Origin of the sequence: Paracoccus indicus (assembly GCF_003056335.1) — a bacterium.
GTDB lineage: Bacteria > Pseudomonadota > Alphaproteobacteria > Rhodobacterales > Rhodobacteraceae > Paracoccus > Paracoccus indicus.
The window spans coordinates 1-53899 of the sequence record NZ_PYWA01000011.1 but is presented as its reverse complement, the minus strand read 5'-3'; the positions used below and the strand labels follow the sequence as shown (position 1 = coordinate 53899).

Genomic DNA, 53899 nt, shown 5'->3' with positions numbered 1-53899 from the left:
CGAGAGCTGTCCTATGCGGTCCGGTGCGGCACCCGCACCGGAGAGGACCGGCGCGGGCAGGGTTCAGTCGACGATTTTTGCCTGTGTTGCGGCGCGGATCTGGTCCTCGGAGATGCCTTCGGCCAGTTCGACGATGCGCAACCCGCCCGGCACCACGTCCAGCACGCCGAGGTTGGTGATGATGCGGTCTACGACGCCCTTGCCGGTCAGCGGCAGCGTGCATTCGCGCAGGATCTTACTCTCGCCCGCCTTGTTCTGATGGTCCATCACCACGATCACCCGGCCCACGCCCGCGACCAGATCCATCGCGCCGCCCATGCCCTTGATCAGCTTGCCGGGGATCATCCAGTTGGCCAGGTCGCCGTTTTCGGCAACCTCCATCGCGCCAAGGATGGCGGCGGCGATCTTGCCGCCGCGGATCATCCCGAAGCTGGTCGCGCTGTCGAAATAGCTGGTGCGGTCCAGTTCGGTGATGGTCTGCTTGCCGGCATTGATCAGGTCGGGGTCTTCCTCGCCCTCGAAAGGAAAGGGGCCCATGCCCAGCATGCCGTTTTCGGATTGCAGGGTGATGTCCTTGTCGCCGACGTAATTGGCCACCAGCGTCGGGATCCCGATGCCGAGGTTGACGTACATGCCGTCCTCCAGCTCCTCGGCGGCGCGGGCGGCCATGCGGTTGCGATCCCAACCCTTGGGTGCCTCGGTCATCACGCGTCCTCCTTCTTGCGGGTGGTGCGCTGCTCGATGCGCTTTTCGTGGGTGCCCTGCACGATGCGGTGGACATAGATGCCCGGCAGGTGGATCTGGTCGGGGTCGAGGCTGCCGCGCGGGACGATCTCTTCGACCTCGGCCACGCAGATCCTGCCGCACATGGCGGCGGGCGGGTTGAAGTTGCGCGCCGTCTTGCGGAAGACCAGGTTGCCGGTGTCATCGGCTTTCCAGGCCTTCACGATCGACAGGTCGGCGACGATGCCGCGTTCCAGGATGTAATCCTGACCGTCGAAGGTCTTCACCTCCTTACCCTCGGCGATCATCGTGCCGACGCCGGTCTTGGTATAAAAGCCCGCGATGCCGCTGCCCCCGGCGCGCATGCGTTCGGCCAGGGTGCCCTGGGGGTTGAACTCCAGCTCCAGCTCCTTCGAGAGGTACTGGCGCATGAATTCGGCGTTCTCGCCGACATAGCTGCTGATCATCTTGCGGATCTGGCGGGTCTGCAGCAGGATCCCCAGCCCGAAATCGTCGATGCCGCAATTGTTGCTGGCGATGGTCAGATCCTTGGTGCCCGCATCGCGGATCGCCGCGATCAGCAGCTCGGGGATGCCACACAGCCCGAAGCCCCCCGCCGCGATGAACATCCCGTCGTGCAAGACACCCTCGAGCGCCTCGGACGCCGTCCCGTAAACCTTCTTCATCAGGCCTCCCCCCAAGTTTGCTGAACTTGACCGGTTTGTCGCCCGTGCCCCCGCAAGTGTCAATCGGGCCGGGATGCGACAACGCCGCCGCAGGGTGATGCGGCGGCGCTGATGGCGGGTCCCGTGGGGATCAAGCCTCAGGCGGGGTGTCGTCGGTCTTCGTGGCCCTTGTCGTCTTCTTGGCGGCTGGCTTCTTCGCCGCCGTGGATTTGGCCGCCGTCTTCTTGGCTGCGGGTTTCTTGGCCGCGGGCTTTTTCGCCGCCGGCTTCTTGGCGGCCTTCTTGGGCGATTTCGCCGCCTTGGCCGCGATCAGTTCAAGCGCCTGTTCGACGGTCAGATCCGCCGGTTCGACGTCGCGCGGCAGGGTCGCATTGATCTTTTCCCATTTTACATAGGGGCCATAGCGGCCGTTCATCACCTGGATCGCGCCGCCATCGGGGTGATCGCCCAATTCCTTCAACGGAGCCGCCGCCGCACCGCGACCGCGGGTCTGCTTGGCGGCCAGAACCTCGACCGCGCGGTTCATACCGACGGTGAACACCTCTTCGACATCGGAGAGGTTGGCGTATTTCGAGCCGTGCTTGACGAAGGGACCGAAGCGGCCAATGCCCGCCTCGATCATCACGCCGTCCTCGGGGTGTGGCCCCACCGGACGGGGCAAGGCCAGCAGTTGCAGCGCCTGATCCAGATCCAGCTTGGCCGCGTCCCAGCCCTTGGGAATCGAGGCGCGGGGTGGTTTCGGAAACTCCTCGGTGGCCTCGCCGCGCTGGACATAGGGACCGAAACGGCCGGTCTTCAGCCTGATCTGGTCGCCCGCATCCTCGCCCAGCACGCGGTCGCCCACGGGTTCCTCGCCGTCGGGGGCCGAAAGGGGGCGGGTATAGCGGCATTCGGGATAATTCGTGCAGCCGATGAATGCGCCGCCCGAACGCGCGGTCTTGAGGTTCAGCCGACCCTCGCCACACAGCGGGCAGACCCGCGGATCACCCCCATCCGCGCGGGGCGGATAGAGATGCGGGGCAAGCGCCTCGTCGATGGCATCCAGCACTTCGGTGATGCGCAGTTCGGATGTGCCTTCCAGCGCCTTCGAGAAATCCTTCCAGAAGCGGCTCAGAACCTCGCGCCACAGGCGGTCGCCGGCGCTGATTTCATCCAACTCGTTTTCAAGGTTCGCGGTGAAGTCGTGGCTGACATAGCGCGGGAAATATTTGACCAGGAAGGTCGTGACCAGACGTCCCTTGTCCTCGGGGATCAGGCGGTTCTTTTCCTTGCGGACATAGTCTCGGTCCTGAATGGTCGTGACGATGCTGGCATAGGTTGAGGGGCGCCCGATGCCCAACTCCTCCATCCGCTTGACCAGCGTGGCTTCGGTATAACGGGGCGGGGGCTGGGTGAAATGCTGGCGTGCGGCGGTCGATGCCGCGTCGTTCATCAGCAAACCGGGGGCCGCGCGCTGGCCCTTGGGGGCGTCGGGCAGGGGGTCGGTCTTCTCGCCCGCCTTGGCGAATTCCGCGTCGAAGCCGCTGGCGACCAGCGTCGCGGCCTCGCCTTCGGTGATGGCGGGCAGACGGGCGCTGTCTTCGCCGTCGTCATCGTCGCGGCCCTGGTCATAGACCCGCAGGAAGCCGTCGAACAGCATCACCTGGCCGTTGGCACGCAGACCGACCTGAGCGTCGGGGCTGGTGATCTCGACGGTGGTGCGCTCCATCCGGGCGGCTTCCATCTGGCTGGCGATGGTGCGCTTCCAGATCAGGTCATAGAGCTTGCGCTGATCGTCCGCCGTCAGACGCGCCTTTTCCGGCGACATCATCATGTCGGTCGGACGGATGCACTCGTGGGCCTCCTGCGCGTTCTTGGCCTTGTTCTTGTACATGCGCGGGCTTTTCGGCAGGTAGTTTTCGCCAAATTTCGCCTTGATCGCGTCGCGGGCGGCCATCACCGCCTCGGGGGCCATGTCGATGCCATCGGTCCGCATATAGGTGATCAGCCCGGCCTCATAGAGGCGCTGCGCCGCCGACATGCAGGCCTTGGCGCCCATGCCCATCTTGCGGCTGGCCTCCTGCTGCAGGGTCGAGGTCATGAAGGGCGGCCAGGGGTTGCGGCTGGCGGGCTTGGCGGTGACGCTGCTGACCTTCAGGTCGCGGCTGGTCACGGCGCTGACGGCCATCGCGGCCTGTTCGGCGGTCGCGAGGTCAAACCGGTCCAGCTTGGAGCCTGCCAGCGTGGTCAGGGTCGCGTCGTATTCGTCGCCACCGGGCGTGGTCAGGCGGGCATGCACGGACCAGTATTCGCGGGCCTTGAAGGCCTCGATCTCCATTTCCCGATCGACGATCAGACGCAGGCAGACCGATTGCACGCGGCCCGCCGATTTCGCGCCGGGCAGCTTGCGCCACAGGACCGGAGACAACTTGAAGCCCACCAGATAGTCCAGCGCGCGGCGGGCCAGATAGGCGTCGACCAGCGGCTGGTCGATCTGGCGGGGCTTGGCCATGGCTTCGGTCACGGCGGTCTTGGTGATGGCGTTGAAGGTGACGCGGCTGACCTCGCTGGTCTTCTTCAGCGACGTTTGCAGCGCCTCCAGCAGGTGCCAGCTGATCGCCTCGCCCTCGCGGTCGGGGTCGGTGGCCAGGATCAGGTTGGGGTCTTCCTTCAGCGCATCCTTGATGGCCTTCAGGTGCTTCTTGCTGTCCGAAGCGACTTCCCACTTCATGTCGAAATCATGGTCGGGATCGACGCTGCCGTCCTTGGGGGGCAGGTCGCGGACATGGCCGAAACTGGCCAGAACGCGGTAATCGCCGCCCAGGTATTTTTCGATGGTCTTGGCCTTGGCCGGGGATTCGACGACGACAACGGGCATGGGAACCTCGGACAGCTGCAATGGGGCGGCAACATGGGTGCAGGTCGCGCCACTGTCAACGGGTGGCGGTTCAGGCCAAGGCCAGACGGCCCCCCGCCAGACGCGTGATCCGCCCCTGAAGTTCCAGCGAAAGAAGCGCCGCACTGACCGCCGAGGCGGCCATGCCCAGGTCGCGGATCAGGTCGTTTTCGTCAGTGGGTGAAGGCGTCAGCTGGCCGAGGATACGATCCTCGAGCGGCGTCGCATCGGCCGGAGGCGCGATCCTTTGGCGCGGCGGGGCGACCTGTCTGACCGGGGCGGGCGGCGACAGGGTCACGAATTCGCGCTGAGGCGCCTGTTCCAACGCCTCGGCCACATCGGCTGCGTTGCGCACCAGCGTGGCCCCATCGCGGATCAGCGCGTTGCAGCCCGAGGCGCGGGCATCCATCGGGTGGCCGGGAACCGCCATAACCTCGCGCCCCTGATCCAGCGCGTTCTTCGCGGTGATCAGCGTGCCGGAACGTTGCGCGGCCTCGATCACGACGACGGCGCGTGACAGCCCCGAGACGATGCGATTGCGGGTCGGGAAATGACGCGCGGTCGGTTCGGTCCCGGGCGGCTGTTCGGACACCAGCGCCCCGGCTTCGGCGATCTGGGCGGCAAGCTGGGTATTCTCGGACGGATAGATCACGTCGATGCCGCCTGCCATGACGGCGATGGTGCCGGTCGCCAGGCTGGCCGCATGGGCCGTGGCATCAATGCCGCGTGCAAGGCCGGCGGCGACGACCAGACCCTGTTCGCCCAGGCCCGCAGCCATCCCCCGCGCCATCCGCAGCCCAAGGGACGACGCGTTCCGCGCCCCGATCACCGCCACGACCGATGCCGACAGCAGTCGCGCATCGCCGCGCACCCAAAGGATGGCGGGCGCCCCGTCGATGTCGCGCAGCGGGGCGGGGTAGAGTGGCGAATCGCAGCGGATCAGCTGTGCCCCGGCGCGCCGCCCGGCGGCCAGCTCGGCGGCGGCAACGCCTTCGGGGCAGACCTGATAGCCGCTGACCCCCGATTGGGCCGCAATTTCGGGCAGGGCGGCCAGCGCGGCACGCGCGGAGCCGTGCTCCGCGATCAGCCTGTGAAAGGTGGTGGGGCCGACCCGGCGGGACCGGATCAGCCGCAGGACCGACAGATCGTCGTCGCTGCTGATCGAAACGCTGCTGTTCATCATGCCTCCGGCCCGGTGCCCGGACAGGGATAGCGCGCGAATGGTTAACAGGCGGTTAGCAAATCATGCCCGCAGTTCACCCCGCAGCCGAGCCGCCCACTGTCAGCCCGCCGATCATCAGCGTCGGCTGTCCCACGCCCACCGGCACCCATTGGCCCTGCTTGCCGCAATTGCCGATGCCCGGATCCAGCGCCATGTCGTTGCCGATGCCGCGGATCTGCTGCAGCGCGGTCGCGCCGTCGCCGATCAGGGTCGCGCCGCGAATCGGGTCGCCCACGACGCCGTTCTTCACGCGATAGGCCTCGGTGCATGAGAACACGAACTTGCCGTTGGTGATATCTACCTGACCGCCGCCGAAGCCGACCGCATAGATGCCATCCTTCAGATCGGCCAGGATCGCCGCCGGGTCCGCGTCGCCGCCGGGCATATAGGTGTTGGTCATGCGCGGCATCGGCACATGGGCATAGCTTTCGCGCCGCCCGTTGCCCGTGGGTTCGACCCCCATCAGCCGCGCGTTCTGGCGGTCCTGCATATAGCCGACAAGGATGCCGTCCTCGATCAGCACGTTGCGGGCGGGGGGCGTGCCCTCGTCGTCGATGTTGAGGCTGCCGCGGCGGTCCGGAATGGTGCCGTCATCGACCACGGTGACACCGGGGGCGGCGACGCGCTGGCCCATCAGACCGGCAAAGGCCGAGGCCTTCTTGCGGTTGAAATCGCCCTCCAGCCCGTGACCGACGGCCTCGTGCAAAAGGATGCCCGGCCAGCCCGCGCCCAGAACGACGTCCATGACGCCGGCGGGGGCGGGGACGGACCGCAGGTTCACCAGGGCGATGCGCAGGGCTTCGTCGACCAGACCCTGCCAATGGGCGGGCTCCATCAGGGCGTCCAGCGCGTAACGCCCGCCGCCACCGGCATTCCCGCTTTCACGGCGATCGTTGTTTTCCACGATGACTGCGACATTCAGTCGCGTCATCGGGCGGATGTCGGTGGCCAGACCGCCTTCGGGGCGCAGGATGGCGACCTCCTGCACGCTGCTGCCCATGGAGGCGGTGACCTGCACGACGCGCGGGTCCAGCTGCCGGGCATAGGCGTCGATCTGGCGCAGCAGGTCGATGCGACGCGCGATCGAGATGTCCTGCGCGGGATCGATCGCCGGATAGAGGTTAACCGGCGTCATGGCCGGGGCCGCCGCCATCACGCCGCCGCCGTTTCCGACGGCCAGCCGTGCGGTTTCCGCGGCCCGTTGCAAGGATGGCACAGTGATCTCGCTGCTGTGGGCGTATCCGGACACCTCTCCGCGCACGGCGCGCAGGCCGAAACCCTGACCCGCCATGAAGCTGGAATTGCGCAGGCGGCCATCGTCGAAGACCAGCGTCTCGGACTGGCTGCGTTCAAGGAACAGCTCGCCGTCGTCGGCGCCATGCACGGCCTTGCGCAGGATCGACAGGGCGGTGTCGCGGTCAAGCTGGGCGGCGAAGGGATCGAAGGGCGGGCGGCTCATGCAGGTCTCCTTGCAAGGGCGGGGCAGGGGGCGGAGAAGGGGCAAAGCCGGGGCGCGGCAGCGGGTCGCGTTCCCATCTTGGCCGGAAATGCTGTAGTCATGTCTTGCCCGATTGGGCTAGATATGGTCATAGAGCGGTCACTGTGAAAGGAAAAGGGGCAGCCTGAAGGCAGCCCTTGCGGCCATTGTGGCCGGGCCAACGCAACGGGATGGAATGATGGCAAAAGCGATGATTCGCCGTGCAGTCGCGGCAGGCATGGGGTTCGCATCTGCGGGCATGTTGGCCGGAACTGCATTGGCACAGACGGCATTGGAAGATCTGCCCACGATCGGCAAACCGGTGGCAGGGGGCACGGGCTTCCAGCCTGCCTCGACGGAACTGGCGCGCGACCAGCAGTGGCTGGATCATTTCGTGCTGATCATCATCGCTGCGGTGACGCTGGTCGTCTGCGCGCTGCTGCTGTTCGTGATCCTGCGCTTCAACTCGCGCGCCAACCCGGTGCCTGCGAAGTTCACCCACAACACGCCGCTGGAAGTCGCATGGACCCTGGTTCCGGTGCTGATCCTGGTGGCCATCGGGGCGTTCTCGCTGCCGATCCTGTTCCGCAGCCAGGAAATGCCCGCCGATCCCGACGTCGTGGTCAAGGTCACGGGTCACCAGTGGTACTGGTCCTATGAATATCCCGACAATGGCGTCGCCTTCGATTCGCTGCTGCTGGAAAAGCAGGATCTGGCCGAGGCTGGCTACAGCGAGGATGAATACCTGCTGGCCACCGACACGGCCGTTGTCGTTCCGACCGGCAAGAACGTCCTTCTGCAGGTCACCTCGGGCGATGTGATCCATTCCTGGACGATCCCGGCCTTCGCCGTGAAGCAGGACGCCGTGCCCGGTCGCATCGCGCAGGCCTGGTTCAACGTCGAGCAGGAAGGCACCTACTTCGGCCAGTGCAGCGAGCTTTGCGGCATCAACCACGCCTACATGCCCATCGTCGTCAAGGCCGTCAGCCCCGAGGTCTATGCGGCCTGGGTCACCGAACAGGGCGGCACCCCCGAGGAAGAGGCGCAGACCGCGGCCGTCGTGACCGAAGACGCGGTCAAGGTTGCCGACGCCAACTGATCGACACGATCCCGACCGGGCCGGCATGACGCCGGCCCGGTCCGATATTTCCGAACCGATTGCAGGCAAGATGGCCGATATCAACGCATATGAGCACACCCCCGAGGCGCAGTTCGGCGATTATGTCGCGCTGCTGAAGCCGCGGGTGATGTCGCTTGTCGTGTTCACGGCCTTTGTGGGCCTGTGGGTCGCGCCGGGTCCCGTGCATCCCTTCATCGGCTTCTGCGCCGTGCTTTTCATCGCCCTGGGCGGTGGGGCATCGGGCGCGCTGAACATGTGGTACGACCGCGACATCGACGCCATCATGAACCGCACGCAGAGCCGCCCCATCCCCTCGGGCCGCATCGAACCGACCGAGGCCCTGGGTGTCGGCATCGTGCTGTCGGTGATTTCGGTGATGATGCTGGGGCTGGTGGCGAATTGGTTCGCGGCCGGCTTTCTGGCCTTCACCATCTTCTTCTACGCCGTGGTCTATACCGTCTGGCTGAAGCGCTGGACGCCGCAGAACATCGTCATCGGCGGTGCGGCAGGCGCCTTCCCTCCGATGATCGGTTGGGCCTGCGCCACGGGCGGGATCAGCATCGAATCCCTGCTGATGTTCGCGCTGATCTTCTTCTGGACGCCCCCCCATTTCTGGGCGCTGGCGCTGTTCATGAAGGAAGATTACCACAACGCCGGTGTGCCGATGTTGACGGTGACGCATGGCCGCCGGTCCGCACGCCGCCATATCTTCGCCTATACGCTGGTGCTGGCGCCCTTCGCGATCTGGCTGGGGCTGACGTCTGTCGGCGGGCCGCTCTACATGGCGGTGGCGGTGGTGCTGAACGCGATGTTCATCCATGGCGGCTGGAAGATCCTGCAGCGCAGCGAAGACCAGGCGATCGCCGACGGCTATGCCGTGGAAAAGCGGGTCTTCAAGCTGTCGCTCGTCTATCTGTTCGTTCATTTCCTGGCGCTGCTGGTGCAGGGCTGGATGGGGGGCTGGTGATGCCGATCCAGACGGAACATGAAATTCACGGGCGGCGCCGGTCGCGCAACATCGGTCTTGGGCTGGTTCTACTCTGCTTCGTCGCGCTGGTCTTCGGGCTGACCGTCGTCAAGGTTCGCCAAGGCGGGTTGATCGAGGGCTATGACCACCAGCCCCGCGTGTCCCTGACCCCGCTGGAACCCGAGGGAGAAGCAGAATGAAACGGCTCAGCCCCGAAGGTCGCACCGCAGCCATTCTGGTTGGCGTCGTTCTGACCATGGGCGCGCTGGCATGGGCGGCCGTGCCCTTCTACAACTGGTTCTGCCAGGTCACGGGCTTCGGCGGCACCACGCAGGTGGCCGAGACCGCCTCGGACGAGGTTCTGGACGAAACCGTCCGCGTGCGTTTCGACGCCAATACCGACAGCGATCTGGGTTGGACCTTCCGGCCCATGCAGACCCGCATGGACCTGAAGATCGGCGAGAACGGGCTGGCCTTCTACGAGGCGGTGAACGACACCGACCAGCCGCTGACGGGCACGGCCAGCTATAACGTCGCGCCGGACGTGGCGGGGTATTACTTCATCAAGGTGCAGTGCTTCTGTTTCACCGAACAGACGCTGCAGCCGGGCGAACGGGTGGAAATGCCGGTCAGCTTCTATGTCGACCCCGAGCTGGTGGACGATCCGGATGCGGATTACGTGCGCGACATCACGCTGTCCTATACCTTCCACCTGACAGAGCCGCGCTCGGCGGCGCTTGACACGGCACCTGCCGAAAACATCAACTAAGACGAACTAGGGGAGCCGACGGGGATCCGACATGGCGCATGCTAAGAACCACGACTACCATATTCTTCCGGCCTCGGTCTGGCCCTTCCTGGCGGCGGTGGCGGTCTTCGTCATGCTGTTCGGTGCGGTTGCATGGATGACCGGTCAGGTCACCATCGCAGGCGCCGAGATCACCGGCCCCTGGATGTTCGCCATCGGCTTCATCGGCACCTGCTATGTCAGCTTCGGCTGGTGGGCGGACATGATCCGCGAGGGTGAGCAGGGCGACCACACCCCCGTCGTCCGCATCGGCCTGCAGTACGGCTTCCTGCTGTTCGTCATGTCCGAGGCGATGCTGTTCGTCACGCTGTTCTGGAACTTCATCAAGAACGCGCTGTACCCGATGGGCGAGAACAGCCCCATCACCGATGGCGTCTGGCCGCCCGAGGGCATCGTGACCTTCGACCCTTGGCATCTGCCCTTCATCAACACGCTGATCCTGCTGCTGTCTGGCGTGGCCGTCACCTGGGCCCACCATGCGCTGGTCCATGAAGGCGACCGCAAGACCACCATCAACGGCCTGATCGTCGCCGTGGTCCTGGGTCTGCTGTTCACCCTGCTGCAGGCCTATGAATACAGCCATGCGGCCTTCGGCCTGGCCGACACCTCCTATGCCTCGGCCTTCTACATCGCCACGGGCTTCCACGGCATCCACGTCATCATCGGCACGATCTTCCTGTTCGTCTGCCTGATCCGCCTGATGCGCGGCCAGATGACCCAGAACCAGCATCTGGGGTTCGAGGCTGCGGCCTGGTACTGGCACTTCGTCGACGTGATCTGGCTGGTGCTGTTTGCCGTGATCTATATCTGGGGCAGCTGATCCCCCGACCGTGACATCCGGAACGCGCGGGGGACCTCCTCCGCGCGTTTTTCGTTGCCCTATCCGGAGCGTGTGAATGCGCCGTTACCTGTTCCCCCTGATCCTCGGCATCCTCGGCTGTACCATCCTGATCCAGCTGGGGCTGTGGCAACTGGACCGCATGGCGTGGAAGCAGGGGATGCTGGACAAGATCACCGCGGGCATCCAGGGCGATCCGGTGCCGCTGCCCGACCAGGTCGATCCGTCAATGAAATACCTGCCCGTGACCGTGACCGGCACCACCACGGGGCAGGAAATCGACGTCCTGTCGCAGATGCGCGATCAGGGCGCGGGCTATCAGGTCGTGTCGCGCTTCGTCACCGACGACGGGCGCGCCATCCTGCTGGACCGCGGCTTCATCCCGCAGGAGGCCCGCCATCTGGAACGCGGGCCGACCCGGCTGAAGGTGACGGGCAACCTGCATTGGCCGGCCGATACCGGCAGCTCGACCCCCGCGCCCAATCTGGATGAGAACATCTGGTTCGCCCGCGACGTCGATGCCATGGCCCGCCATCTGGATACCGAACCCGTGCTGGTCGTCGCCAGCTTCGTGGAAGGACAGGCGCAGGGCGTCACGCCCATGCCCGTTACCATAGAGCGCATTCCAAACAACCACCTCTCCTATGCCGTGCAATGGTTCATGATCGCGGCGGTCTGGGCGGTGATGACACTGGCGTTGATCTGGCGTATCAGACAGCGCAGCTATTGAAGGATTTCCGATGCGTTACGTCTCGACGCGGGGTCAGGCCCCGGTTCTGAACTTCGAACAGGCCATGCTGTCCGGGCTGGCCCGTGACGGGGGGCTGTATCTGCCGGAAACCATTCCGACCTTCGAAGGCCTGGCCGACCTGGACGGCCTGTCCTACGAGGAGGTCGCCTTCCGCGTCGTGCGCCCCTTCACGACCGGCAGCTTCACCGATGACGAATTGCGCGGCGCCATCGACCGCGCCTATGCCCGCATCAGCCACGCCGCCCGTGCGCCCCTCGTGCAGCTGGCCCCCGGTCATCACCTGCTCGAGCTGTTCCACGGCCCGACGCTGGCCTTCAAGGACTTCGCAATGCAGCTGATCGCACAGCTGTTCCGCATCGCGCTGAAGCGGTCGGGCCAGAAGATCACCATCGTGGGCGCGACCTCGGGCGATACCGGCAGCGCCGCCATCGAGGCATTCAGCGGCATCGAGAATGTCGACGTCTTCATCATGTATCCCCATGGCCGCGTCAGCGAGGTACAGCGCCGCCAGATGACGACGCCCGCCGCCCAGAACATCCATGCGCTGGCCCTGACGGGTCATTTCGACGACTGCCAGGCGCGGCTCAAGGATCTGTTCAACGACCATGCCTTCCGCGACGACGTGGGGCTGGCCGGCGTGAACAGCATCAACTGGGCACGCGTCGTGGCGCAGATCGTCTATTACTTCACGGCAACCGCCAGCTTGGGCATGCGACCGACCGATTTCTGCGTGCCGACCGGCAATTTCGGCGACATCTTCGCAGGCAGCATCGCGCGGTCGATGGGCCTGCCGATCCGCCGCCTGATCGTGGCGACGAACCAGAACGACATCCTGCACCGCGCGCTGACCAGCGGCGAATACCGGATGGGCGAGGTCGAGCCCTCGATCAGTCCGTCGATGGACATCCAGGTCAGCTCGAATTTTGAACGGGCGCTCTATCTGGCCTATGGCGGCGATGCCGGGGCGGTCGGCCAGCTGATGGACGAATTGAAGTCGGGCGGTTTCACCATCAGCCAGGGCGCGCTGCAGACCCTGCGCGAGCAATACCTCTCGGGCCGTGTGTCCGAGGACGAGACGCTGGACACCATCCGCGCCATGCGCGAGGCGACCGGAGAGATCCTCTGCCCGCATAGCGCCGTGGGCGTGGCCGTCGCCAACCGCCACCTGGAACCCGGCGTACCGATGGTGACGCTGGCCACCGCCCATCCCGCGAAATTCCCCGATGCCGTCGAACGTGCCATCGGGATCCGCCCGGACCTGCCGCCCCATATGGCCGACCTGTTCGACCTGCCCGAGCGCGTGACCCGGGTTGAAAATGACGTCGAGGCGCTTAAATCGCTGATCCTCGAGCGGAGAACCAATTGACCCAAGACCCCACCCCCAGACTGACGACCCTTCCCAACGGCCTGTCCATCGTGACGCGCCAGATGCCCGGCCTGCATTCGGCAGCGCTTGGCATCTGGGTCAGCGCCGGTGGCCGGAACGAACGTGCCGAACAGAACGGCATCGCGCATTTCCTTGAACACATGGCCTTCAAAGGCACGGCCAAGCGCAGTGCTCTGCAGATCGCCGAGGCGATCGAGGATGTGGGCGGTTACATCAACGCCTATACCTCGCGCGATGCGACGGCCTATTACGTCCGCGTGCTGGAGGATGACGTCGATCTGGCCTTCGACGTCATCAGCGACATCGTGTTGAACCCCGCCTTCGACCAGCGCGAGATCGAGGTCGAGCGTGGCGTCATCCTGCAGGAAATCGGGCAGTCCATGGACACGCCCGACGACATCATCTTCGACTGGTTGCAAGAGGCCGCCTATCCCGATCAGGCCATGGGGCGCACCATCCTGGGCCCCGCCGAACGCGTCGGCAGCTTTGGTCGCGCCGATCTGGCGGGCTTCGTGTCCGAAAACTATGGCCCCGGGCAGATGGTGGTGGCAGCCGCGGGTGCGGTCGATCACGACCGAATCGTGCGCCTGGCCGAAAAGGTGCTGGGCCATATGAAGCCCATCCAGCAGGCCCCGCGCGAGGCCGCCACTTGGCAAGGCCGCGAAACGCGCCAGGTCAAGCAGCTGGAACAGGCGCATTTCGCATTGGCGCTGGAAGGGCCGGGATACATGGCGCCCGATTTCTATGCGGCGCAGATATTCTCCTCGGCGCTTGGCGGAGGAATGTCGTCGCGGCTGTTCCAGAAGGTGCGCGAGGAACGCGGCCTCTGCTATACCATCTTTGCGCAGTCCGGGTTCCACGATGACACCGGCATGCTGACCATCTATGCCGGAACGGGCGGCGATGATCTGGCCGATCTGACCAATCTGACCATCGACGAGATGAAGCGCGCCGCCGAGGACATGTCCGAGGCCGAGATCGCCCGCGCCAAGGCGCAGCTGCGTGCGGGGCTGCTGATGGGGCTGGAAAGCCCCTCGGCGCAGGCGGAACGCATGGCGCGGACGCTGGCCATCTGGGGCCGCGTGCCCGACCCGGCCGAAGTTGCGGAAAAGATCGCCTCGGTCACGGCGGCAGATGTGCGCGCCCATGCCGAAGGACTGCTGTCCCGCGCCCGTCCGGCATTGGCGCTTTACGGTCCCGTCGCCAATGCCCCGACGCGCGAGGCGCTGGCCGCCCGACTGGCCGCATGATGCTGGGACGCCGCCGTCCTTTTCGGCTGGAAGCCGAACGGATCGTGCTGCGTCTGCCCACACATTCCGATTTCGGCGCCTGGACGGCGCTGAGATCGGAAAGCCGCGATTTTCTGGTGCCGTGGGAACCCGTCTGGTCGCCCGATCACCTGTCGCGGAAAAGCTTCACCAACCGCGTCTATTGGGCCGCGCGTGCCAGCAAGGCGGGAACGGCCTTTCCGCTGTTTCTGGTGCGCCGCGACGGCGTGTTGCTGGGCGCGATCACCATGGACAACATCCGCCGTGGTCCTGCCCAGTCCGCGACCATCGGCTATTGGATCGGCCAGCCCTATGCCCGCAACGGCTATATGCGCGAGGCGATCGGCATCCTGGTCCACCATGCCTTCACTGAACTGGACCTGTCACGGATCGAGGCGGCCTGCCTGCCGGAAAACGCAGCCTCGCGCGGGGTGCTGGAAAAATCCGGCTTCAAATACGAGGGCGTCGCGCAAAGCTATCTGCAGATCAACGGGCGCTGGCGCAACCATGTGCTGTTCGCCAATCTGCGCAGCGACCGGCGCGGCAAGACCGACATCCGCTGAAGGGGGACCACCATGCTGAATGCCGCCGACAAGGCCCTTGCCGCCCGACTGCCTGACGGTGTTCTGCGCGATCCCGCCCCCCATTATACCGAGGAGCCGCGCGGTCGGTATCACGGGCAGGCGGGTCTGATCGCGGCGCCGCGCAATGTCGAGGAAACCGCCGCCATCATCCGCGCCTGCGCCCAAGCCCGCGTGCCGGTCGTCCCGCGTGGCGGTGGGACGGGGTTGGTCGGCGGTCAGATCATGTCGGACGGTCCCGCACCCCTGATCCTGTCGATGGAACGGATGACTGCCATTCGCGAAACCTTCCCCGAGGAAGGTGTGATGATCGCCGAATCCGGCGCGACCCTGCAGGCGGCGCGGGATGCGGCTGATGCGGTCGGGCGTCAGTTCCCTCTGTCGTTGGCGTCACAAGGCAGCGCCCAGATCGGCGGTGTGCTGTCGACCAACGCGGGTGGCGTCAACGTGTTGCGATACGGCAATGCCCGCGCCCTGTGCCTGGGTGTCGAGGCGGTGATGCCGGACGGCAGCATCCTGCGCGACCTCAAGCGGTTGCGCAAGGACAACACCGGCTATGACATCCGTGACCTGATGATCGGGGCGGAAGGAACGTTGGGGATCATCACCGCGGCGTCGCTGGTGCTGGCCCCGAAGTCTGCCGAAACGGGCGTTGCGATGATGGTCGTGGACAGCCCCGCCGCCGCCTTGTCGCTGCTGTCTTTGGCGCAGGCGCGCATGTCAGGCGGCGTCACGGCGTTCGAGCTGATCTCGGGGCAGGGGCTGCGGTTCCTGGATGCGGCCTTTCCGGAGATGCGGCAGCCCTTCAATACGCGCCCCGACTGGCTGATCCTGACCGAGGTCGGCCTGCCAGCGGGCCTGTCAGCCGATGAGGCGCTGGAAAACCTGTTCATCGCCGCATCCGAGGCGGGACTGGTCAGCGACGGCGTGATCGCCCAGTCCGGCCAGCAGGCCGCCGACTTGTGGGCCCTGCGCGAACATATCCCCTTGGCCAACCGTCATGTCGGCGCGATCGCCAGCCATGACATCAGCCTGCCCCTGACCGAGATCACGCATTTCATCACCGACGCCAGCGCCATGATCGCTGCCGAGGGCGACATGCGTATCAACTGCTTCGGGCATCTGGGCGACGGTAACCTGCACTATAACCTGTTCCCCGCCGAAGGTCGCCAGCGTGGGGAATACGACGATGTCAGGAAAGAGATGTCCCGCCGCATCCACCAGATGGTCGTCGAACGCGGCGGGTCGTTTTCGGCCGAACACGGCGTTGGCCGCCTGAAAGCCGCCGATCTGGCGCATTGGGGCGATCCGGTGCGCCTGCAGGTCATGCGCAGCATCAAGGCGGCGCTGGACCCGGCAGGCATCATGAACCCCGGCGCGGTGCTGGCCTAGGCGCCCTCGAATTCACACAGCGCGTGGACGGGCATTTCCAGCTTTTCCAGCAGGGCGCGACCGCCCAGTTCCGGCAGGTCGATGACGAAGGCGCAGCCCACGACCTCGGCGCCAAGGCGGCGGCACAGCTTGATGGCGGCCTCGGCGGTGCCGCCGGTGGCCAGCAGGTCGTCGACGATCAGCACCTTCTCACCGGGCTTCAGTGCGTCGTCATGGATCTCCATGATCGCCTCGCCGTATTCCAGTTGATAGGCTTCCGAGATGACCGCGCCTGGCAGCTTTCCCTTCTTGCGGATCGGCACGAAGCCGGTGGACAGCTGATGGGCCACCGCGCCGCCAAGGATGAAGCCGCGCGCCTCGAGGCCAACGACCTTGTCGATGCGCGTGCCGGCATAGGCGTGCAGCAGCTGATCGACCGCCATGCGAAAGCCGCGCGCATCGGCGAACAGCGTGGTCACATCGCGGAAGATGATGCCTTCATGCGGGAAGTCGTGGATGGAGCGGACATAGTCCTTGACGGTGCGGTTCATGCAGGGCGGTCCATTTCGAAAAGATCGTGCACGGCCGCGTAATCCTTATAGCCGAGGCGCGCAATCCATCCCCCTGCGGCACGCGGATCGAAACGACCCTCGACCACGCAATCGTCGCGCATGTGCACGCCCGTGACGACGCCGAAGACGGCGAAGTTGTGATCGCCCGCCAGCGGCACGATCTGTGTCATGCGGCATTCCAGGTTCGCGGCGGCATCGGCGACGCGCAGGCAGTCGATGGTGGTGCATTCCTCGGCGGCGATGCCTGCGGCCTCGAATTCGCTGGTGCCGGCGGGCAGGGGGGCAGAGCTGGCGTTCACCGCGTCGCGCAGATCGCCGGTGGCGATGTTGACGCAAAAGACGCCGGTTTCGATGATCTGGGCGACGCTGTCCTTGGTCCCCTTGCGATCCGGCTTGGCCCCGGTCGAGGCGAACATCACCTGCGGCGGCGTATAGGCTACGGCGTTGAAGAAGGAATAGGGCGCAAGGTTGTCCCCCTGCGATCCGCGGGTCGAGATCCAGCCGATGGGCCGGGGCGCGATGATCGCGTTGAAGGGATTGTGGGGTAGGCCGTGTCCGGCTTCGGGGCGATAGAACATGTCGGCCTCCTGTTGGGTTGCGCGCCCAACCTGCCACCGCTTTTGCCGGTTCGCAATGTTCCGCCCGACAAACCGACGTGCTAAAGGGCCGCAGATGCAGCAGGAGGCGCGATGTACGAGATCTGCCCCGAGACCCCGGCCGACGCGCCCGAGGTCGAAGCCCTCTATGATCTGTGCTTCGCGCCGGGCCGCACGGCGCTGTCGTCCTATCGCCTGCGCGACGGGGTGCCTCGCGTGGCCGAACTGTGCCTGGCGCTGCGCAGCGACGGCATCCTGACGGCGGCGATTCGCTTCTGGCCGGTGCGCGTGGGTGGGAAGCCGGTGCTGTTGCTTGGTCCCATTGCCGTCCACCCGACCGCGCAGGGCGAGGGCCTTGGTGGCCTGCTGATGCGCGACAGCCTGACCCGCGCGACGCAGATGGGGTTCGACCGCGTGCTGCTGGTGGGGGATGCGCCCTATTATTCGCGCTTCGGCTTTCAGCGGCTGGACGATGTGCTGATGCCGCCGCCGACCAATCCCGACCGCGTCCTGGGGCTGGAACTTCGGCCGGGGGGCTGGGTTGGGGTCACGGGTGACGTCGAACGCGAGCCTGCAGACCAGCCCGCACCGCCGCCCGTTTCCGGCCATGACGATTGTGTCGTGGTCGAACATCCGAAAGAAGACAGTGATGACGCCGCAAACGCCTCAGGTTCTTCCGCCGATCGCTGACCCCTCGGTTCACGCCCAGATCGACCGCCTTGCCCTGCGATATCTCAAGGCGCAGGGGCTGGGAATGCAGATGATGGCGCGTCTTGGCAACGGGGCCGAGGGGTTGATCCAGCGCCTGCCGTCCTTCGTGCGCAGCCGTCTGGACGGGGCCACGCGGGCCGCGCTGACGCGGGCGTTTTCGGCGGCCTCGGGCAGCAGGCGCGTGCTGCGTGACCGGGGCGATATGTTCAACCGGATGCTCTCCACGGCCAGCGGCGCAGCGGGCGGCGCGGCAGGTTTTGCCGGTGCGCTGGTCGAACTGCCCTTCACCGTCACGCTTCTGCTGAGGGCGATGCTGGATATCGCCGCCGAACACGGGCTGGACCCCGACAGCGAGGCGGTGCGTCTGGAATGCCTGCGCATCTTTGCCGCCGCGGGTCCGATGACCACCGACGATCAGACCGACTTGGGGCTGCTGGCAGCCCGTCTGTCGGTCAGTGGTCAGACGGTGCAAAGCCTTGTCAGCAAGGTTGCCCCACGTCTGTCGGTGTCCCTGGGCCAGAAGATGGCGGCGCAGGCGGCGCCTGTTTTCGGTGCCGTGGCGGGGGCGTCGATCAACTTTATCTTCGCCCGCTATTACCAGGAACTGGCCCGCGTGCATTTCGGCCTGATGCGGCTGGAGCAGGAAACCGGCCTGCCGCCCGAAGCCCTGACCGAGGCGCTGCGCCTGTCGATCGAGGCGCAGCAGGGCCGCTGATCAGTCGTCCTGCGCGTCCAGCGACAGGGGCGTGGCCTTGGCCAGCAGGTCGTCGGTCGAGAGCGGCCCCTCGGGGCGGGCCAACCGTGCCTTGGTCACCCAATACAGCCGTTCCTGCGCCCGAGTGATCGCCACATAGGTCAGGCGCTTCCACAGGGGCACGCCCGCCTCGGCCCGATTGGACCATGCAGCCGCACTGATGTCGGGGCCGAAGACCTGCACCTGCGGCCATTGGCTGCCCTGCGCCTTGTGAACCGTGACCGCTGCCCCATGCAGGAAGGCCGCCCCCATGCGCGCGGCGAAGGGGATGAAGGGTTCCTCCTGTTCCGGCATCTCGATCTTGACGATGGAGGCGGCGGACAGTCTCGGGTCCTCGGCACCGATGACGTGCAGGCGGGAAAAGCCCGGCTTGCGGCCTGGTCCCAGGTAGACGACCTGCGCGCCCTTGATCAGGCCGCGCGCCTCGAGGTCGATGCGCTTCTTGCGGTGCTTCAGCGGCAACTCCAGCCCGTCGCAGATCAGCGGCTCGCCCGGCAGCAGGGCGTCGCCCGGCGCACCGAAGGCCGTGCGGAAGGCGTGGATCAGCCGGATGCGGGTGGCGTTGCGCCAGACCAGCACCGGGCTGCGGGCCATCAGGTCGCTTTCCACGCGTTCCGCCCAGACCACGCGGTCGTCCTTGCGGGCGGCGGCGCGGATCAGGCTCTCGAAATCCTCGAAGTTCAACTGATCGTCGGCCAGCGCATGGGCCAGGTCCAGGATGGGGCTGTCGTCCGCCTGCCGGTGGATGCGGTTCAGATAGAGGCGCTGCGGGGCCGCCAATCGGTCGAAGACCATCTCGCCCGATTGGCCGACGGGGGCCAGCTGGGCGGGGTCGCCAAACAGGATCAGCGTCGGAAAGATCTCGCGCAGGTCCTCGAACTGCTTTTCGTCCAGCATCGAGGCCTCGTCGATCAGCCCGACATCCAACCCGTCCTCGCGCCGTTTCCAGCCGCGAATGAAATCCGATCCGCGCAGCCCCGCCGTCGCCAGCGCGCCGGGGATGGAGGTGTGGATGTCATAGAAGGCCTTGGCCTTGTCCAGGGCGGCATCCGACAGCTCCTCGATCACGGGACGTTCGCCCGTGCCGGTCAGCCATTCGGCGATCTTTTCATATTCCGGATCGTAGACCGGCGTGTAGAGGATGCGGTGGATCGTCGTCGCGGGCACTCCGCGCATCCGCAGCACGAAGGCGGCCTTGTTCGTCGGGGCCAGGATCGCGACGCTGCGGCGGTCCTTGCGGCGGCGGCCCTCGTAGTCGGGGCTGATCAGCTCGACCCCCGATTCCAGCAGCGCCTTGGTGATCTGCGATAACATCAGCGTCTTGCCCGACCCCGCCTTGCCGATCACCGCCATGACCCGACCTTTGCCCGATTGCGGGGGGTGGATCTCCTCTGCGATGATGTCGATGCCGGCCGCGCCGAAGGTCTCGGCCAGCGCATCCCATGCGTCGGCCTGATCGGGCGAAAGAGTCGGGGCGGGTGCGGGGGTGTTCATGGCCTTCCCTTAGCCTGCCTTGGGCCAAAGGCAAAGTGGCCCGCAACTTTTCATGGCGTCCTTGCGTGTCTTGGACCACCAGAAAGGACATGCCGCGATGATCGAGCTGTTTTTCGTCACCTGTCTGACCGCCGATCCGGACCGCTGTCTGGACCACAGCCTGCTGTTCGAGGAACAGAACGGGCTGATGACCTGCATGCTGCAGAGCCAGAACGAGCTTGCCCGCTGGATCGAGACGCACCCCCGCGAACAAGTGCGCGAGTGGAAATGCCGCTATGCCGGAGAGGGCGACCGCAAGGCCTGACCGCGGCTGCCCGATCCTGCGGCAGCGTGGCCGTGGAATTGCCGCGAAAGCGCGCGAAACAGGGCGCGGTGGACCCGCGCTCCCCTGGTTGTTTGGCGGGAATCACCCGGATGCGGCATGCTGCGGGGATGGGAGGGGCAACTGACAGGACTTGCCCATGATCGAACTGCTTTTCGTCGCCTGCATGTCCGGCGATCCCCAAAGCTGCCGCGACCGCAGCATGATCTTCACCAATGATATCGGCCTGATGGGCTGCATGATGGGGGCGCAGGCCCAGCTGGCGAAATGGGTGCAGACGCATCCCGGCCAGTCCATCAGCGGCTGGAAATGCCGCATCGCCGGCGCGGAGGGTCGCGCCGCGTGACGGGTCGGGCCGCCCTTCCGGACGGCCCGCCTGATCGTTCAGCCCTGACCGTTTTCCAGCGCATCCTCGAAGGTGCGCAACCCAGTGCGGGGCGATTGGACCAGCACCGACATGTTGCCGGGCTTGTGCTCGTTTCGATACATCTTCATGTGCGCGGCCGGAATGTCGGCCCAGGGGAAGACCTCGGACATGCAGGGGTCAAGGCGGCGTTCCAGCATCAGCTTGTTGGCGGCGCTGGCTTGTTTCAGATGCGCGAAATGCGACCCTTGGATGCGCTTCTGATGCATCCACAGGTAGCGCACGTCGAAAGTGCAGTTGAAGCCCGTGGTGCCCGCGCAGATCACGACCATGCCGCCCTTCTTGCAGACCAGCGTGCTGACCGGGAAGGTCGCCTCGCCGGGGTGTTCGAAGACGATGTCGACGTTGTTGCCCTTGCCGGTGAAGTTCCAGATGGCGGCGCCGAACTTGCGCGCCTCGGAGAACCATTCCTTGTATTCGGGGGTGTTCACCTTGGGCAGCTGACCCCAGCACTTGAAGTCCTTGCGGTTGATCACGCCCTTGGCCCCGAGGCCCATGACGAAATCGCGCTTGTCCTCTTCGCTGATGACGCCGATGGCATTGCCGCCCGCCGCGTTGATCAGCTGGATTGCATAGGACCCCAGCCCCCCCGAGGCACCCCAGACCAGCACGTTCATGCCGGGCTTCAACTCATGCGGTTCATGGCCGAACAGCATGCGATAGGCGGTGGCCAGCGTCAGGGTATAGCAGGCCGATTCCTCCCACGTCAGGTGCTTGGGGCGTGGCATCAGCTGCTGCGACTGGACGCGGGTGAACTGGGCGAAGCTGCCATCGGGGGTCTCATATCCCCAGATGCGCTGCGTGGTCGAGAACATCGGGTCGCCGCCGTTGCATTCCTCGTCGTCGCCATCGTCCTGGTTGCAGTGGATGACGACCTCGTCGCCGACCTTCCAGCGCTTCACCTTGTCGCCCACCGCCCAAACGATCCCCGAGGCGTCCGATCCGGCGATGTGATAGGGCTGCTTGTGCACGTCGAACATGCTGATCGGCTGGCCCAGACCGGCCCAGATGCCGTTGTAGTTGACGCCTGCGGCCATCACCATGACCAGCACCTCGTTGCTGTCGATGGCGGGCGTTTCCACGACCTCGGGCTGCATGGCCTGATCGGGCTCGCCTTGGCGTTCGCGGCGGATGGTCCATGCGTGCATCTTGGCGGGGACATGGCCAAGCGGCGGCATCTCACCCACGGCATAGAGATCCTTGACCGGTGCGTCATAGGGGGCAATCGGGGTCGGTGCGTCGAGGGCCATCATACTCTCCTGTCATGTGCCGCAGCGCAGAATCGCCGGGTCGATTTCCATCTTGCTACGATATGAGGCGCAATAAAGCAACAATCAAGACTTTATATCAGCAATAATGTGTCGTGAAGGAACGGCAAGCGCCGCAGTGCGGCGAATTGACGTGGTATCATTGTTTCTGTATCGATATTCAAAGCGACACATTATTGCGAGGTTAAGTAATGGCCCAGAAGGACAAACCCTGGCTGTTCCGCACCTATGCGGGCCATTCCACGGCTGCCAAATCGAACGAACTGTATCGGATGAACCTGTCGAAGGGACAGACCGGCCTGTCGGTGGCTTTCGATCTGCCCACCCAGACCGGATATGACAGCGATCACGTGCTGGCGCGGGGCGAGGTCGGCAAGGTGGGCGTTCCCATCTGCCACCTGGGCGATATGCGCGCCCTGTTCGACCAGATCCCGCTGGAGCAGATGAACACCTCGATGACGATCAATGCGACGGCGCCGTGGCTGCTGTCGCTCTATATCGCTGCTGCGCAGGAACAGGGGGCCGATATCGCGGCGCTGCAGGGCACGGTGCAGAACGACCTGATCAAGGAATACCTGTCGCGCGGCACCTATATCTGCCCGCCGAAGCCGTCCTTGGCGATGATCACGGATGTGGCTGCCTATACGCGCGAACATCTGCCCAAGTGGAACCCGATGAACGTCTGTTCCTATCACCTGCAAGAGGCCGGGGCGACGCCCGAACAGGAACTGGCCTATGCGCTGGCGACCGCCGTGGCCGTGCTGGACGATCTGAAGGGCAAGGTGCCCGCCGAGGGTTTCCCGGCCATGGTCGGGCGCATCAGCTTCTTCGTGAACGCGGGCATCCGCTTTGTCACCGAGTTGTGCAAGATGCGCGCCTTCACCGAGCTGTGGGATGAAATCACCCGCGACCGCTATGGCATCACCGATCCGAAATATCGCCGTTTCCGCTATGGCGTGCAGGTCAACAGCCTTGGGCTGACCGAGCAGCAGCCGGAAAACAACGTCTATCGCATCCTGCTGGAAACGCTGGCCGTGACGTTGTCGAAGAATGCGCGGGCGCGGGCGGTGCAGCTGCCCGCCTGGAACGAGGCCCTGGGCCTGCCGCGCCCTTGGGATCAGCAATGGTCGCTGCGCATGCAGCAGATCCTGGCCTATGAAACCGACCTGCTGGAGTTCGGCGACCTGTTCGACGGCAACCCGGTGATCGAGGCCAAGGTCGATGAGCTGAAGGCAGGCGCGCGGGCCGAACTGGACCTGCTGGACAAGATGGGTGGGGCGATCGCGGCCATCGACTACATGAAGTCGCGGCTGGTCGAATCGAATGCCGCGCGGCTTGGGCGGATCGAGACGAATGAAACGGTGGTCGTCGGCGTGAACCGCTGGCAGCAGGCCGAGCCTTCGCCGCTGACGGCGGGGGATGGCGGCATCATGGTCGTCGATCCCGCGGTCGAGCAGGACCAGATCGCGCGGTTGCAGGCATGGCGGGCCAGTCGGGATGCCGGGGCTGTCGCGGAGGCGCTGGAGGCCTTGCGGGCGGATGCGGCGGCGGGGCGAAACGTGATGCCTGCATCCATCGCCGCGGCGCGTGCCGGGGTGACGACCGGCGAATGGGCGGGCGTCATGCGGCAGGTGCACGGCGAATATCGCGGGCCGACGGGGGTCTCGGCCAGCCCGTCGAACCAGACGGAGGGGCTGGAGGATATCCGCGAGGCCGTGGATGCAGTCAGCCACCGCCTGGGGCGGCGGTTGAAGTTCCTGGTTGGCAAGCCGGGTTTGGATGGGCATTCGAACGGGGCCGAGCAGATCGCCTTCCGCGCCCGCGACTGCGGCATGGACATCACCTATGAGGGGATCCGCCTGACGCCCGAGCAGATCGTCGCGCGGGCAGGGGAAGAAGGCGCGCATGTCATCGGGCTGTCGATCCTGTCGGGCAGCCACCTGCCGCTGATCCAAGACGTGATGAAGCGCTTGGCGGAGGCGGGCTTGGGCAATCTCCCGGTGATCGTGGGTGGGATCATTCCCGATGAGGATGCGGTGGCGCTGTCCCGTATGGGCGTGGCGAGGGTCTATACGCCCAAGGATTTCCAGCTGAACACCATCATGCGCGATATCGTGACGCTGGTCGAACCGGCCGAGGCCGTGGGCTGATCTGCGTCCCGCGACGGCCGGGGGGCCGGCCGCCCCCCGGACCCCCCTCGGGGTATTTGGGCAACCGAGAAGGGCGAAACGCCGCCCCGAGGGGCGGCGTCTGCGTATCTGCGATGGTCAGGGCTATCAGAAGCCGAGGCCTGCATATTTGGATTTGAACTTGGTGACGCGGCCGCCAGCATCCATGAGGCGGGTGGAGCCACCGTTCCAAGCGGGGTGCGACGTCGGGTCGATGTCCAGCGTCATCGAGTCGCCTTCCGACCCCCAGGTCGAACGGGTCTGGTAGGTGGTCCCGTCGGTCATCTTGACCTCGATCATGTGATAATCGGGATGGATATCGTTTTTCATCTCGTGACCTCGGTTCAGGCTTTCGCGTCGGATTTGGGGCGGTAGTTGGTTTTCTCGACAATACGTGCCGATTTACCACGACGGTCGCGCAGGTAGTACAGCTTGGCGCGACGGACCTTACCGCGACGGACGACCTCGATCGAGTCGATGTTGGTCGAATAGAGCGGGAACACGCGTTCCACGCCTTCACCGAAGCTGATCTTGCGCACGGTGAAGCTGGCGGCGATGGTGCTGCCGCCCTTGCGCGAGATGCAGACGCCTTCGTAGTTCTGGACGCGCGAGCGGGTGCCCTCGGTCACCTTGTAGCCGACGCGGACGGTGTCGCCGGCCTTGAAGTCGGGAATGTTCTTGCCAAGCTCGGCGATTTGCTCGGCTTCGAGTTCTGCGATCAGATTCATCGCTGTTGATCCTTATCATGCTCGCGGTGGTTCCGCGATTGGTCTGATGCGCCCGAGCGCTGTCGGTCCTTTGCCGGGTCCACATGCGTTTCCGCATATGCCCGCCACAGATCGGGGCGGCGTTCCTTGGTCAGCCGTTCGGCCTCACTTGCACGCCACTTGGCAATGGCCGCATGATTGCCCGACAACAGGATGTCGGGGATCTGGCGGTCTTCCCAAAGGGCGGGCTTCGTGTACTGAGGGTGTTCCAGAAGACCCCGGTTGCCGACGGAAAAGGATTCCTCGGCCAGCGAATCCTGATTCCCCAGCACGCGCGGTATAAGCCGGACCGTCGTGTCGATCAAGACCTGAGCGGCGATCTCTCCTCCGGTCAGGACATAATCGCCGATGCTGATCTCCTCGACGTCATGGGCGTCTAGGACGCGCTGATCGACGCCCTCGAAGCGGCCGCAGATCAGGATGACGCCGGGACCTTGCGCCAGTTCGCGGGCGCGGGCTTGGGTCAGGGGTTTGCCGCGGGGCGACATGTAGATGACAGGCAGGCGCGCGCCAGCCGATGCGTCGCGGATGGCCGCGTCCATCACGTCGGCGCGGATCACCATGCCGGCGCCACCACCGGCGGGGGTGTCATCGACGTTGCGATGCTTGCCGGTGCCGAAGTCGCGCAGGGGGATGGTCTGGATGTTCCACAGGCCCTGCGACAGCGCCTTGCCGGTCAGCGACAGGCCGAGGATGCCGGGGAAGGCTTCGGGGAACAGGGTGATGACACGCGCGGTCCAGGCACCCTGAACCTGAGGTTCGGCCATCAGTTCACGCGGACGCAGGGTCGCGCTGATCGACAGGCGGCCATGCGATTTCGGCGGTTGGGTCATTCGTCGGCGCCGGGCGGGTCGGCCACGATACGACGGGCGGCCAGATCGACGGTCGGCACGATGGCCTTGGTGAACGGCAGCATCAGGATGTCCTTGCCGCCCACGATCTCGAGGATATCACCCGCGCCATGGTCATAGATGGCGCGCACGCGGCCAAGCGATTGGCCACCGGTGTCCACGACATCCAGCCCGATCAGGTCAGCGTGATAAAATTCGTCGTCGGGAAGCGAGGGCAGGGCCGCGCGCGGCGCCCAGAGCGTCATGCCCTTCAGGGCCTCGGCCTCTTCCCGGGTGGCGATGCCGCTGACGCGGGCACCGATGCCGCCGGTGACCGCACGGGTCAGCGAGACGGTGAAGGACCGCTTGCCATCCTCGGATGTCAGCGGCGTGTAATTCGCGATGTCGGTGGGTTCGGCGCAGAAGCTTTTCAGCCGGACCTCGCCATGGACCCCGAAGGCCCCGGCGATCGCGCCGACACAGATGCGGTCGTCAGCCATTCTTTGCCTCCTGGTTAGTGTCTGGCGGGGTTGCCCCCGCCAGCAGAGATCACTCGGCTTCGGCCGGAGCGGCAGCTTTCGCAGCACGCTCTTCCGCGCGCTTGGCGGCTTTCTTGCCGGGGACGGCCTTCTTCATGTTCTTGCGCTCGGCCTTTTCCTTGACGCCGGCAGCTTCCAGGAAGCGTGCGACGCGGTCGGTCGGCTGTGCGCCCTGACCCAGCCAGTACTGGATACGCTCGATATCCATCTTGACGCGGTCTTCGCTGTCCTTGGCCAGCAGCGGGTTGTAGGTGCCCAGCTTTTCCAGGAAGCGGCCGTCGCGCGGCATGCGCGAATCGGAAGCGACGATGGCATAGTGGGGACGTTTCTTGCTGCCACCACGGGCAAGGCGGATCTTCATGGACATGGGTAGTCTCCTTGGAAAGTCGTGACGCGATGCGTCAGGGTTGCAGGCGTTCGTGGTGCCGAATGACTTCGGCGATCACGAAATTCAGGAATTTGCGCGCGAATTCCGGGTTCAGATCGGCCTCGCGCGCGAGGCGTTCCAGCCGCTCGATCTGTTGCGCTTCGCGCGTCGGATCCGAGGGAGGAAGGTCGTGTTCGGCTTTCAGTTTGCCGACGGATTGGGTGTGCTTGAACCTTTCGGCAAGCGTATAGACCAGAATGGCATCCAGGCGGTCGATGCTGGCGCGGTGTTCGGCCAGGATTTCAGCGGCGCGCAGGGCCTCTTCGGGGGTATCGGTCATGGTCATTTCTTTCCGAAAAGACTGCCGAGGCCACCGGGAAGCCCGGCCTTGCCCAGTTGTCCGCCCAGACCCTTGGGGTCCTGCAGCATCTTCTGGGCCTCGGCCATCTTCGCGGGGTCGAGGTTGTCCATGTCGGGCAGCCCGCCGCCCTTGCCGGTCATGGCGCGCATGGCTTGCTTCATCATGCCGCCCTTGCCCATCTTGCCCAGCTTCTTCATCGTGTCGGCCATCTGCTTCTGCATCTTCAGCAGCTTGTTCAGCTCGGACACTTCGAGGCCCGCACCGGCGGCGATGCGCTTCTTGCGGCTGGCCTGCAGAAGATCGGGGTTGGCCCGTTCCTTCTTGGTCATCGAGTTGATCAGCGCCAGCTGACGGCGGACGACCTTGTCGTCGAAGCCTGCAGCCTCGGCCTGCTTGGCCATCTTGGACATGCCGGGCATCATCGACATGACCGACTGCATGCCGCCCATCTTCTGCATCTGCTCCAGCTGGCCGCGCAGGTCGTTCATGTTGAACAGGCCCTTCTGGAAGCGCTTCATCATGCGTTCGGCCTGTTCGACCTCCAGCACCTGCTGCGCCTTTTCGACCAGGGCCACGATGTCGCCCATGCCGAGGATACGGCCCGCGACGCGTTCGGCGTCGAAGGTTTCCAGCGCGTCCATCTTTTCGCCAAGACCCACGAAGCGGATCGGCTTGCCGGTGACCGCCCGCATCGAGAGCGCCGCGCCGCCGCGACCGTCGCCATCCATGCGGGTCAGGACGACGCCGCTGATGCCGACCTTGCCGTCGAATTCGGTGGCGACGTTGACGGCATCCTGGCCGGTCAGGCCGTCGACGACCAGGATGGTCTCGCGCGGTTGGGCGATGTCGCGGACGGCCTGCACCTCGTCCATCAGGACTTCGTCGATGTGCAGACGACCGGCGGTATCCAGCAGGAAGACGTCGTAACCGCCCAGGGAGGCCTGCGTCTTGGCGCGCTTGGCGATCTGGGGGGCGGTCTCGCCCTTGACGATGGGCAGCGTGTCGACGCCGATCTGCTGGCCGAGGATGGCCAGCTGCTCCATCGCGGCGGGGCGGTTGGTGTCCAGCGACGCCATCAGCACGCGCTTCTTCTCGCGGTCCTTCAGGCGCAGGGCCAGCTTGGCGGTGGTCGTGGTCTTGCCCGAGCCCTGCAGGCCGACCATCAGGATCGGCGCGGGCGGGTTGTCGATGCGCAGCGCCTCGGGGGCATCCTCGCCCTGCAGGACCTTGATCAGCTCGTCATGGACAATCTTGACGACCTGCTGGCCGGGGCTGACCGATTTCGTGACGGACGCGCCCGTGGCCTTCGAGGTGACCGCCTTGACGAAGCTGCGCGCCACCGGCAGCGAGACGTCGGCCTCCAGCAGGGCGACGCGCACCTCGCGCATGGCGGTGGTGACGTCATCCTCGGTCAGGGCGCCTTGCTTGGTCAGCCGGTCGAAGACGCCGCCCAAACGGTCGGAAAGGTTCTCGAACATAGGCCGGGCCTCCTGCGGTCCAAATACGGTTTTGCCCCCGTGGGCGCAACGCGCTGACGGGGGGCGATCCCCGTGCCTGACGGGGACCGGAAGGCTTTCCTTCCGGGAATCGAGGGTCTGATACGCAGAAACGGCCCCCAAGTCAACCTTGGGGGCCGTTTCCATTCACGGGTCGGATCAGGCGGCGATCTGGTCCATGGCTTCCTTGGCGCGGGCGAAGGCGGCGTCGCGATCCATCATCAGGCCGTCGGCCGCGACGAAGGACACATCCGTGATCCCCAGGAAACCCAGCATGTGGCGCAGATAGCCCGAAGCATGGTCCATGTCGGACCCGAAGGGCGTGCCGCCCGAAGCATAGGCGACGATGGCGCGCTTGTTCTTCAGCAGACCTTCGGGGCCGTTGGCGGTGTATTGGAAGCTGACACCGGCGCGGGCGATCTGGTCCAGCCAGTTCTTCAGCTGCGCGGGCAGGGCAAAGTTGTAGACCGGCAGCGCGATGACCAGCGTATCGGCGTCCTGCACTTCCTTCAGCAGGGCATCGGAATCGGCGACGCGGGCCTTGTGCGCCTCGGTCGGTTGGTCGACGCCGACGCGGACAGCCTCGAACCAGGTGCTGTCGATGGCGGGCACGCCGGCGTTCAGGTCGCGATAGGTGACCGTGGCGTCGGGGTTGGCGTTCTTCAGGCGGGCGGTGATGTCGGCAGTCAGTTGACGGGTGACCGAGGCTTCGCCGGTGACGGCGCTGTCAATTTGGAGGATATGCATCTGCGGCTCCTTGAGTATCATGGTGTTGGCATCGACTTATGCCTATGCACCTGCGAACGAAAGGCCGATAATCGCGCAATACCTGTGCAGGAGCGCACATGACCGTCGACAGTTGGGACGACATCCGCGTGGCGCTGGCCGTCGCGCGCACCGGAACCGTCAGCGGGGCGGCCGCCGATCTGGGCGTGCATCATGCGACCGTGATCCGGCGCATCGACGCGCTGGAGGCTGCGCTGCAGGCCCGCCTGTTCCAGCGCCATCCCCGCGGCTATGCCCTGACCGAGGCCGGGCGCACCCTGCTGGAGACCGCCGATCTGACCGACCAGCGTTTCGCGCAGATGGCCGCCCAGATCGCGGGCAGCGGCCAGCGGATCGAGGGCGAGCTGATCGTCACCGTCATCCCCGAGCTGGCCCATCTGGTCATGCCGCGTCTGGCCGCCCTGATGACCCGGCACCCCGATCTGCACATCAGCTATCTGACCGATGTGCGATTGTTCAGGCTTGCCTCGGGCGAGGCGCATGTCGCCATCAGGGCGGGGTCCCGGCCCACGCAGCCCGATTACGTGGTGCTGTCGATGGGCAGCATCAAGCAGGCGCTGTTCGCATCGCAGCAGTATCTGGACCGGCACGGCCCCGTGTTGAACCTCCGCGATCACCGCTTCGCCCTGCCGGGCCCCGAGGCGCGCAATGCGCCCCTGATGCGCTGGCTGGAACCGCGGCTGGAACCGCGCAACATCGTGCTGACCGCCAATGACGCCGACGCGCGCGAGATGGTCATCCGCAAGGGGCTTGCCATCGGTCCCTTGGCAGCCGATCGGTCACGTGGCCTGATCGAGGTGATGTCCCTGCCGGAATGGAATGGCGACCTATGGATCGTCACCCATGTCGATCTGCATCGAACGCCCAAGGTGCAAGCCGCGCTGGCGGCCCTGCGACAGCCCGGCTGAGGGGCTTTCGCTTGGTCCCGACCTGAGGCAGGCTGCGCCGCAAGGAGAACGCCATGACCCATCCCATCAGCCGCTTTGCCGTCCCCGATCTGGACAACCTTCCGCCCGATATCCGCGACACCATCACGAAGGTCTCGGAAAAATCGGGCTTCGTGCCGAACGTCTTTCTGGCGCTGGCCCATCGCCCGGCCGAATTCCGCGCCTTCTTCGCCTATCACGATGCGCTGATGGACAAGGACGAGGGTCTGACCAAAGCCGAGCGCGAGATGATCGTCGTGGCGACCAGCGGGTTGAACCGCTGCCAGTATTGCGTCGTGGCCCATGGGGCAATCCTGCGCATCCGCGCCAAGGACCCGCTGATCGCCGATCAGGTGGCGGTGAACTGGCGCAAGGCCGATCTGAGCGACCGCCAGCGTGCCATGCTGCGCTATGCCGAAAAGGTCGCGCTGGCCGCGCAGGACATCGAGGAGGCCGATCATCAGGCGCTGGCACAGGCGGGTTTCACCCCCGACGAGATCTGGGACATCGGCGCCATCGCCGCCTTCTTCGGCATGTCGAACCGGCTGGTGAACGCGGGCGACATCCGCCCCAACGACGAATTCTACATGCTGGGCCGCCAGCCATGAGCGCCGCCGCATCCCCCGCCATCAGCACCCGGATGGAGGCCGCCGATTGGGCGCTGCTGTTGCTGCTGTCGCTGATCTGGGGTGGTTCCTTCTTTCTGATCGGCGTGATCGTGGGGCATCTGCCGGTCATCAGCATCGTCGCGATCCGCGTCGCCGTCGCGGCGCTGGTCCTTTGGGGCGTCGTCATCGTCACCGGACGCCCCATCCCGCGCGGGGCCGACCTCTGGGGGGCATTCCTGGTGATGGGGGTGCTGAACAACGCGATCCCCTTCGGGCTGATCGTCTGGGCGCAGACCTCGATCCCGGCGGGGCTGGCCTCGATCCTGAATGCGACGACGCCGCTGTTCACGGTGCTGGTCTCGACCCTGGTCCTGACTGACGAACGCGCAAATCTAACGCGGCTGGCGGGGGTCGCGACGGGGTTGGGCGGGGTCGCCGTGATGATCGGACTGGACAGCATGTCCGGGGGCCACGGGATGCTGCCGCAGGTGGCGATGCTGGGGGCGGCGATCAGCTATGCCTGCGCCGCGGCCTTTGGCAGGCAGTTCCGCAGGCGCGGCATCGACCCGGTGGTGACGGCGGCGGGCATGGTCACCGGCTCCAGCATCGTGCTGCTGCCCCTTGCGCTGGCGGTGGACGGGCTGCCGTCCATGGATGTGCCGGGGCGTGTCTGGCTGGCGGTGCTGGTGCTGGGCGCGGTCTGCACCGGGTTGGCCTATGTGATGTTCTTCCGCATCCTGGGACGGGCAGGGGCCACCAACATCTCGCTTGTGACCTTCCTTGTGCCCGTCTCGGCGATCCTGCTGGGCTGGCTGTTTCTGGGCGAGAGCTTGGGCGCGGTCCAGCTGCTGGGCATGGCGGTCATCGGGCTGGGTCTGGCGATGATCGACGGGCGGCTGATCAGGCGCTCCGCACCGCCGGCGTGACCATATCGCGACGCCGCGCAACCATTCGTGATCGCCGGGTGCGCGGTGACTTTCCTTCGCCCTGACCGGCAGTTAGGTTCGCGTCAGGGGACAGGACAAGAGGCGGCCAGTGGCGCATATCATCGTGGTCGGAAACGAAAAGGGCGGGTCGGGCAAGTCGACCACGTCCATGCATGTGACCACCGCCTTGGCACGCATGGGGCATACCGTCGGCGGCCTTGATCTGGACGTGCGCCAGCGCAGCTTTGCCCGCTATCTTGAAAACCGCAGCGCCTTTCGCGCGCGCGAAGGCCTGGATCTGCCCATGCCCGTCCTGGCCCAGCTGGGAGAGGGATCGGACCCCCTGACCCCCGCGCTGGAGCTGCTGGAAAAGCAGTGCGACTTCATCCTGCTGGACTGCCCCGGATCGCATACGAAGCTCAGCCAGATGGCGCATACCGTGGCCGACACGCTGATCACCCCCATGAACGACAGTTTCGTCGATTTCGACCTGCTGGCGCGCCTGTCGCCCGAGGGGCAGGTGCTTGGCCCCTCGATCTATGCCGAGATGGTCTGGGGCGCGCGTCAGATGCGGGGGCAGGCGGGGGCGGGACCCATCGACTGGCTGGTCCTGCGCAACCGGCTTGGCACCCAGCAGATGCACAACAAGCGCAAGGTCGGGGGGGCGCTGGCGTCCCTGTCCAAGCGCATCGGGTTTCGCGTGGCGCCGGGCTTTTCCGAACGCGTCATTTTCCGCGAGCTTTTCCCGCGCGGGCTGACGCTGCTGGACCTGAAGGATGTGGGCACCGAGACGCTGTCGATGTCCCATATCGCGGCGCGGCAGGAGCTGCGCGATCTGATCACCGAGCTGAACCTGCCGGGCGTCTCGGTCACCTTCTAGGAACCTGCGCGCCGTCCCTTGCATTGTCTGCACGACAAGACATGAAGCAAAGGAGACCGAACATGGCCAATATTCTGATCATGGCATCCGACGGGTTCGAGCAATCCGAGCTGTTCGTCCCGCTGGAGAAACTGAAGGACGCCGGTCACGAGGTCCACATCGCCGCCCCCGAGGTCGGTGACATCCGGGCTTGGGACAAAGACGATTGGGGCAAGACCGTGAAGGCCGATCTGGCCATTGCCGATCAAAGCCCCGAAGGCTTCGATGCGCTTGTCCTGCCGGGCGGTGTCATCAACCCCGACAACCTTCGCGTCAACGACAAGGCTGTCGGCCTGATCAAGGCATTCGCGGATGCGGGCAAACCCGTCGCAGCCATCTGCCACGCCCCGTGGCTGCTGGTCGAGGCAGGACTGGCCGAGGGTCGCAAGATGACCAGCTTCACCTCGATCCGCAGCGATATCCGCAACGCGGGCGCCGACGTCGTCGATCAATCCGTGGTCGAGGATCGTGGCGTGATCACCAGCCGCAATCCCGACGATCTGGATGACTTTGTGCAGGCCATTTCCAAGTCTGTCGCGTGATCCACCGACGATGTCGAAAAAGAAAGGCCGCGCCCGGTATCCGGACGCGGCCGTCTTTGTTTCTCAATGGACCTACTTGCGGGCCATCCCTTCCTTCTTGCAATAGCTGTCCGCGACAGCCACCGACATGCCGGCCGGGGCATCCGTGGCGCGATCCCAATCCGTCAGGCCGGAGGTATACAGCTGACAGGTCACGGGACCTTGCGGCGTCTCGACCATGACAGGCGGGGTCTCGAAGCTGCGCGGGGTGCAGGCGGCCAGGGCTGCCGCTGCAACAAGGATTGAAAAGGCCTTCGGGATCATCTCGATCCTCCTTCTTGGGATGGCGATACCATTGACGGAACATCTGCCGGCCTGCCGGGGGGGGGGGGGAGGCAGGCGAACAAATGACACAGGCGGTAGGCTAGGTTGCCGTACCGCCTGTGTCGATCAATGCATCGGTATAGACGCCCCTCTATCGGGATAGGTCGTCAGGCCAGCATGCCGATCGGGTTTTCCAGATGGGCGACGATCGCCTCCAGCAGCTGGGCCCCCATGGCGCCGTCGATCACGCGGTGGTCGACCGACAGCGTCATCGACATCACGTTGCGGATGACGACCTGATCGCCTTCGACCACGGGGGTCTTGACGCCCGCGCCGACGGCCAGGATCGCGCCATGCGGCGGGTTGATGACGGCATCGAAATTCTCGATCCCGAACATGCCCAGGTTGCTGATCGCAAAGCTGCCGCCCTGGTATTCATGGGGGGCCAGCTTCTTGGACTTGGCGCGGCTTGCCAGATCCTTCATCTCGGCCGAGAGGGTGGACAGCGTCTTTTGATGCGCGTCCTTCAGGACCGGAGTGAACAGACCGCCATCGATGGCCACGGCAACGGCCACGTCCGAAGGCGTCAGCTTCAGGATGCGGTCGCCCGCCCAGACCGCATTCGCGTCAGGAACCTGCTGCAGTGCCAGGGCGCTGGCCTTGATGATGAAGTCGTTGACCGACAGCTTGACCCCGCGTCCCTCCAGCTGCTTGTTCAGCGTGGCGCGGAACTCCATCAGCGCATCCAGCTTGGCCGAACGGCGCAGATAGAAATGCGGGATGGTCTGCTTGGCCTCCGTCAGACGCGCGGCGATGGTGCGGCGCATGCCGTCCAGCTGAACCTCGGTCGTCTCGCGGTCGGCATACATCTTGATGACGGCATCGGTGGACAGACCCTTGGGGGCCTGTGCGGGGGTGGCTGCCGCCGCGGGGGCTTGGGCCGCGGCAGGTGCGGCATCGGCCTTGGCAGGGGCCACGCCCGGCTTGGCGCTTTCCACATCGGCCTTGACGATCCGACCGCGCGGGCCCGAGCCCTTGATCGCGGAGAGGTCCAGCCCCTTGTCGGCAGCAATCCGCCGCGCAAGGGGCGAGGCGAAGATGCGGCTGCCGTCTTCGGACTTGGACGCCGGACCCGAAGGCTTGGCGGGCGAGATGTCGCGGTCCGCCTCGCCCTGAACCTCGCGCGAGGCTTCGGCCGGGGCGCTGTCGGCTTTGGCATCCGACTTGGCATCCGCCTTCGGGGCCGAGATGTCATCGGCGGATTCGCCGTCCTCCAGCAGCACGGCAATGGCGGTGTTGACCGCCACGCCCGAGGTGCCTTCGGCGATCAGGATCTTGCCGATGGTGCCTTCGTCGACGGCCTCGAACTCCATCGTGGCCTTGTCGGTCTCGATCTCGGCGAGGATATCGCCGGATTTGACCTCGTCGCCCTCTTTCACCAGCCATTTGGCCAGCGTGCCTTCCTCCATCGTGGGGGACAGCGCGGGCATCAGGATTTCCGTGGGCATCGCGTTGCCTCCCTTACTTGTAGGTGACTTTTTTCACGGCTTCGACGACCTCGGCGGGCGTGATCAGCGCGTGTTTTTCCAGGTTTGCGGCATAGGGCATCGGCACGTCCTTGCCGGTGCAGTTGATGACCGGCGCGTCCAGATAGTCGAAGGCGTTCTCCATCAACCAGGCCGAGATGTGGTTGCCGATGGACCCGACGGGGAAGCCTTCCTCGACGGTGACGCAGCGGTTGGTCCGCTTGACCGATTCCAGGATCGAGCCGTAATCCAGCGGGCGCAGGGTCCGCAGGTCGATCACTTCGGCCTCGATGCCCTCCTCGGCCAGCTTGTCTGCGGCTTCCAGCGCGTGGGCCATGCCGATGCCGAAGCTGACGATGGTCACGTCGTCACCCTTGCGGGCGATGCGGGCCTTGCCGAAGGGAATGGTGAAGTCTTCCAGGTCCGGGACCTCGAAGCTGCGGCCATAGAGGATTTCGTTCTCCAGGAAGATGACCGGGTTCGGATCGCGGATCGCCTGCTTCATCAGGCCCTTCGCATCGGCTGCCGAATAGGGCATCACGACCTTCAGGCCGGGAATGGCGGCGAACCATGCGGCGTAATCCTGGCTGTGCTGGGCACCCACGCGGGCAGCAGCGCCGTTCGGGCCGCGGAAGACCATCGGCGCACCCATCTGACCGCCCGACATGTACAGCGTCTTGGCAGCCGAGTTGATGATGTGGTCCATCGCCTGCATGGCGAAGTTGAAGGTCATGAATTCCACGATCGGGCGCAGGCCGGCCAGCGCCGCCCCCGTGCCAATGCCGGCAAAGCCGATTTCGCTGATCGGCGTGTCGACGACCCGGCGCGGACCGAACTTGTCCAGCAGGCCCTGGCTGATCTTGTAGGCGCCCTGGTATTCGCCGACCTCTTCGCCCATCAGGAAGACGGTGTCGTCGCGTTCCATTTCTTCCGCCATGGCTTCGCGCAGCGCTTCGCGCACGGTCATGGTCTTCATCTTGGTGCCCTCGGGCCAGTCGGGGCTGGTGTCGGGGGCAGGGGTCTTGACCTCTTCCACGGCCGAGGTGGTGGGCTTTTCGGCAGGCGCGGCTTCAGCGGGGGCTTCGGCTTCGGCCGGGGCCTTGATGTCGTCGGCGCTTTCGCCTTCCTCGATCAGGACGGCAATGGGCGTGTTCACCTTGACGCCCTGTTCGCCTTCCTGGACCAGGATCTTGCCCAGGATGCCTTCATCGACAGCCTCGAATTCCATCGTGGCCTTGTCGGTCTCGATCTCGGCCAGGATGTCGCCGGATTTGACCTCGTCGCCTTCCTTCTTCAGCCATTTCGCAAGCGTGCCTTCCTCCATCGTGGGGGACAGGGCAGGCATCAGGATTTCGGTAGCCATGTTACGTCACCCCCTCAGGCGTTTTCTTCGGCACTGCCCTGCGGCAGTTCGGTGGCATAGATGTCGGTCCAGAGCTCGTCCAGGGCGGGCTCGGGGCTTTCCTTGGCGAACTCGGCCGAGTCGTTGACGACGTCCTTGATTTCCTTGTCCAGCGCCTTCAGCTCCTCCTCGGAGGCATGCTTGCCCTGCAGCAGCAGCTCGCGGATGTTCTCGATCGGATCGCGTTCGTCGCGCATCTTCTGGACTTCCTCGCGGGTCCGGTACTTGGCCGGGTCGGACATCGAATGTCCGCGATAGCGATAGGTCATCACTTCCAGGATATAGGGGCCCTTGCCTGCACGGCAGTGGGCCACGGCCTTTTCACCGGCGGCCTTGACGGCCATCACGTCCATGCCATCGACCTGCTCGCCCGAGATGCCGAAGGCCTCGCCGCGACCAAAGAGGCTGGTCGACTTGGTCGAGCGCTTGACGCTGGTGCCCATGGCGTACTGGTTGTTCTCGATCACGAAGATGACCGGCAGATCCCATTGGGCGGCCATGTTGTAGGTCTCGTAGACCTGGCCCTGGTTCGCGGCGCCGTCACCGAAATAGGTGAAGGTGACGTTGTCGTTGCCCAGGTATTTGTCGGCGAAGGCAAGGCCCGCGCCAAGCGGCACCTGCGCGGCCACGATGCCATGCCCGCCATAGAAATGCTTCTCGCGGCTGAACATGTGCATGCTGCCGCCCTTGCCCTTGGAGTAGCCGCCTTCGCGGCCGGTCAGCTCGGCCATGACGCCGCGGGCTTCCATGCCGCAGGCCAGCATGTGACCGTGGTCGCGATAGCTGGTGATGCGCTTGTCGCCTTCCTTGGCGCAGGCTTCCAGACCCACGACGACGGCTTCCTGACCGATATAGAGGTGGCAGAAACCACCGATCAGGCCCATGCCGTAAAGCTGACCGGCCTTTTCCTCGAATCGGCGGATCAGCAGCATGTCCCGATAATATTGCAGCAGCTCGTCCTTCGATACGTTCGAAGGCGCCTCCGGTTGGGGGCTGGGTTTCCTGGCCATGCGGCGTATCCTCCTGGAGCGTGGTAGGGATAGTTCAGCGTTAAACTAATCCGTAACCCATCGGTTGCAGCCGTGCAATGCCGGTCAAAACCGCCCGTGGCCGCCCCTCAGCGCAGGATGATTTCATCCGAACGCAGCAACCCCAGAACTTCGCGGGCGCGTTCGTCCAGAAGATCGATGTCCAGGTAATCGTCCGACAGGCGGTGGGTCAGGTTCTGCATTCGCTCGACCTCGGCCTGAAGGTCGTTGCGCTGCGATTCCAGATCGGCCGTCTCGGCCTCGATCTGGATGCGGCGCAGGATGCCCGATGGGCCTTGCACGGCCGCAAAGGCGAAATAGAGACCGAGGGCGCAGATGACGACAAGATAGACGGTCGCGCCGATCGACAGGCGTTGAGGCATGGGGCTGTTCCTTGTGGCGCTGCCGATCATGCCACAGCGCAACCGGCGGGGGAATCCCCGTGATGCATCTTGTCAGGCGCGGCTGCGGAAGATCGCCTCAAGCCGTTGCGCTTCCTCGGCGAGGCCCCAGGGCGGGTTGATGACGAACATGCCGGATCCGATCATCGAATGGCCGTCGCGTGCAGGCGGGAAGCGCACCTCGGACAGCAGGGCGTCGGGGAACTGGCTGGTCAGCTGCGCGGTCATGGCCAGATGCCGGTGATCGGTCAGGATCGGATACCACAGCGCGATCACGCCGACGTTCCACTTGCGGGCCAGCAGGCCGATCTGGCGTGGGACGATGTCGTATTCTGCCTTGATCTCATAGCTGGGATCGATCAGCAGCATGCCTCGGCGCGGGGTCGGCGGGCATTGCGCCTGCGCCATCTCGAACCCGTCGCGGGCGTGCAGGGTGGCGAAACCGGCCACGGAGCGGAGGGCCTGATGTTCGGCGGGGTGCAGTTCGGCCAGATGGATGCGATCATCGGGGCGGATGAAATGCGCGGCCACCAGCGGCGAGCCGGGATAGACGTCAGGCCCGCGCGACCTGCGGATCGCCGCCAGCGCATCCATCAGCGGGTGATCGCCCGGCAGCCAGTCGTCGGCAAGGGCGCGGGTGATGCCGGCCTCGGCCTCGCCCGTCTTGCGGGCCTCGGGGCCAGTCAGGTCGTAAAGGCCGCGACCCGCATGGGTTTCCAGATAGGACAACGGCTTGTCCTTGCGGGTCAGATATTCCATGGCGACCGCCAGCAGCGCGTGCTTGTGCAGATCGGCCAGGTTTCCTGCGTGATAGGCGTGTTGATAACTGAGCATGATCCACGCTTAGCGCCCTTCCGCGGGCACGGAAAGCGGTCAATCGGCGCGCTTCAGCTCGGACCGGCTTTTCAGCACGCGGTCGCCGTCGTCCTGTTCGATCAGATAGGCGGGATCGTCGCGGCTGGCCTTGCGGGTGATGGTCGTCCCCTTGATCTGACGGCTGACGTCCTCGCGGAAGATCTCGGTGATCTTGCCGGTCGCGGAATGGCCCGACCAGTCCCATTCGACCTTGGTTCCCTTGCGCAGAATCATGATGCCTCCGGTTCGCGTGTTCCAGATGGGAATGCGCGATCGGGTGCAGGGTTCCGCTGAAATGAAAATGCGGCGACCCCAGGGAGGAGGAGGGGGTCGCCGCGAAACGCTGGCCCAGGGAGGAGGAGGGGCCGCGTTTTGGGTGCGGTGCAGCCAGGGAGGAGGAGGGCCGTCACCGCGAACACCGGGGTCTCAGGGAGGAGGAGGAGACCCGGCGTATCTGGTTGCCGCGAACAGGGCGGCTATGTCTGATGCGGCGACCCCAGGGAGGAGGAGGGGGTCGCCGCGAAACGCTGGCCCAGGGAGGAGGAGGGGCCGCGTTTTGGGTGCGGTGCCGGCCAGGGAGGAGGAGGGCCTTCACCGCGAACACCGGGGTCTCAGGGAGGAGGAGGAGACCCGGCGTAAACGTTGCCGCAGATGGGGCGGCTATGATGTTGCGGCGACCTCAGGGAGGAGGAGGAGGTCGCCGCTATCCGCTGGTAACCCGGGGAGGAGGATCGGGTTCCGGCGTAACTTTGGGCGACATCCCCAGGGAGGAGGAGAAAGGGATGTCGCCGGTCCCGACCACAGGGAGGAGGAGGTGGCCGGGAATTCGAATTCTTACTGGGCCGAGCCGTATGCGGCTTCGCGTGCCAGGCGGGTGATCATGGTGCGGTTGATGCCCAGATCGTCCAGATCGCGGGTGGTCAGCGCATTCAGTTCACGCACGGTCTGGCGGTAAACGGCGCGGCGTGCGCGGTTTTCCTGCATACGCTGGATCGCGGTCAGAAAGCGGCCACGAAGACCGGTGTCAACGGCGACGTTCTGTGCTTGGGCGAAAACAGCCATGGTGGGTATCCTTTCGGTTCATCTCGTCTGCCGGACCCGGATTGGTACGGCGTTTCGTTGGGATGAAGATGGACTTTGCGGCGGCATTGCACAACGCACGGTTTGCGAATGCTGCCATGCAGCAAACGCATGACTGTTGCTGACCTATCTGCCGCCTTGCTGATGAAATATCGTCATAAAATTGAAACAGTACATTCGTTAGCGGTCACGCTGCATCCGCAAAATCCCTGCAATTGAAAGCGGTTAGCGGCCGTCGGGGCCGGTTTGTCGCAGGGGGTGTTGAGGTGCCGACTTCTGTGCTTCATGGTGTCCAGCAAACAAGACACAGGTTTTTCACATGCCCGTCACCCGCGAAGCGATCCTTACGGCAATCTCGGATATCCCCCTTCCGCAGGGGGGAACACTGGGCCAGATCGACATTGTCAGGGCCATTTCCATCGATGCGGGGACCGTGCGATTCGTCCTCGAGGTCGAGAATGCCGCCACCGCCAAGGCCTATGAGCCGGTCGAGGCCGAGGCGAGGGCGCGGATCATGGCCATGCCCGATGTCACCGCCGTCCATATCGTCATGACCGCCCCCGCCAAGGCGGCGCCGCCCAAGGCGGTGTCGGGCGATGCGCCCTCGCTGAAGATCGGCGGGCACCCCAAGCCGCAATCGGGCCCGCAGGAGATTCCTGGCGTGAAGAACATCATCGCCATCGGATCTGGCAAGGGCGGCGTCGGCAAATCGACCGTCACATCGAACCTGGCGGTGGCTTTGGCCAAGGCCGGGCGCAAGGTCGGCCTGCTGGATGCCGACATCTATGGTCCCTCGCAGCCGCGCATGATGGGGCTGTCGGGTCGTCCCGCCAGTCCCGACGGCCAGCGGATCGAACCGCTGCACGCGCATGGCGTCACCGTCATGTCCATCGGTCTGATGCTGAAAGAGGGCGAGGCACTGGTCTGGCGTGGTCCGATGCTGATGGGCGCCCTGCAGCAGCTGCTGCAGCAGGTGAACTGGGGCGAACTGGATGTGCTGCTGATCGACCTGCCGCCCGGCACCGGCGATGTGCAGCTTAGCCTGTGCCAGAAAGCGCCGGTCACGGGGGCGATCATCGTCTCGACTCCGCAGGATGTTGCGCTGCTGGATGCGCGCCGCGCCATCGACATGTTCGGCAAGCTGAAGACCCCCGTTCTGGGGCTGATCGAGAACATGTCCTCTTATATATGCCCCAGTTGCGGCCATGAGGCGCATCTGTTCGGGCACGGCGGCGTCGCCTCCGAGGCCGAATCCCTCGGGTTGCCATTCCTTGGTGAATTGCCACTGGAACTGGAGGTGCGCCTTGCGGGTGACAGCGGCCATCCCGTCGCCCTGGGCGAAGGCAAGGTTGCAGATGCCTATGCCCGCCTGGCCGATCGGCTGGTCCAAGGGGGAATCGCCTGAACCCGGCCCGGGAATTCACGGGATACGGGGGAAAATACGGGAGGTCGCGGTCCGCGGCCTCCCTTTTTCGTGAGTGGCCGTGATCGACCGTTAAGATTTCATGAATTTCGTAGCACATCAGGCTTGAACCGCCGTGAACTGTGCCGAACGTGCCGCAGTCGCCCAAAAAATGGCAAGCGGCCAAACGTTCCACATCTAGTGTTGTTTAAATGCAACTATACCACAGGTTGCGGTTGCAAGCGCCGTAAGGTCGATTCGACGCAGGATGTACAGGTTTTTCCGTCGGCGGAATGCCGTCCGGGGCCCAACAATACCGTTGCTTCCCATGAATTCCCATGTCACAACCAGATCACGAAAACGGGCAGTGAAACGGGGCGACAAAGACCCCGCGAAGACGAAGCAGACTTCATGCAGGCAACCGTTTTCCAAACAGACCGGCCCGCGCGTGCGAGCAGCACCAACCCCAAGGTGGCGCGCGACAGGGCTGGCGACCAACCCCGCAAAGGGGCCCGGGTAACGGGAACGAGGGCGGCGGATCGGGCAGTGGCAGCAGCTCGGTCCGCCCTTTCTCTTTCGGATGACCGGAAGGGGCAGGACAGTGAGGGCGGGCGCAAAGGTGGCGCGTAAGTTTAGAGGCACCGAAACCGTCAAGGTTGACAGCAAGGGTCGCATGTCGATTCCCGCGCGCCTCAGACGCGTCTTCGATGCCGGCGACCCGGGCTTCGCATCATCCAATACCGGACGCACCCAGCTGGTCGCCGTCTATGGTCCCGACTGGTGGAACTGGCTGGAACTTTACAGCATCGACGCCATCGAAGAGATCGACGAACAGATCGACCGCCTGACCCGCGGCAGCCAGGAACGCCGCTGGCTGGAGCTGCTGATGAACGGACAATCCACCGACCTCGAGATCGACCGCGAGGGCCGTCTGGTCCTGCCCCTGAAGCTGCGCGAAAAGCTGGGCTTTGCCGAAGGGTCCGAGACGATATTCGAATCGCGTGGCGATTATGTTCAGGTCTATGCGCCGGATTCGCGTCCCAAGGACGTCGAGGCGCTTGAGGAATTCACCGCACAGCACGGGCCGGGCTTCGACCCCCGCGCCTTCCTGCATCAAGCCGAACAGGGGTAAGCCCATGGCCGATCCGCATATCCCCGTTCTTCTGAACCCGCTGCTGCGCGCTGTCGCGCCGGTCGGCGGCGTCTGGCTGGACGGCACCTTTGGCGCGGGCGGCTATGCCCGTGGACTGCTGGCTGCCGGGGCCGAGAGGGTCATCGGCGTCGACCGCGACCCTTCGGTCTTCAAGATGGCCGACGCGTGGCGCGGCGAATACGGCGATCGCCTGAAACTGGTCGAAGGGACGTTCTCGGACATGGACCACCTTGCCGGCGAACAGCTGGACGGGGTGGTTCTGGATCTGGGCGTCAGTTCGATGCAGCTGGATCAGGCCGATCGCGGCTTTTCCTTCATGCGCGACGGTCCGCTGGACATGCGGATGGGGGGCGATGTGCCTTCCGCCGCCGACCTGCTGAACACCGCCGAGGAAAGCGTCATTGCCGACGTCCTTTATCATTATGGCGAGGAACGCGCCTCGCGCAGGATCGCCAAGGCCATCGTCGCCGCGCGTCCGCTGGCCCGCACCGCGCAGCTGGCCGAGGTGGTGGCATCCTGCCTGCCGCGCCCGAAGTTCGGCCAGAGTCATCCCGCCACCCGCAGCTTTCAGGCGATCCGCATTTGGGTGAACGACGAATTCGGACAGCTGGTCGCGGGCCTTTCGGCGGCCGAGCGGGCGCTGAAGCCCGGCGGGCAATTGGCCGTCGTCAGCTTCCATTCGCTGGAGGATCGCATCGTCAAGCGCTTCCTGCAGGCGCGTTCGGATGCGGGTGGGGCGGGGAACCGCTATGCGCCGGTGACGGAACTGGTGACGCCCGCCTTCAAGATGCCCTTCCGCCGCGCCGTCGGTCCCGACCCCGACGAACTGGATGCGAATCCGCGGGCACGCTCGGCGCTGCTGCGGGTGGGCGTGCGCACGGACGCCCCTGCGGGCGATGTCGATGCGCGTTCGCTGGCCATGCCGCGCCTGCCGGGGAAGGGGTCCGCCTGATGCGCTCGATCACCTATTTCGCCGGAATGCTGGTGGTGATGGGTCTGGCCTTCTGGGCCTATCGGGAAAACTATGCCACCCAGGCCTCGATCGGGGAAATGGCGCAGGTCCAGCGCCAGATCGCATCGCTGCGCGAGGAATTGGGCGTCCTGCGTGCCGAATGGGCCTATCTGAACCGCCCCGAACGCCTGCGCCAGCTGGTCGATCTGAACTTCGACCGCCTGCAGCTGGTCCCGGTCGAGATGGGGCAGTTCATCTCGCTCGACAACATCGATTATCCCAAACCGCCTCCTCCGGTCGATCCGCTGGTCGTGCTGGAAGGCGTCGTCAACCCCGAGGTCCAGCCATGATCCGCACTCCATTGCGTCCCTTGGCCCGCATCCTGCGCGCGCGCGAACGGGGCGAAGACCCCGACGACATCGAGGCCGAGAACCGCCGCCTGCGCCACGAGGCCCTGCAGGACCGTGCCCGCCGCCGCGCCGAGGGGCGGCTGATGCTGATGGCGGGGTGCTTCCTTCTTGCCTTCGGGACGGTGGGGGTCCGCATGGGCGCCCTGGCCTCCAGCCAGCCGTCGGAACCCCGCGCGCAGGTGCTGTCCTCGCAGATCATGTCGCAGCGGGCCGATATCACCGATCGGCGCGGACGCATCCTGGCCACCAACCTGCTGACGCATTCGATCTATGCCCACCCCCATCAGATGGTCGATCCCATCGCCGCGGCCGAGGGCCTGGCCCGGATCTTCCCTGATCTGGACGTCGAGCGTCTGAAGAAGGATTTCACCGGCCACCGCAAGTTCATGTGGATCAAGCGCAAGATCAGCCCCGAGCAGATGCAGGCGGTCCATGACATCGGCGAACCCGGCCTGCTGTTCGGCCCGCGCGAGATGCGCATCTATCCCAACGGCGGCGTCGCGGGGCATATCCTTGGCGGGTCCGGTTTCGGCAACGAGGGCGTGAACAGCGCCGAGGTCATCGGCATCGCTGGCGTTGAAAAGGCCTTCGACGCCTGGCTGCGCGATCCAGCCAACTCGGGCGCGCCGCTGTCGCTGTCCATCGACCTGACCCTGCAGCAGGCGATGGAGGAGGTGCTGGCCTCGGGGATGGACGTGATGAACGCAAAGGGTGCGGCGGGCGTCCTGATGGAGGTCTCGACCGGCGAGATCATGGCCATGGCCAGCCTGCCCGATTTCGACCCGAACGACCGACCCCGCCCCCTGCTGACGGGGGACCCCTCGGACAGCCCGCTGTTCAACCGCGTGGTGCAGGGCCAGTACGAGCTGGGATCGACCTTCAAGATCTTCCCGGTGGCGCAGGCGCTGGACCTGGGGCTGATCAACCCCTCGACCGGGATCAGCGGCAAGACGCCGATCCGCATCGGCAAGTTCCGGATCAACGATTTTCACAACTACGGCGACGTCCTCAGCACGACGGACATCATCGTGAAATCCTCGAACGTGGGGACGGTGCGGATCGCGCAGATGATCGGCGTCGAGCGCCAGAAGGACTTCCTGCAGAAACTGGGCCTGTTCGAACCGACCCCGGTTGAGCTGGTCGAGGCGTCGACCGGTCAGCCTCTGGTGCCGCAGCGCTGGCCCGCCGTGACCGCCGCGACCGTCAGCTTCGGTCACGGTCTGGCCGCCAGCCCGCTGCATCTGGCCAGTGCTTATGCCACCATCGCCAACAACGGTCGTCGCGTGACGCCGACGCTGGTGCATGGCCGCAAGCGCCCAGAAGGTGACCAGATCCTGTCGCCCCGTGCCGCCGCCATGGCCGTCGACATGCTGCGACAGGTGGTGACCCGCGGCACTGCGCGTCAGGCCGATGTCCCGGGATACGAGATCGCGGGCAAGACCGGCACCGCCGACAAGCCGCGTCCCAGTGGCGGCTATTACAAGAACAAGGTGATGGCGACCTTCGCCTCGACCTTCCCGGCCAGCGATCCGAAATACGTCCTGATCGTGTCCCTGGACGAACCGAGCGTCGAGACCGCATATGGCAGCGAAAGCCGCACGGCGGGCAATACCACCGTTCCCGTCGCGGCAGAACTGATCCGCCGCATCGGTCCCCTGCTGGGTCTGTCGCCCAAGGGTGACGAAAAACTGCCGACGATCCGCGCCCGGTTCGAACCCCGTGTTGAACCCGAGGAAGCGAGTGGGATAAAGCTCGTCGCAAATCAATGACGGGTGGGACAGTGAGCCAGGACAGAGTGACGCTTGCGCAACTGGGGTTGCGTTCACGCGACGGGCGCGATCCCGTCATCACCGGATTGTCGATCGACAGCCGCACCGTCAAGCCAGGGCATCTGTTTGCGGCGCTGCCCGGTTCGGCGGTACATGGCGGCGAATTCATCCAATACGCCTTGCGCATGGAAGCCGCCGCCATCCTGACCGACCGCGAAGGTGCGCGCATCGCGGCCGATCTGCTGGCCGATTGGGACGGTGCGCTGGTCGTGGCCGAAGACCCGCGTGCGGCCCTGGCCAGCGCCGCGTCGCTGTGGTTCCGCTGGCAGCCCGATCATATGGTCGCCGTCACCGGCACCTCGGGCAAGACCAGCGTTGCCAGCTTTACCCGCCAGATCTGGCAACGCTTGGGCCACAGCGCGATCAGCCTTGGCACCATGGGGGTCGAGGGCGACTATAACGCCAAGCTGGCCCATACCACGCCCGATCCCCTGACGCTGCACCGCGTTCTGGCCGAGGCCACGCGCGAAGGCGTCACCCATGCCGCGATGGAGGCATCCAGCCATGGCCTGGACCAGCGCCGTCTGGACGGGGTGCGCGTGCAGGCCGGGGCCTTCACCAACTTCAGTCAGGATCATCTGGATTACCACGCGGGCTTCGACGAATATTTCGCGGCCAAGGCGCTGCTGTTCAACCACATCCTGCAAGATGGCGCCTCGGCGGTCATCAATATCGACAGCCCGCGCGGACGGCAGATGCTGGACATCGCGCAGGATCGCGGGCTGGCGGTGACGACGGTCGGCACCCATGCCGATGCGATGCTGCGGATCCTGGGCCAGCGCTATGATGCGACGGGACAGGACCTGCGGTTTTCGGTCATGGGGCGGACGCATATGGTACGGCTTGGCCTGATCGGCGGGTTCCAGGCCGAAAACGTGCTGGCGGCCATGGGGCTGTGTCTTGCCTCGGGTGACAGCGCGGATGCGATCATCGCAACCTTGCCGCATCTGGCGACGGTGCGCGGGCGGATGCAGCTGGCAGCGCAGCGCGAAAACGGCGCGGCGGTCTTTGTCGATTACGCCCATAAGCCAGGCGCGCTGATCGCGGCGCTGCAATCGCTGCGTCCGCATGTCATGGGACGCATCATCGTCGTGATGGGCGCAGGCGGCGACCGCGACACCGGCAAGCGTCCCCTGATGGGGCAGGCCGCGCGGGACCATGCCGATGTGGTGATCGTCACCGACGACAACCCACGCTCCGAGGATCCGGCACTGATCCGCGCCGCCGTGATGGAAGGCGCAGGCCCCGAGGCCACGCAGATCGGCGACCGGGCCGAGGCGATCCTGCGCGGCGTCGATGCGCTGCAGCCGGGCGATGCGCTGCTGATCGCGGGCAAGGGGCATGAGACCGGCCAGATCATCGGCAACGACGTCTATCCCTTCGACGACGCCGAACAGGCCTCGGTCGCGGTGGCGGCATTGGATGGCCGGATATGAGCCTCTGGACAGCGGCAGAAGCCGCCGCCGCCACGGGCGGGCAGGCACAGGGCGATTGGGCCGTGGATGGCGTGTCGATCGACACGCGCACCATCGCCAAGGGCGATCTTTTCGTGGCCCTGCAGGCCGCGCGCGACGGGCATGACTTCGTGGCGCAGGCGCTGCAGAAGGGTGCCGGGGCCGCGATGGTCACCCATGTCCCCGAAGGCGTGGCGCCCGATGCGCCGCTGCTGATCGTGCCCGACGTTCTGGCCGCGCTGGAGGATCTGGGTCGCGCCGGTCGTGCGCGCACGCAGGCCAAGGTGGTCGCGATCACGGGTTCGGTGGGCAAGACCTCGACCAAGGATATGGCGCGGGTGGCCTTGGCAGGGCAGGGCGCAGTGCATGCCGCCGAGGCCAGCTACAACAACCATTGGGGCGTGCCGCTGACCTTGGCGCGCATGCCCGCCGATACCGATTTCGCCATCATCGAGATCGGGATGAGCAATCCCGGTGAGATCGCCCCCCTGTCGCGCATGGCGCGTCCGCATGTGGCGATGATCACCACCGTCGCGCCTGCGCATCTGCAGGCCTTCGGCGCCATCGAGGGGATCGCCCGCGAAAAGGGCTCGATCTTCCAAGGGCTTCAGCCAATCGGTACCGCCGTGATCCCCGAGGACCTGCCCGTTACGCAGATCCTGCGCGATTGCGCCGATGAGGCGGGCGCGATTCTGGTCGGCTTCGGCGAACACGGTGCCGCCAAGCTGATGCGCGCGCAGGTCAAGGACGGCCGTCTGGACTGTCACGCCCGCATTCAGGGCGAGACGGTGATCTTCGCCCTGCCGACGACCGGCAAGCATTTCGCCATGAACGCGGCCGGCGTCCTGGCCGCGCTGGCTGCGGCAGGGGCCGACCTCAAGGCGGCGGCCAAGGCCATCTGCGACTGGCAGCCCCCGAAAGGGCGCGGCGCGGTCGAGGAGCTGGGCGGCATCCGCCTGATCGACGATGCCTTCAACGCCAATCCCGCATCGCTTGCGGCGGGTCTGGCCACGCTGGCGGGCCTGCCCGGGGACCGGCGCGTCGCCATTCTGGGCGACATGCTGGAACTGGGCGACGATGAAATTGCAATGCACCGCGCCGTGGCCGATGATCCGGCGATGGGTCAGGTCGATCTGGTCCATTCCGCGGGTCCGCTGATGCGGCACCTGCATGACACGCTGCCCCCGGCCAAACGCGGTCTTTGGGCGGAAAACGCAACTGACCTTGCTGCCGAACTGCCGCATCTGGTGCAAGCCGGGGATGTGGTGCTGGTCAAGGGATCGAAATCCTCGCGGATCTCGACGGTGGTCGACGCCATGCGCGCGCGTGCCGCCCAAGAAAAGGAATAATGCCATGCTCTACTGGCTCAGCAACCTGTCCGAGGGGGGGGATTTCTTCAACCTCTTCCGCTATATCACCTTCCGCGCGGGGGCCGCGTTCTTTACCGCGCTGATCTTCGGCTTCATCTTCGGAAAGCCCCTGATCAGCTATCTTCGCCGCGTCCAGAAAAAGGGCCAGCCGATCCGTGACGATGGTCCCGAAAGCCATCTGTCGAAGGCCGGCACCCCCACCATGGGCGGCCTGCTGATCCTGTCGGCGCTGATGTTCACCACGCTGCTTTGGGCGCGGCTGGACAACGGCTATGTCTGGATCGTGCTGCTGGTGACGGCGGGCTTTGCCGGGATCGGATTTGCAGATGATTATGCCAAGGTCTCGAAGCACAACACCAAGGGCGTCAGTTCGCGCGTGCGGATGGGGTTGGGCCTGCTGATTGCGGCGCTGGCCGCCGCTGCCGCCAGCTGGCTGCATCCGGCCGAGCTGTCGAACCAGTTGGCCCTGCCGATCTTCAAGGACGTGCTGATCAACCTGTCGTTCCTGTTCATCCCCTTCGCGATGATCGTGATCGTCGGTTCGGCCAATGCGGTGAACCTGACGGACGGGTTGGACGGTCTTGCCATCATGCCGGTGATGATCGCGGCGGGCACGCTTGGGGTGATCGCCTATACGGTCGGTCGCGTCGATTTCACCGATTATCTTGGCGTCCACCACGTCCCCGGCTCGGGCGAGATCCTGATCTTCGTTGCTGCCCTGATCGGTGGGGGCTTGGGTTTCCTGTGGTACAACGCCCCCCCGGCGGCCGTCTTCATGGGTGACACGGGCAGTCTTGCCCTGGGCGGCGCTCTTGGCGCCATCGCCGTCGTCACCAAGCACGAGATCGTCCTGGCCATCGTCGGCGGCCTTTTCGTCGTCGAGGCGCTGAGCGTCATCATCCAGGTTCTGTATTTCAAGAAGACCGGCAAGCGCGTTTTCCTGATGGCCCCCATCCACCACCACTTCGAAAAGAAGGGCTGGGGCGAGGCACAGATCGTCATCCGCTTCTGGATCATCTCATTGATCCTTGCGCTGATAGGTCTGGCGACGCTTAAGCTTCGCTAGGTTTCGACAATTCCCGGCACAGGTAAGACAGCATGATTCCCGTTGAAGACGTAGAAGGCCAGACCATCGCGGTTCTGGGGCTGGGCCGGTCCGGCAAGGCGACGGCTGCGGCCTTGGCTGCGGGCGGGGCGCAAGTCATCGCATGGGACGATGGCGTCGACACGCGGCAGGCCGCGCAGGATGCCGGGCTGCGGATTGTCGATCTGACGCGGGACGAGGGATGGCACGGGGTGACGGCGCTGATCGTCAGCCCGGGGATCCCGCACCTCTATCCCGCGCCGCATCCGGTGATCGAGAAGGCCTATCGTCTCGGCGTGCCGGTGGACAATGACATCGGTCTGTTCTTCCGCAGCTATGCCACTGCCGATTGGGACGGTTTCGACCGTGCACCGCGCGTGATCGCGGTGACCGGATCGAATGGCAAATCGACGACGACGGCGCTGATCCATCATATCCTGCAGGAATGCGGACGGCCCACGCAGATGGGTGGCAACATCGGCACCGGCGTCCTGTCGCTGGAGCCTGCCACCGATGGCGAGGTTGTCGTGCTGGAGCTGTCCAGCTATCAGACCGATCTGGCGCGCGCGTTGACGCCGGATGTGGCGGTCTTCACCAACCTATCGCCGGACCATCTGGACCGGCACAGCGGTCACGGCGGCTATTTCGCGGCAAAGCGTCGGCTGTTCGCCGAAGGCGGCCCGGATCGCGCCGTGATCGGCGTCGATGAACCCGAGGGGCTCTATCTGGCCGGTCAGATGGCGATGGGACCTGCGGACGATCGGGTGATCCGCATCTCCTCGGGGCAGAAGCTCGAGCGGGGGGCCTGGTCGGTCTTTGCCCGCAAGGGGTTCCTGTCGGAATACCGCAAGGGACGCCAGGCGGCCTCGATCGACCTGCGGGCCATTCAGGGGCTGCCGGGTGCGCATAACCACCAGAACGCCTGCGCGGCCTATGCTGCCTGTCGTGCCGTGGGTCTTGCGCCGCGCCAGATCGAGGCGGCACTGCACAGCTTCAGCGGTCTGCCCCACCGCAGTCAGACCGTCGCCGAGATCGATGGCGTGCGTTATGTGAACGACAGCAAGGCCACGAATGTCGATGCGGCCGCCAAGGCGTTGCAGGCCTTCAAGCAGATCCGCTGGATCGCCGGAGGCTTGGGCAAGGAGGGCGGCATCGCCGCGCTGGCACCTCATCTGCAGAATGTCGCCAAGGCCTATCTGATTGGCCATTCGGCCCGCGATTTTGCCTTGGAAATCGGCAAGACCCCGCATGAGATTTGCGAGACGATGGCGCAGGCCGTGGCCCGTGCCGCAGCCGAGGCCCAGCCCGGCGACACCGTTCTGCTGGCCCCGGCGGCTGCCAGTTTCGACCAATATCCGAACTTTGAAAAGCGCGGAGAGGATTTCGTCCAACTGGTCCTGTCGCTGCAGGACGCGTGACGCCTAGCTCCATGCGGGAGGGCGCTTTTCCAGAAACGCCCGCATGCCCTCGATGGTGTCGGGCAGCATGACATTGTCACACATGGTCTGCCCGGCGCCCTGATAGGCCACGTCCAGCGGCTGGTTCATCTGCCGATGAAAGGCCGCCTTTCCAAGCCGGATGGCGGCGGGCAGCTTGGCGGCGACACTTTCGGCCAGTTGCAGGGTTGCCGCCTCCAGATCATCGGGCGGGGCGGTGCGGTTGATCAGCCCCAGTTCACGGGCGCGGGCCGCGTCGATGAAATCGCCGGTCGTCAGCATCTCGAAGGCGGCCTTGGGCGGTATGGCGCGGGTCAGGGCCACCATCGGCGTGGTGCAGAACAGCCCGAGCGATACGCCGTTCACACCGAAGCGCGCGGTGTCGGCCGCGACCGCCATGTCGCAGGATGCCACAAGCTGACAGCCCGCCGCCGTGGCGATGCCCTGAACCTGCGCGATGACGGGCTGGGGCAGGGTGGGGATCAGCTGCATCAGCGTGGCGCAGCGGTCGAACAGGTGGCGCATCCGTTCGGCCCCGTCATCGGCCTCTGTGCCCTCGACCATTTGGCGCAGATCGTGACCGGCCGAAAATGCCTTGCCCTGCGCCGCCAGGATCACGACGCGGATATCGTCCTGCCCGGCGATGCAGGTCAGGGCGTCGATCAGATCCTCGATCATCTGCAGGGACAGGGCGTTGTAGCGGGCAGGGTCGTTCAGCGTCAGCCGGGCGATATGCCCGGATCGGCTGCTGGTCAGCAACTGGTCCATCTTGCGCTCTCCTCTCTATTGACGAAAGCCTAGGGAGGAAATCGCAAGGGGGGAAGCATGACCATCGTCATGGATGCGGCGGCATTGAACGCGTTTCTGGAAAGCGACTTTCCGCAGGTGGCCGGGCAATATGTCATCGACGACGTGACGCCCGGTGGGGTTTTGGCGCGGCTGAGGGTCGGGGACGGGCATCTGCGTCCGGGCGGAACGGTCAGCGGGCCGTCGATGTTCGCGTTGGCGGATCTGGCGGTCTATTGCGCGATCCTGTCGCGGATCGGTCCGGTCGGGTTGGCGGTGACGACGAATGCCTCGATCGACTTCATGCGCAAGCCTGCGGCGGGGGTGGATCTGCTGGCCGATTGCCGCATCCTGAAGCTGGGGCGGGTGCTGGCCGTGGCCGATGTGCTGATCCGGTCGGACGGTACGGATGCACCGGTCGCGCGCTGTTCGATGACCTATTCGATTCCGCCCGAACGCCCGTAAAATCAGGGCGTGCATTGGGGTATATTGATACCTATATTTCAAGACATTGTTTTTGAATGAATTATCGGCGCGCATCGGGCTTGACGCAGGGGGCGCAATCTTCGATACACCCCCATCTCGAATGATTACGACCCTGAAGGGACGACAGATGAAAACCTTTACCGCAAAACCGGCGGATATCGAGAAGAAGTGGATCCTGATCGACGCCGAAGGCGTCGTTCTGGGCCGTCTTGCTACGATCGTCGCCAACCGCCTGCGGGGCAAGCACAAGCCCAGCTACACGCCGCACATGGACATGGGCGACAATGTCATCATCATCAACGCCGACAAGGTGCAGATGACCGGCAAGAAGCGTGACGACAAGAAATACTTCTGGCACACCGGCCACCCGGGCGGCATCAAGCACCGCACGGCACGCCAGATCCTGGAAGGCGCGCACCCCGAGCGCGTGGTGATCAAGGCAGTCGAGCGCATGATCAGCCGCAACAAGCTGGGCAAGCAGCAGATGACCCATCTGCGCGTCTATGCCGGCGCCGAGCATGGTCACGAAGCACAGCAGCCCGAAGTTCTGGACGTCAAGGTCCTGAACCCCAAAAACACCCGGAGCGCATGAGCATGGCCGAAGACATCAAAACCTTGGACGACCTGAAGTCGGCCGTCACCGGCACCTCGGCTGATGCAGCCACCGCCGTTGTCCACGAAGCGCAGATCGACGATCTGGGCCGTTCCTATGCAACCGGCAAGCGCAAGGACGCCGTCGCACGCGTTTGGGTCAAGCCCGGTTCGGGCAAGGTCACCGTGAACGGTAAGGACATCAACGCCTATTTCGCGCGTCCCGTTCTGCAGATGATCCTGCGCCAGCCCTTCGACGTGGCCGGCGTTGCCGACCAGTACGACGTGACCGCAACCGTCAAGGGCGGTGGTCTGTCGGGCCAGGCGGGTGCGGTCAAGCACGGCATCAGCCAGGCGCTGCAACTGCACCAGCCCGGCCTGCGCGCCGCGCTGAAGGCAGCTGGCTTCCTGACCCGCGACAGCCGCGTGGTCGAGCGTAAGAAGTACGGCCGCGCGAAAGCACGCCGCAGCTTCCAGTTCTCGAAGCGCTGATCTTTCACTGCTTCATGTCGATTTGCGAAGGCGCGGCCCGTTTGGGTCGCGCCTTTTGCGTTGTGGCGGACGCCGATTCCCTTTCCTCTGCGCCGAGTAGGGCGGGCAGGGCATTTTAAGGCCGCCTCGCGATGCGCTATTTGCCGGGGTTTTGGACAGAATTCAGAAAAAATGCATGTGAGGTGAATTTTGTTGTTGCGTCTCTGGTTCGGTCTGTCTAAACACCGCTTCACCGAAGGCGGGAACGCTGGAGGGGCCGGGAAGGCGGCGCTGGAAGGCGCAGTTGACCGGGACGAAATTCTGGTTCGGATTGTCTGGAGCGGGCGTCGATTGATTGGCGCTTCTCTGGTGATTTTGTTCCTCTGCTTTTTGACATTGATAGTTTATCTGAAGAGATATGTGGGCGGTC

At 65.2% G+C, this 53899-nt stretch carries 59 protein-coding genes; 33 read left to right on the top strand and 26 right to left on the bottom strand.

Annotation, left to right across the window (positions count from 1 at the left end):
• Positions 1–63 precede the first annotated feature (63 nt).
• From DDE75_RS15915 to tldD, 5 genes are all read right to left on the bottom strand, one after another.
• Entirely contained in the window at positions 64–705 is a 642-nt protein-coding gene (locus DDE75_RS15915) for a 3-oxoacid CoA-transferase subunit B (RefSeq protein ID WP_108503365.1), read from the bottom strand.
• Positions 705–1409: a CoA transferase subunit A gene (locus DDE75_RS15910; RefSeq protein ID WP_108503364.1), complete on the bottom strand. Its 705-nt coding sequence runs from the start codon at positions 1407–1409 to the stop codon at positions 705–707. Before DDE75_RS15910 ends, DDE75_RS15915 begins: the two co-directional genes overlap by 1 nt.
• 130 nt (positions 1410–1539) lie before the next feature.
• Positions 1540–4266 carry a type I DNA topoisomerase gene (gene topA, locus DDE75_RS15905; RefSeq protein ID WP_108503422.1) on the bottom strand — a complete coding sequence of 909 codons (2727 nt, stop codon included), beginning with the start codon at positions 4264–4266 and terminating at the stop codon, positions 1540–1542.
• 70 nt (positions 4267–4336) lie between these two features.
• Entirely contained in the window at positions 4337–5464 is a 1128-nt protein-coding gene (gene dprA, locus DDE75_RS15900) for a DNA-processing protein DprA (RefSeq protein WP_108503421.1), read from the bottom strand.
• 76 nt (positions 5465–5540) lie between these two features.
• Complete coding sequence (gene tldD / locus DDE75_RS15895; protein WP_108503363.1) at positions 5541–6965, bottom strand: metalloprotease TldD; 1425 nt, start codon at positions 6963–6965, stop codon at positions 5541–5543.
• Between the two features lie 229 nt (positions 6966–7194).
• Here tldD and coxB point away from each other — a divergent pair, with 229 nt between their 5' ends.
• The 10 genes from coxB to DDE75_RS15845 all read left to right on the top strand — a co-directional run bounded on the left by coxB (position 7195) and on the right by DDE75_RS15845 (position 16095).
• Positions 7195–8082 carry a cytochrome c oxidase subunit II gene (gene coxB, locus DDE75_RS15890; RefSeq protein ID WP_245894775.1) on the top strand — a complete coding sequence of 296 codons (888 nt, stop codon included), beginning with the start codon at positions 7195–7197 and terminating at the stop codon, positions 8080–8082.
• A gap of 70 nt (positions 8083–8152) precedes the next feature.
• Positions 8153–9070, top strand: coding sequence for a heme o synthase (gene cyoE, locus DDE75_RS15885; RefSeq protein WP_108503420.1), 918 nt, complete (start codon positions 8153–8155; stop codon positions 9068–9070).
• Positions 9070–9270, top strand: a complete 201-nt coding sequence (locus DDE75_RS15880) for a hypothetical protein (RefSeq protein ID WP_108503361.1) — start codon at positions 9070–9072, stop codon at positions 9268–9270. Before cyoE ends, DDE75_RS15880 begins: the two co-directional genes overlap by 1 nt.
• Positions 9267–9839 carry a cytochrome c oxidase assembly protein gene (locus DDE75_RS15875; protein WP_108503360.1) on the top strand — a complete coding sequence of 191 codons (573 nt, stop codon included), beginning with the start codon at positions 9267–9269 and terminating at the stop codon, positions 9837–9839. Before DDE75_RS15880 ends, DDE75_RS15875 begins: the two co-directional genes overlap by 4 nt.
• Before the next feature lie 31 nt (positions 9840–9870).
• Positions 9871–10698 carry a cytochrome c oxidase subunit 3 gene (locus tag DDE75_RS15870; RefSeq protein ID WP_108503359.1) on the top strand — a complete coding sequence of 276 codons (828 nt, stop codon included), beginning with the start codon at positions 9871–9873 and terminating at the stop codon, positions 10696–10698.
• Positions 10699–10774: 76 nt separating this feature from the next.
• Positions 10775–11446, top strand: coding sequence for an SURF1 family protein (locus tag DDE75_RS15865; protein ID WP_108503358.1), 672 nt, complete (start codon positions 10775–10777; stop codon positions 11444–11446).
• A 10-nt stretch (positions 11447–11456) separates the two neighbouring features.
• Positions 11457–12833 carry a threonine synthase gene (gene thrC, locus DDE75_RS15860; RefSeq protein WP_108503357.1) on the top strand — a complete coding sequence of 459 codons (1377 nt, stop codon included), beginning with the start codon at positions 11457–11459 and terminating at the stop codon, positions 12831–12833.
• Positions 12834–12895: 62 nt separating this feature from the next.
• Positions 12896–14104, top strand: coding sequence for a M16 family metallopeptidase (locus DDE75_RS15855; protein ID WP_108503419.1), 1209 nt, complete (start codon positions 12896–12898; stop codon positions 14102–14104).
• Complete coding sequence (locus DDE75_RS15850; protein WP_108503418.1) at positions 14104–14685, top strand: GNAT family N-acetyltransferase; 582 nt, start codon at positions 14104–14106, stop codon at positions 14683–14685. Before DDE75_RS15855 ends, DDE75_RS15850 begins: the two co-directional genes overlap by 1 nt.
• A 12-nt stretch (positions 14686–14697) precedes the next feature.
• On the top strand, positions 14698–16095 hold the full coding sequence (locus tag DDE75_RS15845) for an FAD-binding oxidoreductase (RefSeq protein WP_108503356.1): 1398 nt from the start codon (positions 14698–14700) through the stop codon (positions 16093–16095).
• Here the strand turns inward: DDE75_RS15845 and DDE75_RS15840 are convergent.
• Both DDE75_RS15840 and DDE75_RS15835 read right to left on the bottom strand, forming a co-directional pair.
• Positions 16092–16625 (bottom strand): adenine phosphoribosyltransferase, encoded by a 534-nt coding sequence (locus DDE75_RS15840; protein WP_108503355.1) that lies wholly within the window; start codon positions 16623–16625, stop codon positions 16092–16094. The two genes, DDE75_RS15845 and DDE75_RS15840, sit on opposite strands and share 4 nt — an antisense overlap.
• Positions 16622–17224 carry a flavin reductase family protein gene (locus DDE75_RS15835; RefSeq protein ID WP_108503354.1) on the bottom strand — a complete coding sequence of 201 codons (603 nt, stop codon included), beginning with the start codon at positions 17222–17224 and terminating at the stop codon, positions 16622–16624. Before DDE75_RS15835 ends, DDE75_RS15840 begins: the two co-directional genes overlap by 4 nt.
• A 111-nt stretch (positions 17225–17335) precedes the next feature.
• On the opposite strand from DDE75_RS15835, the gene DDE75_RS15830 reads away from it, so the two are divergent.
• Both DDE75_RS15830 and DDE75_RS15825 read left to right on the top strand, forming a co-directional pair.
• Positions 17336–17932 (top strand): GNAT family N-acetyltransferase, encoded by a 597-nt coding sequence (locus tag DDE75_RS15830; protein ID WP_108503353.1) that lies wholly within the window; start codon positions 17336–17338, stop codon positions 17930–17932.
• Positions 17892–18668, top strand: a complete 777-nt coding sequence (locus DDE75_RS15825) for an EcsC family protein (protein WP_108503352.1) — start codon at positions 17892–17894, stop codon at positions 18666–18668. Before DDE75_RS15830 ends, DDE75_RS15825 begins: the two co-directional genes overlap by 41 nt.
• Here the strand turns inward: DDE75_RS15825 and DDE75_RS15820 are convergent, their stop codons facing one another.
• On the bottom strand, positions 18669–20201 hold the full coding sequence (locus DDE75_RS15820) for an ATP-dependent DNA helicase (protein ID WP_108503351.1): 1533 nt from the start codon (positions 20199–20201) through the stop codon (positions 18669–18671).
• 97 nt (positions 20202–20298) lie between these two features.
• On the opposite strand from DDE75_RS15820, the gene DDE75_RS15815 reads away from it, so the two are divergent.
• Both DDE75_RS15815 and DDE75_RS15810 read left to right on the top strand, forming a co-directional pair.
• Positions 20299–20505, top strand: a complete 207-nt coding sequence (locus tag DDE75_RS15815; RefSeq protein ID WP_108503417.1) for a hypothetical protein — start codon at positions 20299–20301, stop codon at positions 20503–20505.
• A gap of 157 nt (positions 20506–20662) precedes the next feature.
• Positions 20663–20869: a hypothetical protein gene (locus tag DDE75_RS15810; RefSeq protein ID WP_108503350.1), complete on the top strand. Its 207-nt coding sequence runs from the start codon at positions 20663–20665 to the stop codon at positions 20867–20869.
• A gap of 38 nt (positions 20870–20907) precedes the next feature.
• On the opposite strand, the gene ccrA is transcribed toward DDE75_RS15810, so the two are convergent.
• Positions 20908–22197 (bottom strand): crotonyl-CoA carboxylase/reductase, encoded by a 1290-nt coding sequence (gene ccrA, locus DDE75_RS15805; protein ID WP_108503416.1) that lies wholly within the window; start codon positions 22195–22197, stop codon positions 20908–20910.
• Between the two features lie 209 nt (positions 22198–22406).
• On the opposite strand from ccrA, the gene DDE75_RS15800 reads away from it, so the two are divergent.
• Positions 22407–24365, top strand: a complete 1959-nt coding sequence (locus DDE75_RS15800) for a protein meaA (RefSeq protein WP_108503349.1) — start codon at positions 22407–22409, stop codon at positions 24363–24365.
• 126 nt (positions 24366–24491) lie between these two features.
• Here the strand turns inward: DDE75_RS15800 and rpmE are convergent, their stop codons facing one another.
• The 8 genes from rpmE to DDE75_RS15760 form a co-directional block, all read right to left on the bottom strand.
• The gene (gene rpmE / locus DDE75_RS15795; protein ID WP_072298490.1) at positions 24492–24713 is read right to left on the bottom strand and encodes a 50S ribosomal protein L31; all 222 of its coding nucleotides are present in this window, start codon (positions 24711–24713) and stop codon (positions 24492–24494) included.
• Positions 24714–24727: 14 nt separating this feature from the next.
• The gene (gene rplS, locus DDE75_RS15790; protein WP_108503348.1) at positions 24728–25111 is read right to left on the bottom strand and encodes a 50S ribosomal protein L19; all 384 of its coding nucleotides are present in this window, start codon (positions 25109–25111) and stop codon (positions 24728–24730) included.
• On the bottom strand, positions 25108–25983 hold the full coding sequence (gene trmD, locus DDE75_RS15785) for a tRNA (guanosine(37)-N1)-methyltransferase TrmD (protein WP_108503347.1): 876 nt from the start codon (positions 25981–25983) through the stop codon (positions 25108–25110). The genes rplS and trmD overlap by 4 nt, the downstream gene beginning before the upstream one ends.
• Positions 25980–26480, bottom strand: a complete 501-nt coding sequence (rimM, locus tag DDE75_RS15780; protein ID WP_108503346.1) for a ribosome maturation factor RimM — start codon at positions 26478–26480, stop codon at positions 25980–25982. Before rimM ends, trmD begins: the two co-directional genes overlap by 4 nt.
• 49 nt (positions 26481–26529) lie before the next feature.
• The gene (gene rpsP, locus DDE75_RS15775) at positions 26530–26886 is read right to left on the bottom strand and encodes a 30S ribosomal protein S16 (protein WP_108503345.1); all 357 of its coding nucleotides are present in this window, start codon (positions 26884–26886) and stop codon (positions 26530–26532) included.
• Between the two features lie 34 nt (positions 26887–26920).
• Positions 26921–27226: a chorismate mutase gene (locus DDE75_RS15770; RefSeq protein ID WP_108503415.1), complete on the bottom strand. Its 306-nt coding sequence runs from the start codon at positions 27224–27226 to the stop codon at positions 26921–26923.
• A gap of 2 nt (positions 27227–27228) precedes the next feature.
• Positions 27229–28725 (bottom strand): signal recognition particle protein, encoded by a 1497-nt coding sequence (gene ffh, locus DDE75_RS15765; protein WP_108503344.1) that lies wholly within the window; start codon positions 28723–28725, stop codon positions 27229–27231.
• 177 nt (positions 28726–28902) lie between these two features.
• Positions 28903–29490: an FMN-dependent NADH-azoreductase gene (locus tag DDE75_RS15760; RefSeq protein WP_108503343.1), complete on the bottom strand. Its 588-nt coding sequence runs from the start codon at positions 29488–29490 to the stop codon at positions 28903–28905.
• 98 nt (positions 29491–29588) lie between these two features.
• Here DDE75_RS15760 and DDE75_RS15755 point away from each other — a divergent pair, with 98 nt between their 5' ends.
• The 5 genes from DDE75_RS15755 (at position 29589) to DDE75_RS15735 (ending at position 33450) form a co-directional block, all read left to right on the top strand.
• The gene (locus DDE75_RS15755; protein ID WP_108503342.1) at positions 29589–30437 is read left to right on the top strand and encodes a LysR family transcriptional regulator; all 849 of its coding nucleotides are present in this window, start codon (positions 29589–29591) and stop codon (positions 30435–30437) included.
• A 53-nt stretch (positions 30438–30490) separates the two neighbouring features.
• Entirely contained in the window at positions 30491–31063 is a 573-nt protein-coding gene (locus tag DDE75_RS15750; protein WP_108503341.1) for a peroxidase-related enzyme, read from the top strand.
• Complete coding sequence (locus DDE75_RS15745; RefSeq protein WP_245894774.1) at positions 31060–31989, top strand: DMT family transporter; 930 nt, start codon at positions 31060–31062, stop codon at positions 31987–31989. Before DDE75_RS15750 ends, DDE75_RS15745 begins: the two co-directional genes overlap by 4 nt.
• Positions 31990–32098: 109 nt before the next feature.
• Positions 32099–32869 (top strand): division plane positioning ATPase MipZ, encoded by a 771-nt coding sequence (locus tag DDE75_RS15740; RefSeq protein WP_108503340.1) that lies wholly within the window; start codon positions 32099–32101, stop codon positions 32867–32869.
• A 62-nt stretch (positions 32870–32931) separates the two neighbouring features.
• On the top strand, positions 32932–33450 hold the full coding sequence (locus DDE75_RS15735; RefSeq protein WP_108503339.1) for a type 1 glutamine amidotransferase domain-containing protein: 519 nt from the start codon (positions 32932–32934) through the stop codon (positions 33448–33450).
• A 72-nt stretch (positions 33451–33522) separates the two neighbouring features.
• On the opposite strand, the gene DDE75_RS15730 is transcribed toward DDE75_RS15735, so the two are convergent.
• The 8 genes from DDE75_RS15730 to DDE75_RS15695 form a co-directional block, all read right to left on the bottom strand.
• Complete coding sequence (locus DDE75_RS15730; RefSeq protein WP_108503338.1) at positions 33523–33753, bottom strand: hypothetical protein; 231 nt, start codon at positions 33751–33753, stop codon at positions 33523–33525.
• A gap of 167 nt (positions 33754–33920) precedes the next feature.
• Positions 33921–35261 carry a pyruvate dehydrogenase complex dihydrolipoamide acetyltransferase gene (locus DDE75_RS15725; protein WP_108503337.1) on the bottom strand — a complete coding sequence of 447 codons (1341 nt, stop codon included), beginning with the start codon at positions 35259–35261 and terminating at the stop codon, positions 33921–33923.
• 13 nt (positions 35262–35274) lie between these two features.
• Entirely contained in the window at positions 35275–36642 is a 1368-nt protein-coding gene (locus DDE75_RS15720; protein ID WP_108503336.1) for a pyruvate dehydrogenase complex E1 component subunit beta, read from the bottom strand.
• 14 nt (positions 36643–36656) lie between these two features.
• Complete coding sequence (pdhA, locus tag DDE75_RS15715; RefSeq protein WP_108503335.1) at positions 36657–37691, bottom strand: pyruvate dehydrogenase (acetyl-transferring) E1 component subunit alpha; 1035 nt, start codon at positions 37689–37691, stop codon at positions 36657–36659.
• Between the two features lie 107 nt (positions 37692–37798).
• Positions 37799–38092, bottom strand: coding sequence for an FtsB family cell division protein (locus tag DDE75_RS15710; protein WP_108503413.1), 294 nt, complete (start codon positions 38090–38092; stop codon positions 37799–37801).
• A 72-nt stretch (positions 38093–38164) separates the two neighbouring features.
• Positions 38165–38944, bottom strand: a complete 780-nt coding sequence (locus DDE75_RS15705) for a 23S rRNA (adenine(2030)-N(6))-methyltransferase RlmJ (RefSeq protein ID WP_108503334.1) — start codon at positions 38942–38944, stop codon at positions 38165–38167.
• Between the two features lie 39 nt (positions 38945–38983).
• Positions 38984–39199, bottom strand: coding sequence for a hypervirulence associated TUDOR domain-containing protein (locus tag DDE75_RS15700; protein WP_108503333.1), 216 nt, complete (start codon positions 39197–39199; stop codon positions 38984–38986).
• Positions 39200–39799: 600 nt separating this feature from the next.
• Positions 39800–40027 (bottom strand): DUF1127 domain-containing protein, encoded by a 228-nt coding sequence (locus tag DDE75_RS15695; protein ID WP_083554500.1) that lies wholly within the window; start codon positions 40025–40027, stop codon positions 39800–39802.
• A gap of 337 nt (positions 40028–40364) precedes the next feature.
• Here DDE75_RS15695 and DDE75_RS15690 point away from each other — a divergent pair, with 337 nt between their 5' ends.
• The 9 genes from DDE75_RS15690 (at position 40365) to murD (ending at position 51117) form a co-directional block, all read left to right on the top strand.
• Positions 40365–41450, top strand: coding sequence for an Mrp/NBP35 family ATP-binding protein (locus DDE75_RS15690; protein ID WP_108503332.1), 1086 nt, complete (start codon positions 40365–40367; stop codon positions 41448–41450).
• A gap of 577 nt (positions 41451–42027) precedes the next feature.
• Positions 42028–42579: a division/cell wall cluster transcriptional repressor MraZ gene (locus DDE75_RS15685; RefSeq protein ID WP_108503331.1), complete on the top strand. Its 552-nt coding sequence runs from the start codon at positions 42028–42030 to the stop codon at positions 42577–42579.
• A 4-nt stretch (positions 42580–42583) separates the two neighbouring features.
• On the top strand, positions 42584–43552 hold the full coding sequence (gene rsmH / locus DDE75_RS15680) for a 16S rRNA (cytosine(1402)-N(4))-methyltransferase RsmH (protein ID WP_108503330.1): 969 nt from the start codon (positions 42584–42586) through the stop codon (positions 43550–43552).
• Positions 43552–43902: a cell division protein FtsL gene (gene ftsL, locus DDE75_RS15675; RefSeq protein ID WP_108503329.1), complete on the top strand. Its 351-nt coding sequence runs from the start codon at positions 43552–43554 to the stop codon at positions 43900–43902. Before rsmH ends, ftsL begins: the two co-directional genes overlap by 1 nt.
• Positions 43899–45731, top strand: coding sequence for a peptidoglycan D,D-transpeptidase FtsI family protein (locus tag DDE75_RS15670; RefSeq protein ID WP_108503328.1), 1833 nt, complete (start codon positions 43899–43901; stop codon positions 45729–45731). The genes ftsL and DDE75_RS15670 overlap by 4 nt, the downstream gene beginning before the upstream one ends.
• Positions 45728–47227: a UDP-N-acetylmuramoyl-L-alanyl-D-glutamate--2,6-diaminopimelate ligase gene (locus DDE75_RS15665; RefSeq protein WP_170310964.1), complete on the top strand. Its 1500-nt coding sequence runs from the start codon at positions 45728–45730 to the stop codon at positions 47225–47227. Before DDE75_RS15670 ends, DDE75_RS15665 begins: the two co-directional genes overlap by 4 nt.
• Positions 47224–48594: a UDP-N-acetylmuramoyl-tripeptide--D-alanyl-D-alanine ligase gene (locus tag DDE75_RS15660; protein WP_108503326.1), complete on the top strand. Its 1371-nt coding sequence runs from the start codon at positions 47224–47226 to the stop codon at positions 48592–48594. Before DDE75_RS15665 ends, DDE75_RS15660 begins: the two co-directional genes overlap by 4 nt.
• Positions 48595–48598: 4 nt before the next feature.
• Positions 48599–49681, top strand: coding sequence for a phospho-N-acetylmuramoyl-pentapeptide-transferase (mraY, locus tag DDE75_RS15655; RefSeq protein WP_108503325.1), 1083 nt, complete (start codon positions 48599–48601; stop codon positions 49679–49681).
• 32 nt (positions 49682–49713) lie between these two features.
• Positions 49714–51117: a UDP-N-acetylmuramoyl-L-alanine--D-glutamate ligase gene (gene murD, locus DDE75_RS15650; RefSeq protein ID WP_108503324.1), complete on the top strand. Its 1404-nt coding sequence runs from the start codon at positions 49714–49716 to the stop codon at positions 51115–51117.
• A gap of 3 nt (positions 51118–51120) precedes the next feature.
• Here murD and DDE75_RS15645 read toward each other — a convergent pair whose 3' ends face one another.
• On the bottom strand, positions 51121–51903 hold the full coding sequence (locus tag DDE75_RS15645; RefSeq protein ID WP_108503323.1) for an enoyl-CoA hydratase: 783 nt from the start codon (positions 51901–51903) through the stop codon (positions 51121–51123).
• 57 nt (positions 51904–51960) lie between these two features.
• On the opposite strand from DDE75_RS15645, the gene DDE75_RS15640 reads away from it, so the two are divergent.
• The 4 genes from DDE75_RS15640 to DDE75_RS17545 form a co-directional block, all read left to right on the top strand.
• Positions 51961–52386, top strand: a complete 426-nt coding sequence (locus DDE75_RS15640) for a PaaI family thioesterase (RefSeq protein WP_108503322.1) — start codon at positions 51961–51963, stop codon at positions 52384–52386.
• Positions 52387–52534: 148 nt separating this feature from the next.
• Positions 52535–52999: a 50S ribosomal protein L13 gene (gene rplM, locus DDE75_RS15635; RefSeq protein ID WP_072298516.1), complete on the top strand. Its 465-nt coding sequence runs from the start codon at positions 52535–52537 to the stop codon at positions 52997–52999.
• Between the two features lie 2 nt (positions 53000–53001).
• Positions 53002–53490, top strand: coding sequence for a 30S ribosomal protein S9 (gene rpsI / locus DDE75_RS15630; RefSeq protein WP_108503321.1), 489 nt, complete (start codon positions 53002–53004; stop codon positions 53488–53490).
• Positions 53491–53685: 195 nt separating this feature from the next.
• The coding region (locus tag DDE75_RS17545) for a hypothetical protein (protein WP_211659368.1) at positions 53686–53899 on the top strand (214 nt) is incomplete at its 3' end.

Bases quoted from the DNA above. Each gene is read 5' to 3' on its own strand.
- DDE75_RS15660 (WP_108503326.1), top strand. From the start codon at position 47,224: ATGAGCCTCTGGACAGCGGCAGAAGCCGCCGCCGCCACGGGCGGGCAG.
- DDE75_RS15875 (WP_108503360.1), top strand. From the start codon at position 9,267: ATGAAACGGCTCAGCCCCGAAGGTCGCACCGCAGCCATTCTGGTTGGC.
- DDE75_RS15850 (WP_108503418.1), top strand. From the start codon at position 14,104: ATGCTGGGACGCCGCCGTCCTTTTCGGCTGGAAGCCGAACGGATCGTG.
- mraY (WP_108503325.1), top strand. From the start codon at position 48,599: ATGCTCTACTGGCTCAGCAACCTGTCCGAGGGGGGGGATTTCTTCAAC.
- DDE75_RS15755 (WP_108503342.1), top strand. From the start codon at position 29,589: ATGACCGTCGACAGTTGGGACGACATCCGCGTGGCGCTGGCCGTCGCG.
- rplM (WP_072298516.1), top strand. From the start codon at position 52,535: ATGAAAACCTTTACCGCAAAACCGGCGGATATCGAGAAGAAGTGGATC.
- DDE75_RS15810 (WP_108503350.1), top strand. From the start codon at position 20,663: ATGATCGAACTGCTTTTCGTCGCCTGCATGTCCGGCGATCCCCAAAGC.
- ffh (WP_108503344.1), bottom strand. From the start codon at position 28,725: ATGTTCGAGAACCTTTCCGACCGTTTGGGCGGCGTCTTCGACCGGCTG.
- DDE75_RS15725 (WP_108503337.1), bottom strand. From the start codon at position 35,261: ATGCCCACGGAAATCCTGATGCCCGCGCTGTCCCCCACGATGGAGGAA.
- DDE75_RS15855 (WP_108503419.1), top strand. From the start codon at position 12,896: ATGCCCGGCCTGCATTCGGCAGCGCTTGGCATCTGGGTCAGCGCCGGT.
- DDE75_RS15670 (WP_108503328.1), top strand. From the start codon at position 43,899: ATGATCCGCACTCCATTGCGTCCCTTGGCCCGCATCCTGCGCGCGCGC.
- coxB (WP_245894775.1), top strand. From the start codon at position 7,195: ATGATTCGCCGTGCAGTCGCGGCAGGCATGGGGTTCGCATCTGCGGGC.
- rpsI (WP_108503321.1), top strand. From the start codon at position 53,002: ATGGCCGAAGACATCAAAACCTTGGACGACCTGAAGTCGGCCGTCACC.
- DDE75_RS15760 (WP_108503343.1), bottom strand. From the start codon at position 29,490: ATGCATATCCTCCAAATTGACAGCGCCGTCACCGGCGAAGCCTCGGTC.
- DDE75_RS15695 (WP_083554500.1), bottom strand. From the start codon at position 40,027: ATGGCTGTTTTCGCCCAAGCACAGAACGTCGCCGTTGACACCGGTCTT.
- DDE75_RS15840 (WP_108503355.1), bottom strand. From the start codon at position 16,625: ATGAACCGCACCGTCAAGGACTATGTCCGCTCCATCCACGACTTCCCG.
- DDE75_RS15705 (WP_108503334.1), bottom strand. From the start codon at position 38,944: ATGCTCAGTTATCAACACGCCTATCACGCAGGAAACCTGGCCGATCTG.
- DDE75_RS15745 (WP_245894774.1), top strand. From the start codon at position 31,060: ATGAGCGCCGCCGCATCCCCCGCCATCAGCACCCGGATGGAGGCCGCC.
- DDE75_RS15720 (WP_108503336.1), bottom strand. From the start codon at position 36,642: ATGGCTACCGAAATCCTGATGCCTGCCCTGTCCCCCACGATGGAGGAA.
- thrC (WP_108503357.1), top strand. From the start codon at position 11,457: ATGCGTTACGTCTCGACGCGGGGTCAGGCCCCGGTTCTGAACTTCGAA.
- cyoE (WP_108503420.1), top strand. From the start codon at position 8,153: ATGGCCGATATCAACGCATATGAGCACACCCCCGAGGCGCAGTTCGGC.
- DDE75_RS15830 (WP_108503353.1), top strand. From the start codon at position 17,336: ATGTACGAGATCTGCCCCGAGACCCCGGCCGACGCGCCCGAGGTCGAA.
- topA (WP_108503422.1), bottom strand. From the start codon at position 4,266: ATGCCCGTTGTCGTCGTCGAATCCCCGGCCAAGGCCAAGACCATCGAA.
- DDE75_RS15645 (WP_108503323.1), bottom strand. From the start codon at position 51,903: ATGGACCAGTTGCTGACCAGCAGCCGATCCGGGCATATCGCCCGGCTG.
- rpsP (WP_108503345.1), bottom strand. From the start codon at position 26,886: ATGTCCATGAAGATCCGCCTTGCCCGTGGTGGCAGCAAGAAACGTCCC.
- DDE75_RS15910 (WP_108503364.1), bottom strand. From the start codon at position 1,409: ATGAAGAAGGTTTACGGGACGGCGTCCGAGGCGCTCGAGGGTGTCTTG.
- pdhA (WP_108503335.1), bottom strand. From the start codon at position 37,691: ATGGCCAGGAAACCCAGCCCCCAACCGGAGGCGCCTTCGAACGTATCG.
- DDE75_RS15815 (WP_108503417.1), top strand. From the start codon at position 20,299: ATGATCGAGCTGTTTTTCGTCACCTGTCTGACCGCCGATCCGGACCGC.
- DDE75_RS15800 (WP_108503349.1), top strand. From the start codon at position 22,407: ATGGCCCAGAAGGACAAACCCTGGCTGTTCCGCACCTATGCGGGCCAT.
- DDE75_RS15870 (WP_108503359.1), top strand. From the start codon at position 9,871: ATGGCGCATGCTAAGAACCACGACTACCATATTCTTCCGGCCTCGGTC.
- DDE75_RS15665 (WP_170310964.1), top strand. From the start codon at position 45,728: ATGACGGGTGGGACAGTGAGCCAGGACAGAGTGACGCTTGCGCAACTG.
- DDE75_RS15915 (WP_108503365.1), bottom strand. From the start codon at position 705: ATGACCGAGGCACCCAAGGGTTGGGATCGCAACCGCATGGCCGCCCGC.
- DDE75_RS15845 (WP_108503356.1), top strand. From the start codon at position 14,698: ATGCTGAATGCCGCCGACAAGGCCCTTGCCGCCCGACTGCCTGACGGT.
- DDE75_RS15770 (WP_108503415.1), bottom strand. From the start codon at position 27,226: ATGACCGATACCCCCGAAGAGGCCCTGCGCGCCGCTGAAATCCTGGCC.
- rplS (WP_108503348.1), bottom strand. From the start codon at position 25,111: ATGAATCTGATCGCAGAACTCGAAGCCGAGCAAATCGCCGAGCTTGGC.
- ftsL (WP_108503329.1), top strand. From the start codon at position 43,552: ATGCGCTCGATCACCTATTTCGCCGGAATGCTGGTGGTGATGGGTCTG.
- DDE75_RS15700 (WP_108503333.1), bottom strand. From the start codon at position 39,199: ATGATTCTGCGCAAGGGAACCAAGGTCGAATGGGACTGGTCGGGCCAT.
- DDE75_RS15710 (WP_108503413.1), bottom strand. From the start codon at position 38,092: ATGCCTCAACGCCTGTCGATCGGCGCGACCGTCTATCTTGTCGTCATC.
- DDE75_RS15735 (WP_108503339.1), top strand. From the start codon at position 32,932: ATGGCCAATATTCTGATCATGGCATCCGACGGGTTCGAGCAATCCGAG.
- ccrA (WP_108503416.1), bottom strand. From the start codon at position 22,197: ATGGCCCTCGACGCACCGACCCCGATTGCCCCCTATGACGCACCGGTC.
- murD (WP_108503324.1), top strand. From the start codon at position 49,714: ATGATTCCCGTTGAAGACGTAGAAGGCCAGACCATCGCGGTTCTGGGG.
- DDE75_RS15750 (WP_108503341.1), top strand. From the start codon at position 30,491: ATGACCCATCCCATCAGCCGCTTTGCCGTCCCCGATCTGGACAACCTT.
- tldD (WP_108503363.1), bottom strand. From the start codon at position 6,965: ATGAGCCGCCCGCCCTTCGATCCCTTCGCCGCCCAGCTTGACCGCGAC.
- rimM (WP_108503346.1), bottom strand. From the start codon at position 26,480: ATGGCTGACGACCGCATCTGTGTCGGCGCGATCGCCGGGGCCTTCGGG.
- DDE75_RS15825 (WP_108503352.1), top strand. From the start codon at position 17,892: ATGACGCCGCAAACGCCTCAGGTTCTTCCGCCGATCGCTGACCCCTCG.
- trmD (WP_108503347.1), bottom strand. From the start codon at position 25,983: ATGACCCAACCGCCGAAATCGCATGGCCGCCTGTCGATCAGCGCGACC.
- DDE75_RS15865 (WP_108503358.1), top strand. From the start codon at position 10,775: ATGCGCCGTTACCTGTTCCCCCTGATCCTCGGCATCCTCGGCTGTACC.
- DDE75_RS15690 (WP_108503332.1), top strand. From the start codon at position 40,365: ATGCCCGTCACCCGCGAAGCGATCCTTACGGCAATCTCGGATATCCCC.
- DDE75_RS15835 (WP_108503354.1), bottom strand. From the start codon at position 17,224: ATGTTCTATCGCCCCGAAGCCGGACACGGCCTACCCCACAATCCCTTC.
- DDE75_RS15685 (WP_108503331.1), top strand. From the start codon at position 42,028: ATGACCGGAAGGGGCAGGACAGTGAGGGCGGGCGCAAAGGTGGCGCGT.
- DDE75_RS15820 (WP_108503351.1), bottom strand. From the start codon at position 20,201: ATGAACACCCCCGCACCCGCCCCGACTCTTTCGCCCGATCAGGCCGAC.
- DDE75_RS15880 (WP_108503361.1), top strand. From the start codon at position 9,070: ATGCCGATCCAGACGGAACATGAAATTCACGGGCGGCGCCGGTCGCGC.
- rpmE (WP_072298490.1), bottom strand. From the start codon at position 24,713: ATGAAAAACGATATCCATCCCGATTATCACATGATCGAGGTCAAGATG.
- dprA (WP_108503421.1), bottom strand. From the start codon at position 5,464: ATGAACAGCAGCGTTTCGATCAGCAGCGACGACGATCTGTCGGTCCTG.
- rsmH (WP_108503330.1), top strand. From the start codon at position 42,584: ATGGCCGATCCGCATATCCCCGTTCTTCTGAACCCGCTGCTGCGCGCT.
- DDE75_RS15640 (WP_108503322.1), top strand. From the start codon at position 51,961: ATGACCATCGTCATGGATGCGGCGGCATTGAACGCGTTTCTGGAAAGC.
- DDE75_RS15730 (WP_108503338.1), bottom strand. From the start codon at position 33,753: ATGATCCCGAAGGCCTTTTCAATCCTTGTTGCAGCGGCAGCCCTGGCC.